Source organism: Microbacterium sp. HA-8 (assembly GCF_046111165.1).
Lineage (GTDB): Bacteria > Actinomycetota > Actinomycetes > Actinomycetales > Microbacteriaceae > Microbacterium.
On record NZ_CP162025.1, the window covers coordinates 2,113,291 to 2,169,224 of the forward strand.

The window sequence follows — 55,934 nt, forward strand, 5'->3', positions numbered from 1 at the left end:
TGGTGACCTCGATCGTGTTCGTCAGCAGCTCTTCGGTGACGGTGAAGCGTTCGAGGGCGGTCGGCTCGGCGAGAGCGGAGATGACCTCGCCCGCGCGTCCCACCAGGTCGCCGCTCGCGCCGTCGGCGAGCATGAGCTCCCACTCGATGCCCACGCTGGAGCGGGCCGAGGAATGGAACGTCACTGTCATGCGCACAGTCTGACACGACCCGTTCCGGGTGCAGGGGAGCGTCATCTGGTTCGCGGTACGTGCTCTCGTCTGGCAGAATGGTGGGTCGGGTCCGGCGCTCGACCCTCTATCCAGCGCCAGGTCCTCCCTATTGAGCTTCCGCCGGGTGTGCACCCCACTCTCCAGGCGATCGGTTCGTCTTCCATTGCTACACATTCAGGAGAATCGTGGCTGTCAAGATCCGCCTCAAGCGCATGGGCAAGATCCGTGCGCCGTACTACCGCATCGTCGTCGCCGACTCGCGCACCAAGCGCGATGGCCGTGTCATCGAAGAGATCGGCAAGTACCACCCCACCGAGGAGCCCTCGCTCATCGAGGTCGACTCCGACCGTGCCCAGTACTGGCTCGGCGTCGGCGCGCAGCCGACCGAGCAGGTGCTCGCGCTGCTCAAGCTGACCGGCGACTGGGGCCAGTTCAAGGGCGACAAGAACGCCGTCTCGACCGTCAAGGTCGCCGAGCCCAAGGCTGCTTTCCAGCCCGACGCCTCGAAGAAGACGGTGCTCGTGCCCAAGGCCGAGAAGAAGGCCGCGCCCGCCGAGGACGCCGCTGCGGCCGACGCCGACGCCGCCGACTCGACGGACGCCGAGTAAGACCTTGCTCGCCGCCGCACTCGAACACCTCGTCAAGGGCATCGTCGACCATCCCGACGATGTGCGCATCGAGGCCGTCACCTCTTCTCGCGGAGAGGTGCTCGAGGTGCGTGTGCACCCCGATGACCGCGGTCGTGTGATCGGGCGCGGCGGACGCAACGCCAAGGCACTGCGCACGCTGGTGGCTGCCCTCGCGGGCGGCCGCCGCGTGCGCGTCGACGTCGCGGACGACTGATGGCCGAGGGCAGCGGCCCGATGAAGGCCGAACCCCCCAAGGGGGCGAAGACTCAGTTGCGCGTCGGCCGTCTGGTCAAGGCGCACGGGCTCAAGGGCGCCCTCAAGCTCGAGCTGTACACCGACGATCCCGAGGGCCGTTTCACACCCGGCGCGACCTTCACCCTCCAGGTTCCCGAGTCCTCTCCCTGGCACGGCAAGCCGCTGACGGTGCGCGAGTTCCGCTGGATGAACACTCATCCGGTCGCGTTCTTCGAGGGCGTCGACGACCGCACGGGCGCCGAGAGTTTGGTCAAGGCCATCCTCTGGATCGATGCGGATGCCGCCGCCGAGCCCGCGGAGGACGACGCCTGGTACGACCACCAGCTGGTCGGGCTCGACGTCGAACGCGACGGCTCCGTCGTGGGGCGTGTCGTCCGGGTCGATCACTTTCCCGCACAGGACCTGCTCATCGTCCGTGTGCACGATGCCGCGGGTGAGCGCGAGGTCATGGTGCCCTTCGTCGCCGCTCTCGTGCCCGAGGTCGACATCGCGGCGGGCCGCGTTCGCGTGACGCCGCCCGAGGGACTGTTCGAAGACCTCGCCGGCGATGAGGACGAGCCCGTAGAGGTCGAGACTGCCGAGACTGCGGACGAAACCCGGGTCGCCGCAACCGAGGCGCGCGAAAGCTCAGACGGGCCCGACACCGTCTGATCCCGGCCGCCGCTACAGCGGCACGGGTTCGACGCGAACGATCGCGGTCTTGAACTCGGGCATCGCCGAGATCGGGTCGACCGCGTCGCTGGTGAGCAGATTCGCGCTCTCGGCATCGGCGAAGTGGAACGGCAGGAACACCGTGTCCGGGCGGATGTCGGCACTCATGCCCACGATGGCATCCACTGTCCCGCGGGGATTCGACACCCGCACGACGTCGCCTTCCGTGAGGCCGCGGTCGGCTGCCGTGACGGGATGCATCTGAGCCACGATGCGCGGGTGGGCGTCGTTCAGCTCGGCGACCCGTCGTGTCTGAGCCCCGCTCTGGTAGTGCTCGAGCAGCCGGCCCGTGATGAGGGTGAGCTCGTCCGCGGCCGCCGTCGGCACGTCGGATCGGCGCCGCACGGCGACGAGGCGGGCACGTCCGTCGGGGTGCGCAAAACCGTCCGCGAAAAGTCGGGGTGTGCCGGTCGTGCCGACCGCGAAGGGCCAGTAGGCGGCATCCCCCCGCTCGTTCATCTCGTCGAGCATGTCGTGGCTCAGGGCGGAGTAATCCGCGAGACCGCCGGCCGACGCGCGGGCCAGCTCATCGAAAACCTCGGCGGGATCGAGACTCCACACGCCCGGTGCATCGAGGCGTCGCGCGAGCTCGGCCATGATCCACAGCTCGCTGCGTGCACCCTCGGGCGCGGCCAGCGCCCGCCGACGCCGCAGCACGCGGCCCTCGAGGTTGGTCATCGTGCCCTCCTCCTCGGCCCACTGCAGCACGGGCAGCACGAGGTCGGCGAGATGCGCGGTCTCGCTCAGCACGAAGTCGCACACCACGAGCAGGTCGAGACGGGCGAGGGCGTCACGCGCGGTCTGCGCGTTCGGCGCCGAGACGACCACATTGGACCCGTGCACGAGCAGCGCCTTGACGCCCTCGTCGGTGCCGGCGGACTGCAGCAGCTGCACGGCGGGCACCCCCGGCCCCGGGATGAGGTCCGGATCCACGCCCCACACGCCCGCCACGTGCGCGCGCGCTTCGGGGTCTGTGATCTTGCGGTACCCGGGCAGCTGATCCGCCTTCTGCCCGTGCTCGCGGCCGCCCTGTCCGTTGCCCTGGCCCGTCAGGGTGCCGTACCCGCTGCCCCGGGTGCCGGGAAGCCCCAGGAGCAGCGCCAGGTTGATCGCGGCCGTCGCCGTGTCGGTGCCGTCCGCGTGCTGTTCGACCCCGCGTCCCGTCAGGATGTAGGTCGAGCGACCCTCGGCCAGCCGCCGGGCGAGGGTGCGCAGCGTCGGCGCCGGAACGCCCGTCGACTGCTGCACGCGTTCGGGCCACCATGACGCCACCGATGCCCGCAGCGCGGACAGACCCGTCGTGCGCGCGGCGACGTAGTCGGCGTCGTAGAGGCGCTCGGCGAGGACGATGTGCGAGAGCCCCAGCAGCAGCGGCAGGTCACTGCCGGGCACCGGCTGGATGTGCAGGCCCCCACCGTCATCGGTCAGACGAGCAGTGCTGCTGCGCCGCGGATCGACGACGAGCAGGCCGCCTGCCGCGCGCGCTCCCTGCAGGTGCGACACGAAGGGCGGCATCGTGTCGCCCACGTTCGATCCCAGCAGCAGCACCGTGTCGGCCGTGTCGAGGTCCGAAAGCGGAAACGGCAGGCCCCGGTCGATGCCGAAAGCGCGGGTGGATGCTGCCGCCGCAGACGACATGCAGAAGCGTCCGTTGTAGTCGATCCGCGAGGTCCGCAGCGCGATGCGGGCGAACTTGCCGAGTTGGTAGGCCTTCTCGTTCGTGAGGCCGCCGCCGCCGAAGACGCCGATGGCGTCGGGACCGTGCTCGGCCTGCAGCTCCCGGAGCCGGGCGGCCAGGCTGTCAAGAGCCGCCTCCCAGGAGGTTTCGTGGAGCTGACCGTCGTCACCGCGGGCAAGCGGCACCGTCAGACGGTCGGGCACGGCGAGCAGTTCGGCCGAGGTCCAGCCCTTCTTGCACAGGCCGCCGCGATTGGTGGGGAACTCTCGCCCCGACACCTGCACCGGCAGCCTCTCTCCGGGGGAGGGATCGAGGGTCATCGCGCACTGCAGCGCGCAGTACGGGCAGTGGGTGGAGATTCCGGTGGCTGGTCGAGGAAGCGCGCCCGCGAGATCCGGCGTACTCATGCGGGTGTCGCCTCGAGCGTGCCGGACGCGGTCAGCATCTCGGCGATCCGGGACCGGCAGCCTCCGCACCCCGTGCCCGCGCGGGTGCAGCGTCCGATTTCGGGGACGCTGGCGCAGCCATCGGCGATCGCGTCCTCGATGGCACCCGCGGTCACGGCGTTGCAGACGCACACGGTCGCCTCTCGTCCGCTCGCCCGCGGGGCGAGGTCCTCGACCGCGTCGAGGCGCAGCAGAAGCGAACGGTCGGAGGGCAGCTCTGCCTGCCGCGCGAACAGCACACCCAGCTCGGCGGCCGTGCGCGGCATCCCGACGCTGACGAAGCCGGTCAGCACACCCTCCCGCGTCACCATCTTGGTGTACGTGCCGTGCTCGGGGTCGGCCCAGAGCGCGACCCCCGGCGCGACCTCGCCACGGGGAACGGGCGTGAACGGATCGGGGGACACATCACCCGCCGACACGAGGTCGACGCCCTCGGCCTTCAGCAGCACGACGCCCGGAGCGTCGTCGGCGAAGGGGCCGATGTCGATGCCGTCGATCTCGGCGTTCAGCGCCCGAGCGAGCCACTCCGCCTGGCGCCAGCCCGGACCGATGAGCCCCGCGGGTCCGCCGGGGACGACCTGATCGTGCAGGTGGGCCTCGGCGTCGCCGATGTGCGCGCAGTCGCCGATGGCGTGGATGCGCGGGTCGGTCCAGGAGCGCAGGCGGTCATCGACGAGCACACCGCCGCCCACACGCAGGCCCGCATCGCGGGCCAGCTCGGCACGGGCGCTCACGCCGCAGGAGAGCACCAGCAGATCCGCCTCGATGCGCTTGCCGTCCGAGCTGACGAGGGCCTCGAACCGCCGCACGCCGCGCTCGTCCGGCCGCGCCACGATCGCCTCGGCGCGCGTGTGCGGCACGACGTGCACCCCCGCGCGCTCGAGTGCCGCGCCCAGCACCGAGGCCGCGCCGCGATCGAGCTGGCGCGGCATCGGGATCGGGCCGAAGTGGGCAACGGTGGGCTGTGCACCCGCCCGGGCCAGCAGCAGCGCCAGTTCGATGCCGAGTACGCCCGCACCGAGCACGACGACGCGTCCGCCGCCGGCGACGACCGCTCGCACACGCTCGGCATCGTCGGCGGTGCGCAGCACGCAGACGCCCTCCGTGAGCGCGTCGTCGAGGCCGTCGGAGACGGCGGCGAACCGCTCGAGGCCGTCGAGGACGGGCACGTTCGCCCGCGCTCCCGTCGCCAGCACGAGGCGGTCGTAATCGACTCGTCCGCCCGACGAGAGATGGACGATGCGCGCCTCCGGATCGATCCCGGTCGCCCGGACGCCGCGCAGGACCGTCGCCCCGGCAACCGTCAACTCGGTGGATTCGAGGATCGTCAGGTCGTCGCGGGTGACCTCGTGCGCCGCGTACTCCGCCACCAGCACCCGGTTGTAGGGATCGTCCCGCTCCGCGCCGACGACGGTCAGGGAGATCCTGCCGGCGGTTATCGCCGGGAGGATCTCCTCGGCGAAGCGCGCACCGACGGGGCCGAAGCCGACGAGCACGACGCGAAGCGGGACGGGGGCGCTCATCCGGGTCAGATCCTCTGTCCGGCGAGCGCCCGACGCGGGATCACGTAGGCGAAGACGGTGATCAGCAGTAGGGCGACGTAGGCGGCGACGAAGCCGTAGAAGGCCGCGGCGTAGCCGCCCGTCGTCAGCTGCGAGGCGTTCAGGATCTGCGGGATCACGAACCCACCGTAGGCCCCGATGGCCGAGATCAGACCCAGAGCCGCGGCGGCCTTGCGCTGCATGCCCATGCTGCCGTGAGCGGCGCCGCGGGCGATGCCCCGGGCGGCGAACACGTTCGGGATCATGCGGTACGTCGAACCGTTGCCGATACCGGTGGCCGCGAAGAGCACGAGGAAGCACCCGAGGAACACGGCGAAGTTGCGCAGCGGCAGCGTCCAGACGAGGGCGAGGGCGCCGAGGGCCATCACCGCGAAAGCGGCCACCGTGATGCGCGCACCGCCGAATCGGTCGGCGAGCCTGCCGCCGTAGGGACGGGCGAGGGAGCCCACGAGCGCCCCCAGGAAGGCCAGCGTGATCGCGGCCTGTCCCACCTGGAAGGTCGCGAACTCGGGAAACTGGTCGGCGATCAGCTTGGGGAAGACGCTGGCGAATCCGATGAACGAACCGAAGGTGCCGATGTACAGCAGCGACATCAGCCAGAGGTGCGGCTCGCGCAGGGCCGCGGCGGAGCCCGCGACGTCGGCCTTGGCGTTGGAGAGGTTGTCCATGTAGCGCCACGCACCCCAGATCGCGATCAGGATGAGCGGGATCCACATCCAGCCCGCGAGGGAGATGTTCAGCGTGGCCCCGGCGCCGATGGTGACGGCGATCGGCACGGCGAACTGTGCCACCGAGGTGCCGAGGTTGCCGCCCGCCGCGTTCAACCCGAGGGCCCAGCCCTTCTCCTTCTGCGGGAAGAAGTAGGTGATGTTGGCCATGGAACTGGCGAAGTTGCCACCGCCGAAACCGGCCAGGGCCGCCACGAGCAGAAGGACGCCGAACGGGGTGTCGGGGTTGCCGACGACGATCCCCAGAAGGGTCGCCGGGATCAGCAGCAGCGCGGCCGACACGATGGTCCAGTTGCGGCCGCCGAACCGCGCCACCATGAAGGTGTAGGGGAAGCGCATCGTGGCACCCACGAGGCTCGGCAGCGAGATGAGCCAGAACGACTGCGAACTGGTCAGGTCGAAGCCCGCGGCGGGCAGCATGACCACGACGATGCTCCACAGCTGCCAGACGATGAAGCCCAGGAACTCGGCGAAGATCGACCAGCCGAGGTTGCGTCGGGCGATGCCGCGACCCTCGCCCTGCCAGAAGTCGGTGTTCTCGGGGTCGTAGCCGTCGACCCAGCGCCCGGCGCGGCGGGTGAGGACGACGGGGGTGGTGCCTGAGGTGGTGCGGGCACCGGCATCGCTGCCGGCGGGTGCGGTCTGCACGGTCGTGGACATCAGGTCTCCTCGGGGAACGTGTGCTTCGACGTTACGGACGCCGTGTTTCGCGTCGCCTGCCGCGGGGGTTACCGCTGCGTCACTTCTCCGTCACGCAGGGACATCGGGCGCGGTTAGGCCGCCGTCACATGCTCGAAACATGAACGGATGCCTAGACTCGATCCCGTGCGCATCGACATCGTGACGATCTTCCCGGCGTTCTTCGATGTGCTGGATGTCTCCCTCATCGGCAAGGCGCGCGATCGCGGGATCCTCGATCTCCGTGTGCACGACCTCCGTCAGTGGACCAGCGACCGTCACCGCACCGTCGATGACACGCCTTACGGCGGCGGCGCGGGCATGGTGATGAAGCCCGAGCCCTGGGGCGACGCGCTGGATGCGGTGCTGGGGCCCGATGCACTGCTGCTGGTGCCGTCCCCGGCGGGCGAGGTGTTCACGCAGCGAATGGCCCGGGAGCTTGCGGGCGAGAAGCAGCTGGTCTTCGCGTGCGGTCGCTACGAGGGCATCGACCACCGTGTCATCGAGCACTACGCCGAGCGCGGGCGCGTGCGTCTGGTCAGCCTCGGCGACTACGTTCTCAACGGCGGCGAGGTCGCGGCGATGGCGGTGATCGAGGCGGTCTCGCGCCTGATCCCGGGCGTGGTGGGAAACCCGGAGAGCCTGGTCGAGGAATCGCACGAGGACGGTCTCCTGGAGTACCCGAGCTACACCAAGCCGGCGACCTGGCGAGGACACGAGGTGCCTCCGGTCCTGCTCAGCGGCAACCACGCCGCGATCGCCGGGTGGCGACGGGAGCAGAGCCTCGAGCGCACCCGCGTGCAGCGACCCGATCTGCTGCCCTGACGGCGCTCGCGGGGTCAGCCCGCGAGGGGGGCGGCCGCGTGCAGCTGTGCGGCCGCGGCCCGGAAGCGCTCCACGATGAGTGCCGCGATGCGCACGTCGGGGGCAAGCGGGGCCGTCACGAGGTCGGCCCCTGCCCGCCCGATGACATCGGCGAAGTATCCCGGTGCGAGAACGTAGCTTGCGGCGATGACGCGCTCGGCGCCCGCTTTCCGCGCGCTTTCGATCGCCGCGTCGATGCGCGGTTCGGCGCCCGCGGCGAAGCCGACGGTGATGGGCGCGAAGACGCACCGCGCGAGGCGGTCGGCCATCGCCTGCACGTCGACCGCGGCGGCGGGATCGCTCGAACCCGCTGCCGCGAGCACGATCGCGTCCCCGCCCTGCAGGTCGGCACCGGCAAGGCGTGATTCGAGCACCAGGGCCAGGAGGTCGTGCGGGCCCAGAGCGGGGGCGGCGATCGCACGGCCGGGATGTGCGGCGACGGCCCGGGCGATGTCGACGCGGGTGTGGTAGCCCGTGGACAGGAGCACGGGCACCACGACCGCCGGCCCCTCGGTGACGGCGGAAGCGACCACCTGGTCGATGGCCGGTTCCTGGACATCGACGAAGGCCTCCTCGACCCGGACGCCCGGAACGAGTGCGCGCACCTGGTCGAGCAGCGTGCTGATCGCGTGGCGACCCTCCGGTGACCGCGTGCCGTGCGAACAGGCGATGAGCGTGGGCGTCACGGCTGTGCCTCCGCCTCGATGACGTTGAGGCGGTAGCCCCGCTTGACGACGGTCTTGATGAGGTCGGGGGACGCGAGCGCTTCTCGGACGCGTGCGACGGCCATCTCCACGGCGTGGGTGTTCTCGCCCGAGCGCGGCAGCGCGCCCTGCAGGTTCGCGCGTGACACGACGCCCCCCGCCGCCGCGAACAGCGCGGCGAGCACATCGACTCCCGTGCGGGAGAGCGGGATGTGCCGACCATCGAGCATCGCTCCGGAGCTGCGCAGCTCGAGTCGCCCGGCGATGGTGTCGAGCCCGGCGACGTGTCCACCGCCGAAGTGCGTGACGACGGCCCGGACCAGGGATCCGAGCCGGCCGCGCTCGGCGACGAGGGGCGCCACGCCGGCATCGACCAGCGGTCCTGCCGTGATCGGCCCGACCGCGGCCATCAGTACCCGGCCCGCGGCCCACACGTCGCGGATGTCATCGAGGACACCCTCGCGCCGCGCCGCACTGATCCATTCCTCGGCGCCGGGGGCGGAGGTGAAGAGCACGGCGTCGATCTCACCCGCGCCGGTGGCGATCACCGAGCGACGCACCGCCTCCGGGTCGGGCGGCGGACCCCAGCGGTACACGGTCAAGCTGACGACATCCGCGCCGTGCCCCTCGAAGAGCTCGTCGAGTCCGTCGGCGCCGGACCCGTGATGCTGCACGGCGACACGGCGACTCTCGACGCCCTCGGCGAGCAGGAACTCGCCGAGCTCGGCAGAGGTCTCGGACTCGGCGACCCAATCCGCGGTGAGACCGGCCTGCTGGATCGCGCCCCGCGCCTTGGGTCCTCGGGCCACGATCTGCGCGCCCTCGAGCGCGCGGTGCAGATCATCGATCAGACCCGCCTCGTCAGCGGCCTCCATCCAGCCTCGGAATCCGACGCCCGTCGTGGCCACCACGATCTCGGGCGGCGCGTCGATCAGCTCCCGGGTGCGGGCGATCAGCGCCTCGTCGTCGATGTGCGGCACGATCGTCAGCGCCGGCGCGTGGCGCACCTGGGCGCCGTGACGCTCGAGCGCGGCGGCGAGCTCGCCCGAACGCCGGTCGACGGCGATGACGATCGTGCAGCCCTCGAGGGCCGCCGACAGGGCGGGGCGGGGCGGGGAGATCACCGGGTCGCGCCCTCCGCCCATGCCCTGTCGGGCATCAGCAGATCCGCGCGAGCCACCTCGCCGACGACGATCACGGCGGGATTGTGCACCCCGGCCGCTTTCGCATCGGCGATCGCGCTCGCGAGTGTCGTGCGCGTGGTCCGCTGGTGGGGGGTGTGGCCGTTCTCGACGATGGCGACCGGGCGATCGGCAGGCACGCCCGCAGTCTGGGCGGCGTGGACGAGGCGGGGGAGGGCTGCCACTCCCATCAGCACCACGGTCGTGACCGTCTCGTCCGCGAGGGCGGCGAGGGTGCTGGCGCTGACCTCGGCCTGTCCGTTGACGATGTGCACGGATGCGGCGGTGCCGCGGTGGGTGATGGGGATGCCGGCCGCCTGCGGCACGGACACGACGCTCGTCAGCCCGGGCACGACCTCGACGGGGATGCCGGCGGCCAGGCACGCGGCGACCTCTTCGCCGCCGCGGCCGTAGACGAACGGGTCGCCGCCCTTGAGACGCACGACGCGCTTGCCCGCGCGGGCGTGCGCCACCAGCAGCGCATTGATCTCATGCTGTGGCACCGGGTGGTGATTCGGGCGCTTGCCGACGTCGATCACCTCGACATCTGCATCGAGTTCGGCCAGGACGTCGGTGGGTCCCAGTCGGTCGGCGACGACGACGTCCGCCTCGGCGAGCAGGCGACGGCCGCGTACGGTCATCAGGTCGGTCGGGCCCGGCCCGCCGCCCACAAGATCGACACGACCGGCGGCACCCGCGCGCCGCCGCCGAAGCGGCAGTCGCCCCTCCCTCAGCAGGGCCCCGATCGTGTCGCGCAGGCGGGCGGCGCGGCGCGGGTCGACACCCGTGTCGGACACGACGCCGACGACGACATCGCCCGAGCGCGCCTCCGCCGCCAGGCGCGCCGTGCCGTGCGCGCCGTCCGAGGCGTTCACACACAGAATGCGGCGCTGCTCGCAGGCCTCGGCGATGCGCGCGTCGACGCGGGGGTCACCCGTCGCGGTGTGGACGAGCCACGCACCCTCGACGTCGTCGGCGCGGACAGTGCGCGGCATCCACTCCAGAGCGCGCGCGTCGACCAGTTCGCGCACCTCGGCGCTGAGCTGCGGCGCCACGATCCGGACCCGGGCGCCGTCCTCGAGCAGGCGTCGCAGCCGGCGCGCGGTGACCGCGCCCCCGCCGATCATGAGCACGTCGCGGCCGGCGAGCGAGATGCCGAGCATCGTGGTCATGTCAGCTCCTCGGATCGGACGTAGACGTCGCCGCCCTGCACCGCGACGGGCCAGACGGTGAGGGTGCGGGGCTCCTTGCCCTGCGTGTCGAGGCAGGAACCCGTGCGCAGATCGAACACCTGCTTGTACATCGGCGAGGCGACGGTGGGGGCGTCCTGCCTCGTCCCGACGATACCTCGGGAGATGACATGGGCCCCGCTGTAGGGGTCATAGTTCGACACAGCGTGCACACGGCCATCGTGCGTGAGGAAGAGGGCGATCTGCGCGCCGCCCAGGAGCGCGGCACGCCCGCGCTCGGGTTCGAGGTCTGCGAGCGGGCAGACGCGCACCCATGGCGAGGGCGGCTTCGCGACAGCGGAAACCGTCTTCGTATCGGCGATGGTCATCGGCGCACCTCCAGAGTGGTTCCGGCGATCAGGACCCGTGCGTCTTCGCGTTCGGCGGCGGACGCCGGGCGGGGCTGACCTCGCTCGGCCGTGTAGGCGAGCGACGGATCGGGGGTCGTCGGCGCGTTCACGAAGGAGGCGAAGCGGCGCAACTTCTGGGGATCCTCGAGGGTCGCTTTCCACTCGTCCTCGTAGTTCGCGACGTGGGTGGCCATGGCGGCGTCGAGGTCGGCGCAGATCCCCAGACTGTCATCGAAGATCACGGCGCGCAGTTCGTCGATGCCGCCCTCCAGATCCTCGAACCACGGTGCCGTGCGCTGCAGGCGGTCGGCGGTGAAGATGTAGTACATCAGGAAACGGTCGATGGCCCTCAGTAGCGCATCGTCGTCGAGGCCCTCGGCCAGCAGCACGGCGTGGCGGGGCGTGAAGCCACCGTTGCCCCCGACGTACATGTTCCAGCCCGCCTCGGTCGCGATGACCCCGACGTCCTTGCCCCGCGCCTCGGCGCACTCGCGTGCGCATCCCGAGACGCCGAGCTTGATCTTGTGCGGCGAGCGCAGACCGCGATAGCGCAGCTCGAGCTGCACGGCCATGCCGACCGAGTCCTGCACGCCGTAACGACACCAGGTCGAGCCCACACACGACTTCACCGTGCGCAGGGACTTGCCGTAGGCGTGCCCGGATTCGAAGCCGGCGTCGACGAGACGCTTCCAGATGTCGGGCAGCTGCTCGAGCCGCGCACCGAACATGTCGATGCGCTGTCCGCCCGTGATCTTCGTGTAGAGCCCGAAGTCCTTGGCCACCTGCCCGATCACGAGCAGACCCTCGGGCGTGATCTCGCCTCCCGCGATGCGCGGCACGACGGAGTAGCTGCCGTCCTTCTGGAGGTTCGCCATCACGTGGTCGTTGGTGTCCTGCAGGGTCGCATTCTCGCCCTCGAGCACATGCCCGCCGACGAGGGTGGAGAGGATGCTGGCGAGCGCGGGCTTGCAGATGTCGCAACCGCGTCCTGTGCCGAAGCGCTCGATGACGGCGCTGAAGGTGCGAAGACCCGACACCCGTACCGCGTCGAAGAGCTGGCGGCGCGAGAGATCGAAGTGCTCGCACAGCGCGCTGCTGAGGCTCGCACCGGATTTCGCCAGCTCCGTGCCGACGAGCTTCTTGATCATCGTGACGCAGGAGCCGCACGCAGCCCCCGCCTTCGTGCAGGACTTCACCGCGGCGACGTCGGTGCAGCCCGCCTCGTGCACGGCGTGCCGGATGGTGCCGGCCGTCACCGAGTTGCACGAGCAGACCAGTGCGGTGTCGGGCAGGTCGCCGCCGGGCGCGGCGACGCCCCCTTCCGGCATGAGGTATGCCGCGGGATCGCCCCCGAGCGCCCCGCCCACGAGGGGACGCAGCGACCCGTACGCGGAGGCGTCGCCGACGAGGATTCCGCCGAGCAGAGTCTTGGCGTCGTCCGAGAGGACGAGCTTCTTGTACACGCCCGCGACCGGGTCGGCGTACACGACGTCCAGCGCACCGGGTGTGGTGGCGAACGCGTCGCCGAAGCTGGCCACGTCGACGCCGCTGAGCTTGAGCTTGGTGGAGAGGTCGTAGCCGGGGAAGGAGGCTTCCCCGCCGCGCAGGCGCGTCGCGGCGACCTCGGCCATCGCGTAGCCCGGGGCGACGAGGCCCACGCACAGGCCGTCGAAGTTCGCCACCTCGCCGATCGCGAGGATGCGGTCATCGCTCGTGCGGCATTCGGCGTCGATGAGCACGCCGCCGCGCTCGTGCACGGCCAGCCCCGCGGAACGGGCGAGCTCGTCGCGGGGGCGCACTCCGACGGTGAAGACGACGACGTCCGTGCGCTCCCACGTGCCGTCGCGGAACTCCAGCCCCCTCACGCGGCCCTCGCGATCCGGATCCAGGCGTGTGGTGATCGCGCCGGTCTTGACCCGGATGCCGCGCCCCTCGATCAGCCGGGAGAGCGCTGCGCCCGCGGGCTGGTCGAGCTGGGCGGACATCAGCCGGTCGGAGGACTGCACGACCGTGCTCTCGACCTCCAGGCTCTGCAGGGCCCCCGCGGCCTCGAGGCCCAGCAGGCCACCGCCGATCACCGTGCCGGTGAGGGGGCGACCCAGCTGCGCCCTGCGCGCTTCGACGAATCCGCGCAGCGCCTCGACGTCGTCGAGCGTGCGATAGACGAAGCATCCCTCCAGCCCGAAGCCGTCCACCGCGAGGCGCGCCGCGTACGATCCCGTCGCCAGGACGAGTCGGTCGTAGCCGATCCGCTCGCCGGCCGCCGTCGTGACGGCCTGGGCATCTCGGTCGATCGCCGTCACCGCCGTGCCACGGACGAACCGCACACGCTCATCGTCGAGGACCGCGCGGTCGAGGGTGAGGTCGTCGGCGTCGGCGCCGGCGAAGTAGCCGGTCAGCCCGACGCGGTCGTATGGATGCCGGGACTCCTCGCCGATGACGGTGACACGCCAGCGGGCGTCGCCGCCGGAGAGCAGGCTCTCGACGAAACGGTGGGCCACCATGCCCGCCCCCACCACGACGATGTGCGGCGTGGAGTCCGGGTGGAGCATGCGGCCACCGTATCCGGGTGATGTTGCCGCGGCATTCGTGCCGTGTTTCGATCCGTCGACATCGGGCGTCGACCGGCCGGCCGGGGTGCGGTCTGCGTTCGAGGTCATGCCAGAGAGGCTAGGAACACGGTGTTTCCGGCGACCCGTTCGTTCCGTTACCCGGAGCGAACGTTTCCCTCACGTGCGCCGGGAGCGCATTGTGAGAATGTCCGCGGGAGGGGCCTCAGAGAGCGCGGATGCCGTCGGAGACGAGCACGACGCCGAAGACGATCAGCAGCAGCGCCATGATGACCGCGTTGTGGCGGGTGAGGAAGCGCCGCACCTCGGTCAGCGTGCGTGCGGAGGACGCGGGCGCGAGCAGGGTCCAGACGACGAGACCGCCCACCCCGAGCGTCGCCACGATCGCATAACCCGCCAGCAGAGCCCATACCGCGCCCGCTTCCGAGGAGCCCGTGCCGATGGTGAGACCGGCGGCCAGGCCCAGGAGCGCGTTCTTCGGGTTGGCGCCGGAGAGCAGCAGCCCGAGCACCGCGGCGCGCGGGGGTGTCGCGGTCTCCAGCCCCGACATCCACCCGGGAAGGGCGCCGTCGCCGGTGCGCGCGGAGCGGATCTTCCGCACGGCGAGGGCGAGCAGCACGAGGCCGAACACGATCTTGGCCCACGCCACGATCGGACGCGTCGTCGTGGAGTCCGCCGCCGAGAGCACACCGGCCGCCGCGACACCGACGGCGACCACGGCCAGGGTTCCGCCGAACCAGGCCACGGCGAACCACGCGCCGGACGCCCGTCGGCCGGACATCAGCAGCAGGACGGCCGCGATGAGGGGGATGGGGCTCAGGCCTGCCGCGAGCGCGAGGGGCAGGATCTCGCCGATCACGGCGTTCATATCGCGATCCTGGCATGCGGCCGCGCCGCCGCGCGCCGCATTTCGTTACACCCTGTTCATGTCGAAGGTCTCCCCAGGCGACAGAATCGACTCATCCCGAGCGTCGGGGGTCGAAAGGACACGCATGCGCCGCGCGAAGATCGTCGCCACTCTCGGACCCGCGTCCTCCTCGTACGAGACCGTGGAGGCGCTCGTGCGCGCAGGCATGGATGTCGCGCGCCTGAACCTCAGCCACGGCACTCACGCCGTCCACGAGAGCGTCTACGCGCACGTGCGGCGCGCAAGCGATTCCACGGGACGTGCGGTCGGCGTGCTCGTCGATCTGCAGGGCCCCAAGATCCGGCTCGGGCGTTTCGCCGACGGTCCCCATCTTCTCGCCGCGGGCGACCGCTTCACGATCACGACGGAGGACGTGGTGGGCACGAGGGAGATCGCGGGCACGACGTTCTCGGAGCTGGCCCGCGACGTCGCGGCCGGCGACACGATCCTCATCGACGACGGCAAGGTGCGTCTGCGCGCGCTCGAGAGCGACGGCGTGCGGGTCGTCACCGAGGTCGTCGTCGGGGGAGCGGTGTCGAACAACAAGGGCATCAACCTGCCGGGGGTGGCCGTCAAGGTCCCCGCCCTCAGCGCGAAGGACGAGGAGGACCTGCGATGGGCTCTCGCCCTCGGCGCGGATCTGATCGCCCTGTCGTTCGTGCGCTCGCCGAAGGACGTCATCCCCGTGCACCGGATCATGGCGGAGGAGGGCCGCCGCGTTCCCGTGATCGCGAAGATCGAGAAGCCCGAGGCCGTCGCGGCGCTGCACGAGATCGTCGACGCGTTCGACGGGGTCATGGTCGCGCGCGGCGACCTGGGCGTCGAACTGCCGCTCGAGCAGGTGCCGATCGTGCAGAAGCGCGCCGTGCAGGATGCACGGCGATGGGCGAAGCCGGTGATCGTGGCGACGCAGATGCTCGAGTCGATGATCGAGAACCCCGTGCCCACACGCGCCGAGACCTCGGATGTGGCCAACGCCGTGCTCGACGGCGCCGACGCGGTCATGCTCTCGGGAGAGACCGGCGTGGGTGCGCACCCCGTGACGGTCGTCGAGACGATGGCGCGGATCATCGCCTCCACCGAGGAGCACGGGCTCGAACGTGTGCCTCCGCTCGGCACCAAGCCCCGCACACAAGGCGGGGCGATGACGCTCGCGGCCGCCGAGATCGCCGACTTCGTCGGCGCGCGCTATGTCTGCGTGTTCAGCCAGTCGGGGGATTCTGCCCGACGCATGGCTCGGCTGCGGCATCCGGTCCCGATCCTCGCCTTCACCGATCTGGCGGGCACCCGCTCGCGGCTCGCCCTGAGCTGGGGCGTCGAGACGTTCCTCGTGCCGCGCGCGGCCAATACGGACGAGCTGATGCGCATCATCGACGATGTGCTGATCGGCGGCGGAAGGGCGGCCGAGGGCGACACCGTCATCATGACCGCCGGGGCGCCCCCGGGCATCGCGGGATCGACGAACAACGTGCGGGTGCACCGCATCGGCGACGGCCGGGCGCTGCCGGCCGTCGCGGGATGAGCGGGCTCAGGCGACGCCGAGCCAGGCACGATCGGTCAGGACGAGAGGGCCCTCCTCGGTGATGGCGATCGTGTGCTCGGAGTGAGCTCCGCGCGAACCGTCGGCGCTGCGCAGCGTCCACCCGTCGGCGTCGGTGATGAGACGGTCGGTGCTCGCGAGGAACCACGGCTCGAGCGCCAGCACCAGCCCCGCCCGAAGCGGATAGCCGCGGCCGGCCTTGCCGTCGTTGGGCACGTGCGGGTCGCCGTGCATCTCGCGTCCCACCCCGTGGCCGCCGAAGTCGGTGTTGATCGAATACCCTGCCCCGCGCGCGATCTCCGCGACGGCGGCCGAGATGTCGCCGATGCGGTTGCCGGCGACGGCGGCGCCGATCGCGGCATCCAGCGCCTTCTCGGTGGTCTCGATCAGGCGCAGGTCCTCGTCGCGCGGGGTTCCGACGACGAAGGACACGGCCGAGTCCGCGACCCAGCCATCGATCGAGACGGCGAAATCGAGCGAGACGAGATCTCCGTCGCGCAGCGTGTAGTCGAAGGGCAGCCCGTGCAGCACCGCGTCGTTGACCGAGGTGCAGAGGACCTTGCCGAACGGGCTCGCCCCGAAGGAGGGGTGGTAGTCGATGTAACAGGATGTCGCACCGGCCTTGCGGATGAGCTCATGCGCGCGGCGATCTATGTCGAGCAGATTGGTGCCCACGCGCGTCTCGTCGCGCAGCGTCGCCAACGTCTCGGCGACGAATCGGCCCGCCGGTCGCATCTGCTCGATCTCGGCCGTGGTGCGCAGTTCGATCATTCTGTTCCTTTCGCCCGCTCCATTGTGTCCGATCGCGGCGGGCGCCCCTGGGAGGTCGCCGGGCAACGCGGGCGCCGGGTCCGGCGCGGACCGACCCGGCGTAGGCTCGCACCATGTGGTTGCGCCGGGCTTTCTTCGGGTGGCTGATCCCCGCCGCCTTCCTGCTTCCCCTCTGGCTGCTGGTCGGGTGGGGCGTCTTCCAGGCCGGTGCCTGGGTGTTCCTGTGGGTGCTCTTCATCGCCGTCCCCTCCGTGCTGATCGGTCAGCTGGTCCTGGCGATGCTGGTGCGCGCCCGTCCCACCGTCCGGGCGGAGCGGGCCGTGTCCTGGGCCGATGTCGCAGGCTTCACCCTGTGGCACGGCCTGACGATCGCCGTGGGCTTCTACGACGGTGCGTGGTTCGTGCCCGTGCTCGTCGGTGCGATCCTCACGGGGCTCGCCCTGTTCTGGCTGAGCCTGTGGCAGCTGTGGAACGAGGCCCGGGCCGGCGGCTCCAAGCTCATGCTCCGCTATGCCACGGTGGGCGATGCCCAGGCGTCTGCGCCCCAGACCGCGGCACCCGATGTGTTCATCGTCACGGAGCAGGCCGACCGGCCCGGGGGCGCCGCCCGCTGAGGCGCTGCGCGGTTTGTCCGGCTCCGGCATCCATGGCAGAATGGTCCCTTGTGCCGTCACCGGCTCTGCCTCAGGGGAGCCCGCGGATCGTCAGATCCCGCAGAGCACAACGAATTCTCACCCACCTTCATCCGCGGTCGACCTGTGGCGGCCGCAGAGAGAGACGATCATGCAGATCCTCGACGCCGTCGACGCGGCCTCGCTCCGTTCCGACATCCCCGACTTCGCCCCCGGCGACACCGTCAAGGTGCACGTCAACATCACCGAGGGCAACCGCTCCCGCATCCAGGTGTTCCAGGGCTTCGTGCTCGGCCGCTCGGGCGACGGCGTGCGCGAGACCTTCACGGTGCGCAAGATCAGCTTCCAGGTGGGCGTCGAGCGCACCTTCCCCGTGCACAGCCCGATCATCGACCACATCGAGGTCGTCACCCGCGGCGACGTGCGCCGCGCGAAGCTGTACTACATGCGTGCGCTGCGCGGCAAGAAGGCCAAGATCAAGGAGAAGCGCGACCGCTGATCGCGCTCTTGGCGAAGACCCCGTGGCACCGGATGCCCGGGGTCTTCGCTTTCTGCCCGGGTGGCACCGGGTCCGCCCCGGTCGCGATGTGCGACGCTTGGAGAGCGGCGCATGCGCATCCGGAGCCGTGAAGGATCGAGACCGTGAGCACCGCCGTGACTGAGACCCAAGACCCGCCGCCGACCCGCAGCAGGCGCCGAAGCGCGCTCGCGCTCGCGCGCGATGTGGTGATCATCGTGCTCATCGCGGTCCTGGTGTCGTTCCTTGTCAAGACGTTCCTCGTCCGCTCGTTCTACATCCCCTCGGGTTCGATGGAGAACACGCTGCTCATCAACGACCGCATCCTCGTCGATGAGATCACCCCACGCTTCGGCGGCTACGAGCGCGGCGACGTCGTCGTGTTCCGCGACCCGGGCGGCTGGCTCGCCCCCACGCCGCAGCCGGACCGGCCGCCGGTGCTCGAGGCGTGGGAGTGGGCGCTCTCGCTCGTGGGGCTTGCCGCACCCGATAGCGACGACCATCTCATCAAGCGCATCGTGGGCCTGCCGGGCGATCACGTCGTCTGCTGCAACGCCCTCGGGCAGATCACCGTCAACGGGGCGCCGATCGACGAATCCTCCTATCTGGTGATGCCCGTCGGCGAGACCGCGGCGTCCGCCGACGCCTTCGACGTCGTCGTACCGGAGGACAGCCTGTGGGTGCTGGGCGACAACCGCTATCGGTCGAAGGACTCCCGTTACAACCAGGACCAACCGGGTCGAGGCTTCGTGCCGATCGACAACGTCGTCGGCCGGGCGTTCCTGATCACCTACCCGTTCGATCGGCTCGGCGGCATCGACTTCCACCACGACGTCTTCGCCGGCGTCCCCGAGGCGGCGGAGGCCGACGCCCCATGAGCGTCACCGAGCCGCGTCTGACCCTGGAGCGCCGTCTGCTCCGGGAGGTGCCGCTCGTGATCGCCTGCGACGAGGTCGGCCGCGGCGCCCTCGCCGGCCCCGTCGCCGTCGGTGCGACGGTGATCGACGCTCCGAGAGCGCGCAGACGTGTCCCGGCGGGCTTGCGCGATTCCAAGCTCGTGCCCGAGGCCCGACGTCCGGATGTCGCTCTTCGGGCGGGCTCGTGGGTTCTCGCCAGCGGGGTCGGGTGGGCGAGCGCCGCGGAGATCGACGACGTCGGCATCATGCGCGCGCTGGGCTTGGCGGCCGTGCGGGCACTCGCCGACCTCGAGGCACACGGAATCGAGATCGGCGAAGCGATCGTGCTCCTCGACGGCAACCACGACTACATCACCGCCGCCGGGGCGACGGGGCTGAGGGTGCGTCCGGTCGTCAAGGCCGACCGTGACTGCGCCAGCGCGGCGGCCGCCTCGGTGATCGCCAAGGTCGCCCGGGACACGCTCATGATCGGCCTGCACGATGATGCGCCGGAGTACGGATGGGCCCGCAACAAGGGGTATGCGAGCCTCGATCACCGCACCGCCATCCGCGAACACGGCCTGAGCCCGCATCATCGGGCCTCCTGGGCCATCGAGCCGGCGACGCTGTTCTGAGCCCGCCGAGTGCTGGTCGCCCGCCGAGTGGGCGGTCGCCGTCGCGTCCCTCACTACACTGGAGGAACCATGGATGACGATGTCTTCGAGGACTACGACCGCGAGCTGGAGCTGGCTCTCTTCCGCGAATATCGCGACGTCGTCTCGCAGTTCCAGTACGTGATCGAGACCGAGCGCCGCTTCTACCTCGCCAACGAGGTCAATGTCGTGCGCCGCGACACCGAGCACGACTTCTACTTCGAGATCACGATGTCCGACGTCTGGGTCTGGGACATCTATCGCGCTGACCGCTTCGTGAAGGCGGTACGCGTGCTGACGTTCAAGGACGTCAACATCGAGGAGCTCTCGCGCCGCGACTTCGAGTTGCCGCAGGAGCTCTCGCTCGACGGCGAATAGCCCCTCCTCCCCAGGAGGCACCGTGCCGGGCTCGTCCCCGGATCCGCGCCCTCCGCCCCGCCTCCGTCGCCGCGGACGTGAGGCTGATCCCGTCGCGCCTGCACCGGGCGCGGGGGAGAGGACGACGTGGCGGAGAAGGACGAGCGCGGGCGCGCCGGCGAGGATCGGGCGGTCGGGCATCTCGAGCGGGCCGGCTTCTGCATCCTCGAACGCAACTGGCGGTGCCCTCAGGGAGAGATCGACATCATCGCGGAGCGCGCCGACGCGCTGGCCTTCGTCGAGGTCAAGACCCGCTCAGGTCTCGGCTACGGCCATCCGTTCGAGGCGATCACCCGCCGGAAGCTCCTGCGGATGCATCGTCTGGCAGTGGCGTGGGTCATCGCTCACCCCGACGCGGCGTGGGGGCGCAGCATCCGCCTCGACGCGATCGCCATCACGGGCCGCGACCTCGCGACCGCGTCGATAGAACACCTTCAGGGCCTGCGGTGAACGTCGCGCGGACCTGGGGTGTCGCCCTCACGGGGCTCGAGGGCTCGATCGTCGAGATCGAAGCCGATCTGTCGAATCAGCTGCCGGAGCTACGCCTGATCGGGCTGCCGGACAAGGCGCTCGGCGAGGCACAGCTGCGGGTGCGGAACGCGACCGCCAACAGCGGGATGCCGCTGCCGAACCGTCGGCTGACGGTAAATCTCTCGCCGGCGAGCCTGCCCAAGCAGGGCTCGGGGTTCGACGTCGCGATCGCGATCGCCTCGCTGGCGACCGCGGGCGGCTTCGACCTCGCGTCGCTCGCGCGCACGGTGCACCTCGGCGAGCTGGGACTGGACGGGCGCCTGCGCCCCGTTCCCGGCGTGCTGCCCGCGGTCCTCGCCGCGGCACGCGCCGGTATGACACGGGTCGTGGTGCCGCACGCGAACGGCGACGAGGCGCGGCTCGTCGCCGGGATCACGGTGCTGTCGGCCGCCACTCTGGGCGATGTCGCGCGCTGGCACGGGTGCGATGCGCCTCGCATCGATCTGCCCCCTGTGCCCTCGGGCGTGATCGCCGCGCGTCCCGACTCGCCCCCGGAGCTTGCCGACGTGATCGGCCAGCGCGAGGCCGTCGATGCACTCATCGCCGCGGCGGCGGGCGGCCATCACGTGCTGATGTCCGGCCCGCCCGGCGCGGGCAAGACGATGCTGGCCCAGCGGCTGCCCGGCATCCTCCCGCCCCTCGACGAGGCGGCGGCTCTCGAGGTGGCGGCGGTGCGCTCGCTCGCGGGCGAGGTGGTCGTGGCGCTGGATCGCACGCCTCCCCTCGAGGCTCCGCATCACAGCGCCTCGATGGTCGCTCTCGTGGGTGGCGGTTCGAAGATCGTGCGCCCCGGGGCGATCGCGCGCGCGACGGGCGGCGTCCTCTTTCTGGACGAGGCGGGCGAGTTCGCCGGCAACGTGCTCGACGCGCTGCGGCAGCCGCTGGAGACGGGCAGCATCACCATCCACCGCGCCGGCGTCCAGGCGACGTTTCCCGCGCGGTTCCAGCTCGTGGCCGCGACGAACCCCTGTCCGTGCGGCAACCACGGGGTGCGCGGGGGCGAGTGCACCTGCCCTCCGCAGGCGATCCGCCGCTACCTCGGGCGGCTGTCGGGCCCGCTGCGCGACCGCATCGACATCGAGCTGCACGTCGAGAGGGTCGGCGCGATCGCGGCGGCGGCCACGACGGCATCCGTCACGACCGCTCAGGCGCGTCGGCGTGTGCGCGACGCGCGAGAGCGTGCCGAACATCGACTTCGTGAGACGCCCTGGAGCGTGAACGCCCACGTCTCGGGTACCTGGCTGCGACAGGGCCCTTGTGCGGTGCCGTCTGCCGTGCGCCGCCCTCTCGATACGGCGCTGCAGCGCGGGGCGTTGACGTTGCGAGGCTACGACCGCATCCTGCGGGTCGCGTGGACGCTCGCCGATCTCGGCGGACGGGCCGCGCCCGACGGCCAGGACATCGGCCGCGCGCTGTACATGAAGAAGGGGACGGCAGCATGAGCGTGACAGACCTGGATTCCTGGCTCGATTCGGGTGCCGACGTCTTGCGGCGGCGCCTGGGGCCGCTGCGAGGGACCGACGACGATGACGAGCGGGTCGCGGACGCGGCCGCCCGCGCGATCTGGAGCGTGCTGACAGAGCCCGGCGACGGTGTTGCCGGCACTCTCATCGCCGCCCACGGCGCGACCGAAGCGCTGCGGACACTTCGACGCATGACGCCGACGTCCGCCATGGACCCGCACCTCAGCAAGGGGATGGCGCGGTGGGTGCCGCGGATGACGGAGGAGGCGATCGAGGCGGCGGTGCGCGTCGCACGACGAACGGGAATGAGGATCGTCGTTCCGGGCGATGAGGACTGGCCGGCCGGACTGGACGACCTCGGATCGCACGCGCCGCACGCGCTCTGGGTTCGGGGCCCCGGCCTCCGCGAGCTCAACGGCGCGGCCGGAGTCTCCGTCATCGGGGCGCGAGCGGCGACCGCCTACGGTGAGCGGGTTGCGGTCGACATCTGCGCAGAACTCGCTGCACGCGGACTCATCGTGGTCTCGGGAGCCGCGTACGGCATCGACGGTGCCGCGCACAGGGCCGCCCTCCACGCCCGCGGCACGACGATCGGTGTGCTCGCGGGCGGTGCCGACCGCGCGTACCCCACGGGTCACTCGCAGTTGTTGACGAGTGTCATCGAGCGCGGTGCGGTCATCGCCGAGGTGGCACCCGGAACCGCGCCGTCGAAGTGGCGGTTTCTCCAGCGCAACCGGCTGATCGCGGCGATCTCGCAGGCGACGATCGTCGTCGAGGCGGGCTTCCGCAGCGGATCCCTGAACACGGCCGGACATGCCGCGACACTCGGTCGTCCCCTGGGAGCGGTGCCCGGCCCCGTGAGTTCCGCGGCCTCCGCGGGATGTCATCGGCTGCTGCGCGAATACGATGCCATCTGCATCCGACACGCAGACGATGTGCTCGAGCTCCTCGGGCGGCCCACGCGCGATCCCGAGCACGATGCGCGCACCGGCGGGGACGCGACCACGGCGCTGCACCCCGCTCGTGCGGGGCGCGCGACCGACGACGGCACGCGGGTACTCGATGCACTGAGCACCCGCGCCACACGCTCGACGCACGATCTGGCGCGCCGAGCCGGCCTCGATGCGGGTGATGTCGAGCCTCTTCTTGGCATACTCGCGCTCGAGGGGCTGGCGGTGCCGGCCGACGGAGGATGGCGCCGCGCCGGCGGCCGGTCCGCCGAGTCCATGCGCGGGTGATCGTGCGGCGTGCCGCGAGGCGCCGGCCCGGTACGGCGCGCATGCTGGAGACATGCAGTGGGACGCCGCCATCGATGCGTACGCCGCACACCTGACCGACGTACGCCGGCTCGCCCCGGCGACGGTGCGCGCGTACCGGGGCGATCTTCGAGATCTCGCACGGATGGCGGAGCGGGTCGGGGCGCTCGGACCCGCCGATGCCGACCTCGAGGTGCTGCGGGAGTGGTTGTGGCGTGCCACGCAACGCGGCGACGCGCGCTCGACCCTCGCGCGACGCACCGCATCGGCACGCGCCTTCTTCGGGTGGGCTCAGGAGTGCGGCCTGATCGGGACGGATCCGACACCGCGTCTGGTCGCGCCGCGCCGTGCGCGTACGCTGCCCGCTGTCGCGACCGCCGATGGCCTGCGCGCGGCACTCGATGATCTGAAGGCAGAGGCTGCCGGCGCCGATCCGATCACGCTGCGCGATCACGCGATGCTCGAGATGCTGTACGGATCGGCCATCCGCGTCTCGGAACTGACGGGGCTCGACATCGACGACCTCGATCGGCCTCGTCGCACGACGCTGGTGCGGGGCAAAGGATCCAAGGAACGGATGGTCCCCTTCGGTGTTCCTGCCGAGGAGGCGGTGAACGCCTATCTGTCCGAATCCCGTCCGGCTCTCCTCGCTCGCGGCGGCGGAGGTTCGGTCGGGGGTGCCCTCTTCCTGGGCGCCCGCGGGGCACGGATCACCCCACGCGCCGTGTACACCGTCGTCGCCGCGAGGATCGCGCCCGTGCTGGGAGTCGCGACCGTCGGCCCCCATGCCCTCCGTCACTCCGCCGCGACGCATCTTCTGGACGGGGGAGCGGATCTGCGCAGCGTGCAGGAGATGCTGGGGCACGCGAGCCTGGGCACGACCCAGATCTACACACACGTCTCGACCGAACGCCTCACGGCCGCCTACCGACTCGCCCACCCACGGGCCTGAGCGTGCGCCTCGGATCACCCGAGCGGCAGCAGTACGGCCCGCGGAATGCCGCCGAGCAGGAGGAGCGGATCGACGTACGCGCCGTGTACGCGGGCCCCCAGATGCAGCGCCCCCGGTTCGGAGTGGCCCCCGGCATCCACGTCTCCGATGACATCCCCTCGCCGCACGGGTGCGCCCGCCGTCACGGCCCACGCGACGGGTTCGAGCGTCGAGACGAGTCCGTCGCCGTGATCGATCGTCACGACGCCGCGGTCGACGACGCGACCCGCGAAGGCGACGAGCCCGTCGGCGGGCGCACGCACGGCGGTACCGTGCAGCGGTCGGATGTCGATTCCCCGATGGCCGGGGGCGTACTCGTGCGCGGGAGCCGCGTAGGCGGAAACAACACGAAACGGCGCGGCGAGGGGCCACGACCACCGCGGCGCCGCGGACGATGCCTCGGATCGCTCAGCGCCCGCGGCAGGGGGCGCGGCGGAGTGCGCGATCAGGAGCACGGAAGTCAACACGAAAGCGGCGAGGCTCGCACGAGCCGACGAAGACAGCATATGGACATCGTCCGACCCCGCGCGTCGCGTCCGAGCGCGTCGGGGACGCGCGGGGGATTCGACTCCGCGCGTCCGGTCGGGGGAGGGATCGGCGGTCGGGGTCCGGCTGATACACTGATGGAGCACCCCGGTTTCGGGGTGACTTCGCGTGCCCAGAGCGGCTTGCACGATCTCCGGATCTCGCAGCCGCGGCATCCACTCCCACCGGTCCCGTCTCGATAGAGGCGGGCGGGCGTGCGCCGGGCACCAGGATCGCCCTCCGCAGGAGCGGCGCAGAACCGCAAACGGCGCATCGCGCCAGACAAGGAGAACGGCCATGGCCGTCGTCACCATTCGCCAGCTGCTCGACTCGGGCGTGCACTTCGGACACCAGACGCGTCGTTGGAACCCGAAGGTCAAGCGCTTCATCCTCACCGAGCGCAGCGGCATCCACATCATCGACCTCCAGCAGTCGCTGTCGTACATCGACAAGGCGTACGAGTTCGTCAAGGAGACCGTCGCCCACGGCGGCACCATCCTCTTCGTGGGTACGAAGAAGCAGGCACAGGGAGTCATCGCCGAGCAGGCGACCCGCGTCGGCCAGCCCTACGTCAACCAGCGCTGGCTCGGCGGTCTCCTCACCAACTTCCAGACGGTGAGCAAGCGCCTCGCCCGCATGAAGGAGCTCGAGGAGCTCGACTACGACAACCCGGCGGACAGCGGCTTCACCAAGAAGGAACTGCTGATCAAGAAGCGCGAGCTCGACAAGCTGCACAAGTCGCTCGGCGGTATCCGCAACCTCACCAAGACGCCCTCGGCGATCTGGGTCGTCGACGCCAAGCGCGAGCACCTCGCCGTCGACGAGGCCAAGAAGCTGGGCATTCCGGTGATCGGCATCCTCGACACCAACGCCGACCCCGACGAGTTCCAGTTCCCGATCCCCGGCAACGACGACGCGATCCGTTCGGTGAGCCTGCTCACCCGCATCGTGGCCGACGCCGCGGCGGAGGGTCTCATTCAGCGTCACCAGCCCGCCGGCGAGTCCGAGCCCGCCGAGCCGCTGGCTGAGTGGGAGCGCGAGCTGCTGCAGCAGGCCGAAGTCACCACCGACGCCGCGGAGGTCGCCAGCGAGGCCACCGAGACGCCCGCCGACGACGCCGGTGCCGAGGCGCACGACGAGGCCATCGCGGCCGAGGCCACCGAAGAGCCCGCGGCCGAGGCGCCTGTCGCCGACGAAGCCCCGGCCGACGAGGCTCCTGCGGCCGACGAGCCTGCCGCCGAGGCCAAGTAGCACCTCGCCGGCAGGAGCCGGCGTCCGAGTCCACACCAGAACCACCAGAAGGAGAGCCACGACCCATGGCAAACTTCACGATCGCCGACATCAAGGCGCTGCGCGAGCAGCTCGGGACCGGCATGGTCGACACCAAGAAGGCGCTCGAAGAGGCTGACGGTGACGTCGAGAAGGCCGTCGAGATCCTGCGTCTGAAGGGCGCGAAGGGCAACGCCAAGCGCGCCGACCGCTCCACCAGCGAGGGGCTCGTCGTCGCCCGCGAGGTCGACGGAAGGGTGACGCTCGTCGAGCTCGCCTGTGAGACCGACTTCGTCGCCAAGAACGACCGCTTCATCGCGCTTGCAGACAAGGTCGCCGACGCAGCGGCCGCAGCGGGAGCGGACTCGGCCGAGGCGGCGCTCGAGGCGGCGGCCGGTGCCGGTACCGTCGCACAGCTCATCTCGGACGAGGCGGCCATCATCGGCGAGAAGGTCGAGCTGCGTCGCGTGCGTACGCTCTCGGGCGACTCGTTCGAGATCTACCTGCACAAGACGAGCAAGGATCTGCCTCCGCAGATCGGCGTGGTCGTGGCGTACACCGGTTCGGACGCGGAGACGGCGCGCAGCATCGCCCAGCACATCTCCTTCGCCAACCCGAGCTACCTCGACCGCACCCAGGTGCCCGAGGCCGATGTCGAGAAGGAGCGCGAGATCGTCACCGAGATCTCGCGCAACGAGGGCAAGCCCGAGGCGGCTCTGCCCAAGATCGTCGAGGGCCGCGTGAACGCGTTCTTCAAGCAGGTCGCCCTGCTCGATCAGGACTATGCCAAGGACAACAAGCTGTCCGTGGCGAAGGTCGCCCAGGACGCGGGTATCGAGGTCACCGACTTCGCCCGCTTCAAGGTCGGCGCTTAGTCGTTGAAAAGGCCCGCATCGCATCACGCGGTGCGGGCCTTTTTTCTGCCCGCGGGGGCCTTCAGTACATTGGGACAGGACGAGAGGAACACACGTGATGGATGAGGCGACCGGGCGACGGCGGGTTCTGCTGAAACTCTCCGGAGAGGCGTTCGGAGCGGGTGCCCTGGGGGTCAACCCCGATGTTGTGAGTCAGATGGCGCGGGAGATCGCCGCCGCAGTGGACCGCGTCGAGATCGCGGTCGTCGTCGGCGGAGGCAACTTCTTCCGCGGGGCGGAACTGAGCCAGCGCGGCATGGACCGCGGGCGCGCCGATTACATGGGCATGCTCGGCACCGTCATGAACGCGCTCGCCCTGCAGGACTTCCTCGAGCAGGCCGGTGCCGCGACGCGGGTGCAGTCCGCCATCTCGATGACGCAGGTCGCCGAGCCCTACATCCCGCGTCGCGCGGAACGGCACATGGAGAAGGGACGTGTCGTGATCTTCGGCGCGGGTGCCGGTCTGCCCTACTTCTCGACCGACACGGTCGCCGCCCAGCGCGCGCTCGAGATCAAGGCCAGTGAGGTCCTCGTCGCCAAGAACGGTGTCGACGGCGTCTACACGGCCGACCCGCGCCGCGATGCCACCGCGACCCGACTCGACCGCTTGACGTACGCGGACGCCCTGCAGCGTGGCCTCAAAGTGGTCGATTCGACCGCCTTCAGCCTGTGCATGGACAACAGCATGGACATGCGCGTGTTCGGCATGGAGCCCGCGGGGAATGTGACCCGGGCGCTGCTGGGCGAGGCGATCGGCACGCTGGTCACGGCGTGAGCGGCCGCCCGCCGATAGACTTGACAGACGCTCTACGACCGAAGGAGACACCGTGATCGCGGACGTCCTGGCGGATGCCGCCACCCGTATGGATCGAGCGGTCGAGGCCGCGAAAGACGACTTCGCCACCGTACGGACCGGCCGCGCAAACCCGCAGCTGTTCCAGAAGATCCTGGTGGACTACTACGGATCGCCGACGCCGCTCGCGCAGCTGGCCTCGTTGGCCAACCCCGAGGCACGCACTCTCGTAGTCACCCCCTACGACAAGACGGCGCTCAAGGCCATCGAGCAGGCGATCCGCGACACCCCGAACCTCGGGGCCAATCCCACGAACGACGGCAACCTCGTGCGCGTGACCCTGCCCGAGCTGACCGAGGAGCGGCGCAAGGAGTTCGTCAAGCTCGTGCGCGGCAAGGGTGAAGACGCGAAGGTGCACGTCCGCGGCATCCGCCGCAAGGCCAAAGACGACCTCGACGCGCTCAAGAGCGAGATCGGCGAAGACGAGATCGCCCGCGGGGAGAAGGAGCTCGACGCCCTGACCCGTGCCCACGTCGACCAGATCGACGACGCACTCAAGCGCAAGGAGACGGAACTGCTCGAGGTCTGAGCCGCACCCACCATGAGCGACCCCGCCGGCGACCAGCCACGCTCGCCCGAACCGGTCACCCCCGAAGAGGGTGTCGGTTCGGCAGAGCGCACTCGGTCGTCCCGTCGCGCGGAGGCCGCGCCGGAGTCCGCAGCCTTCCAGGCGCATGTGCGCGCCGCTCGCGCCGAATTCGAGAATCAGGTCGCTCACGCGCGGGGTCAGTTCGATGAGGCGAACGAGCGCCTCAAAGAGCGCACGGGTCGAGATCTCATCGTCGCCATCGTCATAGGTCTTGCGATCGGCGCAGTCGTCGTCGCTTCGCTCATCTTCGTCAAAGCGGTCTTCGCGGTCTTCGCCCTCGCGGTCGCGGTCCTCGGCACGTTCGAACTGAGCCGTGCACTGCAGGTGTCGGGGCGTCGGATCGACCTCGTGCCGCAGCTCGCCTTCGTGCCGGTGCTCGTGGCGGCGGGGTTCTTCCTCGATCTCTGGGCGCTCTGGGTGCTGGTCTTCGTCGACGTCGCCGTCGTCGTCGTCTGGCGCCTTCTCGGGCAGATGAGCGCCCGCGACGGACGGCTCTACGGCGACGTGCTCGCCGATGTCCTCATCGGCGCCTTCGTCCAGCTCTACGTCCCGTTCCTCGCGGGCCTTGCGATGGTTCTGCTGCGCCAGGAGGGCGGCGAGTGGTGGGTGCTGGCCTTCCTCATCGTCGCGGTCGCCTCCGATACCGGTGCCTACGCGACAGGGCTCGCGATCGGTCGCACGCCCATGGCGCCGCGCATCAGCCCCAAGAAGACCTGGGAGGGATTCGGCGGCGCATTCGCCGCCGCCCTCATCGCGGGCGTCCTCCTCGCCTGGCTCATGCTCGGGCTGCCGTGGTGGACCGGGCTGATCCTCGGCGCCGTGATCCTCGGCACCGCCACCGCCGGCGACCTGGGCGAATCGATGCTCAAGCGCGACCTCGGCATCAAAGACATGAGTTCGTGGCTGCCTGGGCACGGGGGCGTGCTCGACCGCCTGGACTCGATCCTGCCCTCCGCCCCCGCAGCCCTCGCCCTGTTCCTCCTCCTCTCGCCGCTCGGAGCGGCATGAGCGCGGCCGATACCCAGGACGCCACGCCGGCGTTTCCGATTGCGCCGCGCCGCGAGCGCGGGTACGAGCGCGCGGCGGTCGACGAGTTCCTCGAGCGCGCCCGGGCTCGTTTCGAAGACGAGGCGAGCGAGGGGTCTCCGCTTGATGCCGCATCCGTGCGCAGAGCGGCGTTCCCCCTCGTCCGCGGTGGCTACAGCATCCCGGCGGTGGATGCTGCGCTGACACGCATCGAAGACGCGTTCGCGACGCGCGAGCGCGAGCGGGCCATGGGCGCCAAAGGTGCGCGCGCGTGGGTGGCCCGGGCGCGCAGCGACGCGCAGGTGATCCTCGACCGTCTCTCGCGACCCCGGGGCACTCGCTTCACGCGTGTCGGATGGCTCGGATTCGGCTACCGCGTCGACGAGGTCGACATCGTGGCGGACCGCCTCGTCGGCTACTTCCAGGAGGGCCGGCCGGTCAGCGTCGAGCAGGTGCGCGGGGTGGCGTTCCGCATGCAGCGCCGGGGCTATCAAGAGAATCAGGTCGACGCGGTTCTGGATGCCGTCATCGACGTCATGCTTGCTGTTCGCTGACGGGCGCCGTCGATGCCGGGGCGACGCGCCCGCGCATGCGTGGCGACCGCGCCGGAGCGCCGCTAAACTCGACTCATTGTGACCCTGGGCTCCGAGATCACCCCCGTCCCGACGCGTGCTGCGGCCCGTATCGAGACGTCGACGCCCGCATCGACCCCGCGACGGACGACGTCCGCCGCTCCGGTGCGCTGGTCCCGTCGTCGCCCGGTGTTGGGGGTGTTCGCGGCGATCGCCGCCGCGTGCTTCCTGGGCGCGTACATCGTCGAACCCACGGGCGCGGCCCTCGCCGAGGCCGACGCCGCGGCGCAGGAGTCGACCACGACGCTGTTCGCGGTCGCGCAGGATGACGCGCAGTCGATCGTCGTGACGGCGGCCGGAGAGAGCGACGAGCCCGCTCTCGGGCGCGCAAGCTACGAGGTGTACGTCAAGCCCAAGCCCACCCCGCCTCCGGCTCCGGTGGCGACCTCGAGCTCTTCGGGATCGGGCTCGTCGTCCGCCACGGGCTGGGCGCCGCCTGCGGTCACTCCCGACCCGGGGTCCGCGCAGGCGATCGCGTACGACATGGTCGCCGCGCGTGGGTGGGGCGAATCCGAGTTCAGCTGCCTCGTGGCTCTCTGGCACAAGGAGTCCGGCTGGCGGGTCAATGCGCTCAACCGATCCAGCGGCGCCTACGGCATCCCGCAGTCTCTTCCGGGCAACAAGATGGCCTCGGCGGGCGCGGACTGGGAGACCAACCCCGCGACCCAGATCGCGTGGGGCCTCGGCTACATCGGCGGGCGCTACGGCACCCCCTGCGGCGCGTGGGGACACTCGCAGGCGCGCGGCTGGTACTGACGGCGATGCCGCGCTCGAACAGGCGGCGCCCCGAGCCGGAGGGCGACGATCGCCTCGAACGGTTGATCGCGGGGTGGAAACGCTCCGAGACCCGCCGTGGCGGCGAGTGGACGGTTCAGCCCATCTCGGCGGCGCAGGCCGCCAAGGAGTACAGCTGTCCGGGGTGCGGTCGCACGATCCCACCGGGCACGGCGCACCTGGTCGTCTGGCGGGCCGACGGGGTGATGGGCCCCGCGGCGGACCTCGCTGCGCGGCGACACTGGCACACGCACTGTTGGAGGATCGCATGAGCATCGAGATCCGGGGCCCGCTCGAACTGCCGGCCCGTCGCGGGGACATCGAACTGCGCACCATCGACGGTCTTCGTCTCGTCGGCGAGCTGGCCTCTCCCGAGCACGGCGCACCCGTCGCGACCCTCGTCACCCTGCATCCGCTGCCGACCGCCGGTGGGTTCATGGATTCGCACGTCCTGCGCAAGGCCGCCGCCCGCCTTCCCGCGCTCGCCGACCTCGCGGTGCTGCGCTTCAACACGCGCGGAACGTCGTCTCCGCGGGGCACGAGCGAAGGCTCTTTCGACGGCGGTCACGATGAAGCCTTCGATGTCGCTGCGGCGCTGGATTTCGTGCGAGAGCGCGGGCTGCCCGCGCCGTGGCTGGTCGGGTGGTCGTTCGGCACCGAGCTGGCGCTGAAGTACGGTCGCGACCACGACATCGCGGGCGCGATCCTGCTCTCGCCGCCCCTGCATCGCACCACCGACGAAGAGGTCGCCGCCTGGGCGGGCGATCCCCGTCCGCTCATCGCGCTCATCCCGGAGTTCGACGACTATCTGCGCCCGGATGCCGCGCGCGAACGCTTCGCGTCGGTCCCGGACGCGCTCATCGTGCCGGTCGAGGGTGGCAAGCACTTGTGGGTCGGTGAGACGCAGACGCGGCGTGTGCTGACCGAGATCGTCGCCGCCGTGAACCCCGCGGCCCTCCCGCTGCCCACGATGTGGTCGGGTCCGCTGCCCCGCAGCTGACCCGGCCGGCGCGCCGGGCCGGGCATCCCGTCAGCGCTCGTTCTGGCGCGGGATGATCACCTGCCGATAGATGATCAGGATGCTGGCCGCCACCGGGATCGCGACGAGCGCGCCGAGCAGACCCAGCAGCGACCCGCCGGCGAGTGCCGCGATGACGACGACGGCACCCGGCACGGCGACAGCACGGCTCATGATGCGCGGAGCGAGGATGTAGGCCTCGAGCTGCATGTAGATGAGGTAGTAGATCGCCGCGATGAGGGCGGTGGTGGGGGAACCGAGCCCGGGGATGAGGCAGGTCAGGACGATGATCGTCGACCCGGTGAGGGTTCCCACGAGCGGGATGATCGAGAAGAACAGCGCGATCACCGCGAGCACGGCGGTGAACGGCGCGCCGATGATCGAGAGGAAGATGAAGCTGAGCACGCCGTTGAGAAGGCCCAGGCTCAGCTGCCCCATGACGAAGTACCCGACGGAGTCGGTGATCTGCTCGGCGATGTCGATGAAGCGGGCGCGCTTGCTGGCGGGAACGAGCTGATAGACGGCGGCCTTGAGGTTCGGGGTCGACGCCGTGAAGTAGATCGTCAGGATCAGGACGATGAAGGCTCCGGCCAGCCCCGCGACCACCGTCGCCCCGACCACGATGACGCTCTCGCCGATCGCGGCGAAGTCCAGCGTGTCGAACCAGTCGGTCACGTACGCGAAGACCGCGTCGACGTCGAGGTTGGGGAAGACGCCCATCAGCCATTCCCGGAAGTCCTCGATGAAGGTGCCGCCCTCCACGATCTCGGCGATCGCCTCGATCAGCTGCCCGATCTGCGCGGCGATGATGGGCACGATCATGAGGATGATGCCGGCGAAGGCAGCGAGGATCACCAGCACGGTGATGAGGACCGCGAGCCATCTCTTCATGCGCCGTCGCTCGAGGAACGAGATGGCGGGCTCGAGGCCCAGCGAGAGGAACAGTGCGGTACCGATGTAGAGCAGGATCGTCGAGAGCGTCTCGACGCTCGAGATGAGGACGATGCCCAGGCCCACGCCGAGCGTCGCGACGAAGGCGACGCGGAAGGGGTTCTGGATCTTCATGGGCTCTCCTGCCGCCGCTCGAGCCGACGCGAGCGGTGTCGTCAGAATACGGCTCCGCGATCGCGAAGCCGCGCGCCACTCGCTCGGGGCTGACATTCAGGTCGTCTTCGGTAGGCTGGAACGTCCGATTCCGCGCCCTACGGGTGGCGCGTCGATGAAGGAGTTCGATCTTTGCGTTTCGTGTGGGCCGTCGCGGCGTTCGTTCTGGCCGCGCTGCTGATCGTCACCGGCATCGCCCAGAGGACGGTGTTCCTCGGGCCGAGGACGACGGAGGTGGCGGTCTCCGTCGATCAGCCGCTGCCGTTCACGCTGCTCGACGGTGCAGTCCTGGCCAGCATGCCGGGGGCGCAGACCCTGACCGCCGAGGGCGAGGGTGAGCTCTTCGCGGCCTACGGTCGCACCGCCGATCTGGGCGCCTGGCTCTCCGACGTCGAGTACAACGTCGTGACACTGGATGCCGACGGCGACATCGTCAGCCGTGTCGTCGAGCCCGAGGTTGCAGAAGAATCCGCCGACGCCGCGGAGCAGCCCGCGGAGGGCGAGCAGCCCGCGGAGGGCGCGGACACGGCGCCCGTCAACCGCAACCCCGCGGGGTCCGATCTGTGGCTCGATGAGTTCACCGACACCGACACGCTGACCGCGCGTCTGCAGCTTCCGGCCGACATGAGTGTTCTGCTCGCGGCCGACGGCACCGCCGCCGCGCCCGGGACGGTCGAGGTGTCGTGGCCGGTGAACAACTCCACCCCGTGGGCGGGTCCGCTCATCGTCGCGGGCGGAATCATGATGGCTCTGGGCGTCTTCCTCTACATCCTCGGCGTGCGGCACGTCCGCCGCTCCCGCGGCCCCCGGCGCAAGGGCCTGCCGCCGCTGCCCGAGACGCAGCCGCTCGAGACCATCCCCGACGGCGAGAAGAAGGGCGTCATCACCGCGGCACCCGCCGGACGCCGCGGGATCTCGCGCGGTCGGGCGTTCGTGGCCCTCCCGATCGTGACGGTGGCCACGCTCGCCTTCTCGGGATGCTCGGCCGAGGCATGGCCGCAGCTGGGCCCCACGCCCACGCCGAGTCCCACATCCACAGTCCTCGCCGCCGAGAACCAGCAGCAGCCGGCCGTCACCGAGACCCAGGCTCAGCGCATCCTCACGCGTATCGCGCAGACCGTCGCGGATGCGGACGCGGCGGGAGACGAAGAGCTCGCCGCCACGCGGCTGGCCGGAGCGGTCCTCGATGAGCGCAAGGCCAACTACACGATCCGAGAGAGCGTGGCAGATCACGCGCCGCTCTCGCCGATCCCCACCGATCCGCTGCAGATCGTGCTGCCACAGGCGTTCGACGGCTGGCCGCGCACGTTCATGACGGTCGTGGCGGATGACGCCGACGACGCCGCAGCCCCGACGATCGCCGTGATGACCCAGGAGGACGCGTGGTCGCCGTACAAGGTGACCTACCTCGCCAACCTCGCCGCGGCGGCCGAGTTCCCCGGTGGGGTCGCACCCTCGACCATCGGCGCGACGCTCGTGCCGCCGGACTCCTCCTTCCTCGTCGTTCCTCCCCAGGACATCGCGGCCGCCTACGCCGACGTGCTCAACAACGGCGAGAACAGTGAGAGCTTCGATCTCTTCCAAGAGGAGGGCGACCAGTTCCGCGTGCGCATCGCGGAGGATCGTCGCAGCAGGCTCGAGACGTTCAACCAGACGGGCGCCGAGACGGGCAGCCTCACCTTCTCGTCATCGGCCGGCGCGTACGAGCCGGTGGCACTGGCCACCCTCGAATCCGGGGCGATCGTGGCCGTGAGCGTCACCGACACCGACACCGTGCGCGCGACCAACAGCGACGCGGTGATCCGTCTCGACGGCAACCCGACCGTGGAGGCCCTCGCGGGTACGAGCACCTCGCCGGCGGGATTCCAGACCAACTTCTCCGACCAGCTCTTCTTCTATGTGCCCAACCAGGCCGACGGCGGGCAGATCCAACTGCTCGGCTACGCCTCCAACATCCTCAGTGCGGGAGTCATCCAGTGAGTCAGAATGCCGCCCCCGGAGCCGTCATGCGCGGCGCCGTAGACCTGTCCACCCTGCGCAACCGTCCGCAGCAGCCGGCATCTCCCACGGCGGGTGCCGCCGAGGCCGCACCCGCTCCCGCGGCAACAGACGCCCCCCGCGTGCCGTCCCTCGTGCTGGATGTCACCGATGCGACCTTCCCCGCGATCCTCGAGCTCTCGCAGCGCGTGCCGGTCGTCGTCGACCTGTGGGCGGAGTGGTGCGGCCCGTGCAAGCAGCTCAGCCCGGCGCTCGAGCGAGTCGTCACCGAGCTCGCCGGTCGGGTCGTGCTCGCGAAGGTCGACGTCGACGCCAACCCGCAGCTCGCCCAGGCATTCCGTGCGCAGTCGATCCCCATGGTGGTCGCGCTGGTGGGCGGACAGCCGGTGCCGCTGTTCACCGGTGCCGTGCCCGAACAGCAGGTGCGGGAGGTCTTCGCCCAGTTGCTCCAAGTCGCGGCGCAGAACGGGGTGACCGGCACGGTTCAGGTCGAGGGTGCGCCGGAGGACACCGGCGAAGAGTCCGAGCCGCCGATGCCGCCGCTGCACGCCGAGGCGTTCGCGGCGATCGAAGAGGGGGACTACGCGCGAGCGATCGTTGCGTACGAGAAGGCCCTCGCGGAGAACCCCCGCGATGACGAGGCCCGCGCAGGCCTCGGGCAGGTGCGTCTGCTCGACCGGGTGCAGGGGGTCGACCTGCAGCAGGCGCGGCAGGCCGCGGCCGCGGCCCCGCTCGAGGTCGAACCGCAGTTCGTCGTCGCCGATCTGGATGTCGCCGGCGGTCACGTCGAGGACGCCTTCGGCCGGCTGCTGGAGCTGTTCGCCGCGCTCGCCCCCGAAGAGCGGGGCGTCGTGCGCGAGCGTCTGCTCGAACTGTTCGGCGTTGTCGGCGACGCCGACCCACGGGTGCTCCAGGCGCGGACGCGACTGGCTTCGCTTCTGTTCTGAACGCCGATCGATGCGGGGGCGGGTCGGCGCCCCCGCATCGTGTCAGCCCTGCGTCGGGGAAGGCACGTGCGCCTCGGGTGCGTGGCGCAGCCACAGCACGCCGAGCGGCGGCAGAACGAGGGATGCCCGGGCCCGGGCGTCCGAGCCGCGATCGCTCGCGTGCACCATGCCCAGGTTGCCCACTCCCGACCCGCCGAACTCCGCCGCGTCGGAGTTGAGGATCTCCTCCCAGACGCCGCGCTCGGGCATGTCGAGTTCGAAGCCGTGCACGGGAACGCCGGAGAAGTTGCAGATGACGGCGACCGTGTTGCCGTGCCCGTCCCGCCGGGCGAACGCGACGACATTGGGGTTGTGGTGCGGGCCCCAGATCCTCGAGAACGCGGAGCCGTCGCCATCGCGCGCCCACAGCGGGGCGTTGTCGCGGTAGACGGCGTTGAGGTTCGACACGAACGCCTGCAACTGCGCGTGCGAGGGCTGGTCCAGCATCCACCAATCCAGGCCCCGGCCCTCGGACCACTCGGAGAGCTGACCGAACTCCTGGCCCATGAACAGCAGCTGCTTGCCCGGGTGGCCCCACTGGAAGGCGAGGAAGGCACGGGCGTTGGCGAGCTTCTGCCAGTGGTCACCCGGCATGCGTGCGAGGAGGGACCCCTTGCCGTGCACGACCTCGTCGTGGCTGATGGGCAGCATGTACTTCTCGCTGAAGGAGTACACGAACGTGAACGTGATCTCGCCCTCGTGGTGCGCCCGGTACATGGGGTCCCGCCCGAAGTACACGAGCGAGTCGTTCATCCAGCCCATGTTCCACTTGAAGCCGAAGCCCAGGCCCGCGTGGTCGGTGGGCGCTGTCACGCCGGGGAAGCTCGTGGACTCCTCCGCGATCATCGCGATCCCCGGGTAACGCTTGTACGCGGTGGCGTTGACCTCCTGCAAGAAGGAGATCGCCTCGAGGTTCTCACGCCCGCCGTGCACGTTGGGAACCCAGTCGCCCTCCTCCCTCGAGTAGTCCAGGTAGAGCATCGAGGCGACCGCATCGACGCGCAGTCCGTCGACGTGGAACTCCTCGAACCAGTACAGGGCGTTCGCGACGAGGAAGTTGCGCACCTCGCGCCGGCCATAGTCGAAGATGTAGGTGCCCCAGTCGCGGTGTTCTCCGCGGCGGGGATCGGGGTGCTCGTACAGCGCCTGCCCGTCGAAGCGGGCCAGCGCGAAATCGTCCTTGGGAAAGTGTCCCGGCACCCAGTCCATGATCACGCCGATGCCGGCCTGGTGCAGGCGATCGATCAGGTGACGCAGGTCGTCGGGGGTGCCGTAGCGGCTCGTGGGGGCGTAATAGCCCGTGACCTGGTAGCCCCACGATCCGCCGAAGGGATGCTCGGCGAGGGGGAGGAATTCGACGTGGGTGAATCCGAGGGACTGCACGTGGCCGATCAGCTGGTCGGCGGCATCCCGGTACGACAGGCCCGGCCGCCACGACCCCAGGTGCACCTCGTACACAGACATGGGGCGGTGCTGCGGGTTGACGCGCGCGCGGGCGGTCATCCACGCGTCGTCGCCCCACGCATGGCGGGCCTTGGTGACCACGGAGGCCGTCGCCGGCGGCACCTCGGCCCAGCGCGCCATCGGGTCGGCCTTGGTCACCCACGGACCCTGTTTGGTGAGCAGTTCGAACTTGTATGCGGAGCCCTCTCCGACGCCGGGGACGAAGAGCTCCCACACGCCGCTCGAGCCCATCGACCGCATGGGGTGGCCCTGGCCGTCCCAGCTGTTGAAATCGCCGACCACGCGCACCGCGCGCGCATCCGGAGCCCACACGGTGAACGCGGTGCCCTGAACGCCCTGGAGAACCCGGAGGTGCGCACCCATCACGCGCCATAGCTCCTCGTGTCGGCCCTCGGCGATCAGGTGCAGGTCGAGTTCGCCGATCGCGGGCGCGAAGCGGTACGGGTCCTCGGCGCTCCACACCGGCGCGCCCTCGTACGTCGCATCGATGCGATACGGCCGCATGGGCCCGCGGTGCGCGCCCTCCCACACCCCGCTGCGCACGTGACGCAGAGTCACGGCGCTGTCGTCGTCCAGAACGACCGTCACGGTCTCCGCGAGAGGCCGGCGAACGCGGATCGTCGTCGAGACGGTGCCCCGGTCATCCGTCACGGAGTGGGCGCCGAGCACCCCGTGGGGGGCGTAGTGCGACCCGGTGGCCACCAGGTCGATGTCTTCGTCGGTCACGGTCATCGTGTGCTCCTCACGTGCAGGATGTGCACCGGCTCGACGAAAGCGTCGAGGCGCACATAGTTGTGGTCGCTCCACGTCCATACCTCGCCCGTGACGAGGTCTTCGACCTCGAAGGGCTCGCCCGGGGTGACTCCCCAGATGCGGGTGTCGAGATGGATCGTGGTCTCGCGCGCCGAATGCGGATCGACGTTGGCCACGACCAGGATGGTGTCGGACTCGCCCGTGGGGGAGAGCGCGGCATCGAGGTGCTTGGAGTAGACCAGCACCGCGTCGTCGTCGCTCCAGTGCGCGCTGAAGTTGCGCAGCTGGCCGAGGGCCGGGTGCGCGCGCCGCACGCGATTGAGCAGACGCAGGTAGGGCGCGAGCGAGTCGCCGTGCGACTCGGCGGCGTCCCAGTCGCGCAGCTTGTACTCGTACTTCTCGTTGTCGATGTTCTCTTCCGAACCCGGGCGGGCGACGTTCTCGAACAGCTCGTAACCCGCGTACACGCCGTAGGTCGGAGCGGCGGTCGCCGCGATCGCGGCGCGCACCTTGTATCCCGCGCGACCGCCGTACTGCAGGTACTCGGTGAGGATGTCGGGAGTGTTCACGAACAGGTTGGGCCGCAGGAAGTCGGCCGTCTCTGTCGCGAGCGAGGTCAGGAACTCCTCGAGCTGCTCCTTGGAGTTGCGCCACGTGAAGTAGGTGTAGCTCTGCTGGAAACCCGCCTTCGCCAGCCCCTGCATGATCGCCGGGCGGGCGAACGCCTCGGCGAGGAAGACGACATCGGGATGCTGCGCATTGACCGTGCGGATCAGCCACTCCCAGAACTGGAGCGGCTTGGTGTGCGGGTTGTCGACGCGGAAGATGCGCACGCCCTGCTCGATCCAGTGCGTGAGCACGCGGAGCGCCTCGGCGCGGATGCCGACGGGGTCGTTGTCGAAGTTGACGGGGTAGATGTCCTGGTACTTCTTCGGCGGGTTCTCCGCATACGCGATCGATCCGTCGGGGAGCGTCGTGAACCACTCGGGATGCTCGGCGACCCACGGGTGATCGGGTGCCGCCTGGAGTGCGAAGTCGAGGGCGATCTCGATTCCCTTCGACTCGGCGTCAGCGACGAAGGCACGGAAGTCCTCGAGGGTGCCGAGGTCGGGGTGGATCGCGTCGTGCCCGCCGGCGGCGCTGCCGATCGCCCAGGGCGAGCCCGGGTCGCCGGGGTGCGCCTGAAGGGTGTTGTTGCGCCCCTTGCGGTTGAGTTCGCCGATGGGGTGGATCGGCGGCAGGTAGAGCACATCGAAGCCCATGTCGGCGACGCCCTGCAGACGGGCTCGGGCGGTCTCGAAGGTGCCGCTGGCGATCGTGCCGTCCTCGCGAACCGCCGCGCCCTCGGAACGCGGGAAGAACTCGTACCACGCGCCCTCTCCCGCGCGGCGGCGCTCCACCAGCAGCTCCCGTGCGGGGCCGATGGTGGTCAGGGCCATCACGGGGCGTGCGGCGAAGAAGCCGGCGAGCTCGGAGTCAAGGACGATGCCGTGCGCCGCATCGTCGTCGACCCCGGCGTCACGCAGGCGCCCTGCTGCGGCGGTCAGCTGTGCGCGTTCGGCGGTCGGCCTGGACTTCTCGGCAGCGGCGCGCTCGAACAGTCGTGCGCCGATCTCACGCATGAGCTCCGTGTCGACGCCCGCGGGGATCTTCAGCGCGGCGGCGTGCCGCCACGTCGCGTACTCGTCTCCGAACACCTCGAACCGGAAGCGCCAGATGCCCTGCTCGAGCGGCGCGACGAGCACCCGCCATCGATCGAACCCATCGTCCAGGGCCGTCAGGCGGTGCAGAGATTCGTCGCCCGAGGGCGAGTGCAGCCGTACGTGCACGCCGATCCGATCATGCCCCTCGCGGAATGCGGTGACCCCGAAGGGGACGACCTCGCCGGCGTAGGCCTTCGGGCGATAGGCGTCGCCCGGCACCGACGGGTGCGGCGCCTGGAGGGGTATCCGCCCCGCAGTGGTATCGCGTTTGCTCTGCCAGGCGCGAGCGGGACGCAGCGGGATGGCGGCGGCGCTGCGCCAGGCCGGGGAATCGGAGATGGAGCGAGACGTGGTAGCCACATGCTGAACCTACCGCGCGCATCGCCGAGGCGAAACGCCGTTGCGCGTGTCGGCGAGGCGCGCTATGCCCGGCTCATCACTCGGCGAGGAACAGTCTCATGGACGTGCCGTCGAGGCTCACGCGATCTCCGGGCGCGAACGTCTCGCGTGTGTCGTCCGGCTGCTCGTCGGACGAGCACCACAGCGAGACGAATCGGGTCACATCGTCGATCTGCGGCAGGGTCACATCGATCGGGGACTCCCTGCCGTGGACCATCAGGAGGATCCGGTTGAAGTCCTCGTGCTCGGGTGTGGAGGCGGCGACGTACTGCAGCGTGCGGTGCGCGGGGTCGGTCCAGCGCTCGGGCGACATCATCTCGCCGCGCTCGTCGTACCAGTCCATGACCGATGCGGACGGGGTGCGCTGATCCTGCACCGCGAACCGCACGGGACGCAGGGCCGGGTTCTCCTCACGCAGGGTGATGAGGCGGCTGACGTGCGCATGCAGGTCCTTCTGCCATGGCGCGTGCTCCCAGGCGAGCCAGGTCAGCGCCGAGTCGTGGCAGTACGCGTTGTTGTTGCCGCGCTGCGTGCGACCGAACTCGTCGCCCGCGGTGAGCATGGGCACGCCGGCGGAGAGGAGAAGCGTCCCCATCAGGTTGCGCATCGCCTTGCGCCGCGTGGCGAGGATGCGCTCGTCGTCCGTCGGGCCCTCCGCGCCGTGGTTGAAGGAGCGGTTGGTGTCGGCGCCGTCGCGGTTCTGCTCGCCGTTGGCGAGGTTGTGCTTGACGTCGTAGGAGACGAGGTCACGCAGCGTGAAGCCGTCGTGGGCCGTGACGAAGTTGACGCTGGCGAGGGGCCCGCGCTCGGACGAGAAAGTGTTGGACGACCCCGCCAGGCGGGTGGCGAAGCCCCCCACGCCCACGGGCGAGGTCGAGGCGCGGCGCGCATAGTCGACATCGCTCAGCCAGAAATTGCGCACACGATCGCGGTAGCGGTCGTTCCACTCGCTCCAGCCCTCGCCGAAGTTGCCGGTCTGCCACCCGCCCATCCCGACATCCCACGGCTCCGCGATCTTCTTGACATCGGCGAGCTCGGGATCGTCGAGGATCGCCTGGAGCAGCGGATGCTGCGGCGTGAAGCTGTGCTGGGCGTCGCGGCCGAGGGTGGCCGCGAGATCGAATCGGAACCCGTCGACCTGCACGTCGCGGGCCCAGTAGCGCAGCGAGTCCAGCACGAGGCGGGCCGCAGCATCCGTCGCGGTGTTCACCGCGTTGCCGCAGCCCGTCTCATCGACGTACGTGCCGTCGTCGAGTTGGCGGTAGTACGAGCGGTTGTCGATGCCGCGCAGGCTCGAACGCGGACCCCCGATGCCCTCCTCGGCGGTGTGGTTGTAGACCACGTCGAGGATGACCTCGAGCCCCGCCTCGTGGAGCAGCTTGACCATTCCCTTGAACTCACGCAGCACGGCCTCGGGGCCCTCGCGACGGCTGGCGGCGGTTGCGTACGGGGAATGCGGGGTGAAGAAGTTGAGGGTGTTGTATCCCCAGTAGTTGGACAGGCCCATCTGGTGCAGACGAGGCTCGCTCGCGAAGGCGTGCACGGGGAGCAGCTCGACCGCCGTGACCCCCAGTCCGGTGAGGTGTTCGATCATCGCGGGGTGGGCCAGGCCCGCATACGTGCCGTGCAGTGCGGGCGGTACGCCGGGGTGACGCTTGGTGAGCCCCTTGAGGTGGCCCTCGTAGATGACCGTGCGGTCGAGAGGCGTCGCGGGCTTCTGCACGCCGCCCCAGTCGAAACCGCCGTCGACGACGACGGCGCGCCAATCGTCGCGCCCGTCCGAGATCAGGCCGCGCGCGTAGGGCTCGATGAGGAGGGTGCGCGGGTTGAAGGTGTTGCCGGGGCCGCCCGGCCCTCCCACGCGGATCGCGTAGCGCGCGCCCGGGCGCAACAGCGGGGTGCGCACCTGCCACACACCGCCGCCCACGGGCTCGAGGGGCAGCGTGTCGGTGATCCAGTCGAGGTCGGTGTCGTCGAAGAGCACCAGTTCGACGCCGTCGGCGTGAGCCGACCAGACGCGCAGCGTGCCGCCGTCGTGCCCGAGGGTGACGCCGAGATCGTCGAGGGCGGCCGAGAGCAGGCCCGGAGCCGGGGCAGGGGGCATCACGGCCGATGTCGGGCTGACCATGCCGACAACCCTAGCCACGCCATGAGTCGCCCGCGTTACGGCCGTCACCGCACCGACCCCTCGACCCCGCGTGCTCCGTACAGTAGGGGGAGTGAGCGTCTATCTCGACCACGCGGCCACGACCCCCCTGCGGGCCGAGGCTCGCGAAGCCTGGCTGCAGACGTCGGCCTCGCTCGGCAACGCCTCCTCGATCCACACGGCCGGGCAGTCCGCGCGTCGGCTTCTCGAAGACGCCCGCGAGCGCCTCGCCGCGACGCTCGGCTGCGAGCCGATCGAGATCGTGTTCACGTCGGGCGGCACCGAGTCCGTCAACCTCGCCGTGACGGGCCTGTACCGCGCGCGCCGCGACGGGCGCGGTGCGCTCGTCCTGCCCGGGGGAGAGCATCACGCCACCCTCGACACGGTCGCCTGGCTCACCGCCCACGAGGAGGCCGAGGTCGTGGACGTGCCGATCAGCGCGGACGCGCGCATCGACCTCGACGCGTGGGATCGGGCGCTGCGCGGCCCCGGGGTCGCCGCCGCGACCCTCCTGGCCGCCAACAACGAAATCGGCACGATCCAGCCGCTCGAGCAGGCGGCGCGCATCGCCGCGGATGCGGGCGTGCCGCTGCACGTGGATGCGGTCGGCGCCTTCGGGCACATGCCGCTCTCGTTCGGGATGCTGCGCGGCGACGCCCGTGGATCCGCGGGTCTTGTCGCACTCAGCGTGTCGGCCCACAAGGTGGCCGGCCCGGTCGGGGTGGGCGCCCTCGTCGTCTCCCGGCACGCGGCGCTGGCCCCGCTCCTGCACGGGGGAGCGGCCCAGCGCGGCCTCCGTGCGGGGACGCAGGACGTCGCGGGCGCGGTCGCGTTCGCGACCGCCGCCGAGCTCGCGCTCGAGGAGTTGGCGCAGGAGGCCCGCCGGCTGGCGACGCTGCGCGACCGCCTGCAGGCGGGGCTCGCCGCCGCGATCCCCGACCTGGTGATCTCCGCCGCGGGGGCGGATCGGCTCGCGGGCCATCTGCACGTCCTCCTGCCCGGTGCCCAGGGCGACTCGCTGCTGCTGCTGCTCGACGCGGCCGGGGTGGCGGTCTCGACCGGGTCGGCCTGCCAGGCCGGCGTCCCCGAGCCCTCGCACGTGCTCCTGGCGATGGGTGTCGAGCAGTCGGCCGCGAGCGGCGCTCTGCGTCTGACGCTCGGGCGCACGAGCATCGACACGGACGTGGACGTCGTCCTCGCCGCGCTGCCGGCCGCCTATGAGCGGGCCCGCCGTGCCGGGCTGTCCTCCCGGGCCGTGCGCTGACCGGCGGTTGCCGACGCCGATCCGATGTCCAGGGTCCGCTCGTAGACTGGGGCCATGCGTGTGCTTGCGGCGATGAGCGGGGGAGTGGACTCCGCCGTCGCGGCCGCGCGCGCCGTGGACGCCGGTCACGACGTCACCGGCGTCCACCTGGCGCTCTCCCGTGCGGGGGGCACCCTGCGGGCGGGCAGCCGTGGGTGCTGCACGATCGAGGACGCGATGGACGCGCGTCGCGCGGCGGACCGGCTCGGCATCCCGTTCTACGTCTGGGATTTCTCGGAGCGATTCCGAGACGACGTCATCGAGGACTTCGTCGCCGAGTACTCGGCCGGACGCACCCCCAATCCCTGCATGCGCTGCAACGAGCGCATCAAATTCGCCGCGGTGCTGGAGAAGGCGCTCGATCTGGGGTTCGACGCCGTCTGCACGGGCCACTACGCGATCCTGCGCACCGGGCTCGAGGGCGCGCTCGAGCTGCACCGGGCCTCGGACGCCGCGAAGGACCAGTCCTACGTCCTCGGAGTGCTGACCGCCGAGCAGCTTGCGCACACCCTGTTCCCCCTCGGTGACACGCCCTCCAAGGCCCTCGTCCGCGCCGAGGCGCAGGAGCGCGGGCTCACGGTCGCGCACAAGCCCGACAGTCATGACATCTGCTTCATCCCCGACGGCGACACGCGCGGATGGCTCGCCGATCGAGTCGGCGCCGCGGAGGGCGAGATCGTCGATCGCACGGGCGCCGTCGTCGGCACCCACGAGGGCGCGCACGCGTTCACCGTCGGCCAGCGCCGGGGGCTCGCCCTCGGGGTGCCCGCCGCCGACGGCAAGCCGCGCTTCGTGCTCGAGGTGCGACCCGTCAGCAACACCGTCGTCGTCGGGCCCAAGGAGGCGCTCGCGATCGCCGAGATCTCGGGCGAACGCTTCACCTGGGTGGGCGCCGCGCCGACAGCATCCGAGTTCGCCTGCCACGTGCAGATCCGCGCGCACGCCGACCCGGTGCCGGCGACGGCGCGGCGCACCGCGAGCGGGGTCGAGGTCGTGCCGGACGAGCCGCTCTCCGGCGTCGCACCCGGACAGACGGCGGTGCTCTACGCGGGAACGCGCGTGCTCGGGCAGTTCACGATCGATCGCACCGTCTCGGCGGTTCCCGCCGGGGTGTGAGGGCGGTCGCCATGTCGCGGACCTCTGTCGGTGCCCGAACCTAGACTGATCCGGTGGCATCCGACGTCCCCCCATCCGCTCTTCCCGATCTGACGCTCGAGCAGGCGCGAGACGAGTCGCGTGCACTCGCCGACCGCATCGTCGAGGCGCGTGAGGCGTACTACGGGCGCGACACGGTCGTCGTCGACGATGCGACGTACGACGGGTGGATGCTGCGGCTCGAGGCCATCGAGCGGCTGTACCCCGAGCTGCAGGGCCAGGACTCGCCCACGCGTCAGGTGGGCGCGGCCCAGGGCGCGCTGTTCGCGCCCGTCGAGCACGCCGAGCGCATGCTGAGTCTCGACAACGTCTTCTCCCTCGATGAGCTGCGGGAGTGGTGCCTCAAAGCCGAGGTCGGCGCCGGGCGGCCGGTGCGGTGGCTGACGGAGCTGAAGATCGACGGCCTCGCCATCAGCCTGCGCTACGAGAACGGCGTGCTCACCTCCGCGGCGACGCGCGGCGACGGCCGGGTCGGCGAGGACGTGACGTTCAACGCGGTGCGGGTTTCCGGCATCCCGCAGCGCCTCGAGGGCGAGGGTCATCCGCCGATCGTCGAGGTGCGCGGGGAGGTCTTCATCCCGGTCGAGGCCTTCGCCGCGCTCAACGCGCTGCAGGCCGAGATGCGCGAGCGGGCGATCGAGGAGACACGGGCGCGCTCGCGCGTCTTCGACGCGGAACGCGCGCGCCTGAGCGCCGAGCGCAGGTTCCCCGCTTTCGCCAATCCGCGCAACGCCGCCAGCGGAGGGCTGCGCCAGCAGCTCGACAAGAAGGACGGGCTCGAGCGTGAGGCGGGGCAGGCCCGTCTGGATTCGCTGCGCCTGTTCGTGCACGGAATCGGGGCGTGGGAGCATCCGCCCGTCGCCGCGCAGAGCGAGATCTACGCGTTGCTGGCCGAGTGGGGGCTTCCGACGAGTCCGTACTTCCGCACCGCGGACTCCGTCGACGCCGTGCTCTCCTTCGTCGAGCACTACGGCGAGCACCGGCACGACGTCGAGCACGAGATCGACGGCATCGTCGTCAAGGTCGACGAGCTCGCCCTGCACGACGAACTGGGCGCCACCAGTCGCGCGCCGCGCTGGGCCATCGCGTACAAGTACCCGCCCGAGCAGGTCAACACCAAGCTGCTCGACATCGTGGTCTCGGTGGGGCGCACCGGGCGTGCGACCCCGTTCGCGGTCATGGCGCCGGCTCGGGTCGCGGGGTCCGTCGTGCGGCAGGCGACCCTGCACAACCAGGACGTCGTGCGCGCCAAGGGCGTGCTCATCGGCGACACCGTGGTGCTGCGCAAGGCCGGCGATGTCATCCCCGAGGTGCTGGGGCCCGTGGTGGAGCTGCGCGATGGCACCGAACGCGAGTTCGTGATGCCTGCCGACTGCCCCGAATGCGGATGGGCACTGTCCCCCGCCAAGGAGGGGGACATCGATCTGCGCTGCCCCAACACGCGGGCGTGCCCCGCGCAGGTGCGCGGTCGCGTCGAGCACATCGGATCGCGCGGTGCTCTCGACATCGAGGCGCTCGGCGAGGTGACCGCGGCGGCCCTCACCCAGCCGTCCCATCCCGCCGTCGCTCCCCTCGAGACCGAGGCGGGGCTGTTCGAGATCACGATCGACCAGCTGGTACCGATCGAGGTGGTCGTCCGCGACGCCGAGACCGGTGAGCCCCGCGTCGACGACAAGACGGGCGAGCCCGTGCGTCGGGCGCCCTTCCGTCGCAACCCCTCGGCCGACGAGAAGAAGCGCGGCATCACGACCGCCCAACCCTCCGTCCAGGCGGTGCGCCTGATCGACGAGCTCGAGAAGGCCAAGACGAAGGACCTCTGGAGATTCCTCGTCGCCCTGAACATCCGGCATGTCGGCCCCGTCGCGGCTCGGGCGCTCGCGCAGTGGTTCGGATCGATCGATGCCATCCGCGCGGCGTCGCGCGACGAGCTCGCGGCCGTCGACGGTGTCGGCGGCATCATCGCCGACGCGCTCATCGACTGGTTCACCGTGGACTGGCATCGTGACATCGTCGGACGCTGGGCGGCCGCGGGCGCTCAGCTGGCGACGCCCGGGCATCCGGGCCCGGGGGCCGCGGAGGGTGCGGGAGGGGTGCTCGCGGGACTGACCGTCGTCGCCACGGGCTCGCTCGAGGGCTACTCCCGCGAGGGAGCGCAGGAGGCCATCATCCGCGCGGGTGGCAAGGCCGCCTCGAGCGTGTCGAAGAAGACCGATTTTGTCGCGGCGGGCCCGGGCGCGGGTTCCAAGCTCGCCAAGGCCGAGCAACTCGGGCTCCGTATTATCGACGCCGCGCAATTCCACGTGCTCGTCACCGAGGGGCCGGCGGCGCTCGGTGACGGCTCGGCCGCGAACGCCTGAGTGTCGGAGGTATGTTCTACTCTCGCCGAAACGAGAGGAACGAACATGTCATCAACATCCGGCCCCGCAATCCAAGCCTGGCTTGATCAGGAGGATGAGCACACAGCCCGCATCATCCGCGCGCACGGCGTCTACATCCAGTACGTCGGCGGCGACAGTCGCCGCCGCGAGACCCCGTTCGCCTACACGGTGGGACTCTTCGGGCTCGGTCATCCTGAGGCGCTCATCGTCGGGGTCTGCACCCACACCGCGGGCGACGTGCTCAACGACGTCGCCGCCATGGTCAAAGACGGGCGCACGATCGTCCCCGGCGAGGTGCTGACGTTCGCCGGCTGGTCGCGCCGCGTTGTCGCCGAGACGGTACCCAACGCGGGCGAGATCGCCTTTGCCGCGAACCGCTTCTATCGCCGGCCGCCCGCGCACTCGGTCGGTCTGCTCCAGCTCACCTACGACGACACGAACGGGCGATTCCCGTGGGAGGAGGGGTACAGCTCGCCCGCTTGGGTACAGCCACGGCCGGGCGTGCTCCGCGCCTGACTCACCCGTAGCGATGGGCCGACCGATGCCACGCCCACGGGTGCGGGTCGGCTCGTTCAGCGTGTCGAGGCCAGAAGGGAGTCCCGCACCTGTCTGCGCAGCACCTTGCCGATGAGCGACTTCGGCAGCTCATCGACGATGACGAAGCGGCGTGGCACTTTGTACGGCGTCAAGATGCCGCGGGCGTACTCGCGCACGGATTCCTCATCGAGCGTTGTCCCGGGCGCGACGACGATCGCGGCCACGACCTCTTCGCCCGAGTGCTCGCTCGGCAGACCGACGACGGCCACGTCCTCGACCTGCGGGTGCTGCCGCAACACGGACTCGACCTCGGTGGGCGCGACGTTGAACCCGCCCGTGATGATGAGCTCCTTGATGCGGTCGACGATGCGCACGAATCCGGCTTCGTCGATCGTCACGATGTCGCCGGTGCGGAACCAATCGTCGACGAAGACCTCCTGCGTGTGCTCCGGCTTGCCGTAGTAGCCCTCGAACACCTGCGGCCCGCGCACGAGCAGCTCTCCTCGCTCGCCGGGAGCGACATCGGTGGTCGGTGAGTCGGGGTCGACGACGCGGCACTCCGTGCCCGGCAGCGGCAGCCCGACGGTGCCGGGCACGCGGTTCGGCGCGACGGGGTTGGCCATCAGGACAGGCGAGCATTCGCTGAGGCCGTACCCCTCCACGAGGTAGCCGCCGGTGGCCTCCTCGAAGGGAACCACGAGTTCGTGCGGCAGCGCCATCGCACCCGAGATCGCGATCTCGGTGCCGGCGAGAGAGACACCCTGATCGCGCGCGGCCTTCAGCAGGCGGTCGGCGATCGGGGGGACGAGCGGAAGGAACGTGGCGGGGTGCTTCTTCGTCGCCGCGAGCACCATGTCGGGGTTGAAACGCGGAAACAGCACCAGGCGCGCGCCCATCGACATCGCGAACGTCAGGCACAGCGTCAGGCCGTACGCGTGGAACATCGGCAGCACGGCGTACACGACGCACCCCTCGCCCCGGCGGATCGAGGGCACCCACGCCCGCGACTGCGCGGCGTTGGCGAGCAGGTTGCGGTGGGTCAATGCCGCGCCCTTCGGGGTGCCGGTCGTGCCGCTGGTGTACTGGATGATGGCCAGATCGTCGGTCGCGGGCGAAGAGACGGATGCCGGCAGGCGGTCGGATCGGACGAGCCGCTCCCACGCCACCGCACCCGTGACCCGCGTCGTCAGCGCGGTCCGCGCCTCGCGGGCCTTCGCTACAGGCAGGCGGAGGGCGAGCCGGGTGCCCAGCGGCATGGCCTGGGTCACGTCGACGGAGACGAGCGTCTGCACGCGCAGGTCCTCGGGGAACTCCTGCACCGTGCGTGCGACCTTGCTCCAGACGATCGCGTGCTTCGCGCCGTGGTCTTCGAACTGCTTGCGCAGCTCGCGCGGAGTGTAGAGCGGGTTGTGTTCGACCACGACGGCGCCCAGGCGCAGGATCGCATAGAAGGCGACGATGTGCTGCGGGCAGTTGGGCAGCACGATGGCGACCGGATCACCCGCTCGGACGCCGTGCGCGCGCAGCCCCTCGGCGGCGCGCTCGATCTGCTCGTGCAGGCGCCGGTAGCTGGTAGTGCGGCCGAAGAACTGGAGGGCGGGGGCGTCAGGGGCCTCGCGCGCGGAGGCGGCGACGATGTCGACGAGCGACCCCGACACGGGGTCGAGATCGGCGGGCACGCCTTCGGCGTAGCTGCGGATCCAGGGGCGAGGAGGATCGTACGTGCTCACGTGCCCCAGCCTAGGGGCGGGGTCGCCGCCCCGTGCGAACTAGACTTGTCCGGTGTCTGAAATCACCCCCGATCTCGTGCGCCATCTGGGCGTGCTCGCCAGGATCCAGCTGAGCGAAGAGGAGGTGGGGCGTCTCACCGGCCAGCTCGATGCGATCGTCGACAACATCGCCAAGGTCTCGCAGGTCGCCACGCCCGACGTCATCGCCACGAGCCACCCCGTCCCCCTGCAGAACGTCTTCCGCCCCGACGTCGTCAGCGGCATGCTCACCCCCGAAGAAGTGCTGCAGAACGCGCCCGACGCGGCCGACGGGCGCTTCCGCGTCACGGCGATCCTGGGGGAGGAGCAGTGAGCGATCTGATCCGCACCGGCGCCGCCGACCTCGCGCGGGCCCTGGCCGCAGGCGAGGTCTCGAGCGTCGAAGTCACCCGCGTGCACCTCGACCGGATCGCGGCGGTCGACGGCGACATCCATGCCTTCCTGCACGTGAGCGATCGTGCCCTGGACGTCGCCGCCGACATCGACGCGCGGCGAGCGGCCGGAGAGGCTCTCGGGCCGCTCGCGGGGGTTCCGCTGGCGATCAAGGACGTGCTGGTCACGACCGACATGCCCTCGACCAGCGGTTCGCGCATCCTCGAGGGGTACATGTCGCCCTACGACGCCACGGTCGTCGCCCGGGCGCGCGCGGCCGGCCTCGTACCGCTCGGCAAGACCAACATGGACGAGTTCGCGATGGGCTCCTCGACGGAGCACTCCGCGTACGGGCCGACCCGCAATCCCTGGGACCTCGACCGTATCCCCGGCGGCTCGGGCGGCGGGTCCGCAGCGGCGGTCGCGGCCTTCGAAGCCCCCCTCGCGCTGGGCAGCGACACGGGCGGCTCGATCCGCCAGCCCGCGCACGTCACGGGCACGGTCGGCATCAAACCGACCTACGGTGGAGTGAGCCGCTACGGCGCGATCGCCCTCGCCTCCAGCCTCGACCAGGTCGGACCCGTCGCGCGCACCGTGCTCGATGCGGGCCTCCTGCACGACGTGATCGGCGGGCACGACCCGCACGACTCGACCTCGCTCACCGGCGCATGGCCCTCGTTCGCCGACGCGGCTCGCGAGGGCGCACGCGGCGATGTGCTGAAGGGGCTTCGGATCGGTGTCATCACCGAGCTTCCCGACAGCGGGTTCCAGCCCGGAGTGGCCGCCTCGTTCCACGAGGCGCTGGCGGCGATGCAGGCCCAGGGCGCGGAGGTCGTCGAGATCAGCGCTCCGCACTTCGAGTACGGGGTGGCGGCGTACTATCTGATCCTGCCTGCCGAGGCCTCGAGCAACCTCGCCAAGTTCGACTCGGTGCGCTTCGGCATGCGGGTCACCCCGCACGCGCAGGCCACGGTCGAGGAGGTCATGGCCGCGACACGCGACGCCGGCTTCGGCGACGAGGTCAAGCGTCGCATCATCCTGGGCACCTATGCGCTCTCGGCCGGGTACTACGACGCCTATTACGGCAGCGCGCAGAAGGTTCGCACTCTCATCCAGCGCGATTTCGACCTCGCGTTCGGGCAGGTCGATGTCATCGCCACGCCGTCGGCTCCCACGACAGCGTTTCGTCTGGGCGAGCGGGTCGACGATCCGCTGCAGATGTACCTCAACGACGTCACGACGATCCCCGCGAACCTCGCCGGTGTGCCGGGCATTTCGGTGCCCTCCGGACTCGCTGCCGAAGACGGACTGCCGGTCGGCATCCAGTTCCTCGCGCCCGTGCGTGAGGATGCCCGCCTGTACCGCGTAGGTGCCGCGCTCGAGGCGCTGCTGCACGAGAGCTGGGGCGGGTCGCTGCTGGACCGGGCGCCGCAGCTCGCCCAGGGAGGTGTCGCCTGATGGCGAAAGACAGGCTGATGGACTTCGACGAAGCCCTCGAGCGATTCGAACCCGTGCTCGGGTTCGAGGTGCATGTCGAGTTGAGCACGCAGACGAAGATGTTCTCCGGGGCGGCCAACCCTGCCCACTCCGCCCACCACGGAGCAGCTCCCAACACCCTCGTCGCGCCCGTCGACATGGGGCTGCCCGGCGCACTCCCCGTGGTGAACGCGCAGGCGATCGAGTACTCGATCAGCCTCGGGCTCGCGCTCGGCTGCGAGATCGCCCCGTCCAGCAGATTCGCGCGAAAGAACTACTTCTATCCCGATCTCGGCAAGAACTACCAGATCAGCCAGTACGACGAGCCCATCGCGTTCGAGGGGCGGGTCACGGTCGAGCTCGAGGACGGCACAGAGGTGGTCGTCCCCATCGAGCGCGCGCACATGGAGGAGGATGCCGGAAAGCTGACCCACATGGGCGGGGCGACCGGTCGCATCCAGGGCGCGGAGTACTCCCTCGTCGATTACAACCGCGCGGGAGTTCCCCTCGTCGAGATCGTGACGAAGCCGATCTACGGAGCCGAACACTCGGCACCCGCCTTGGCCAAGGCGTACGTGCAGACGATCCGCGACATCGTGATCGGGCTCGGCATCTCGGAGGCGCGCATGGAGCGCGGAAACCTCCGCTGCGACGCCAACGTGTCGCTCCGCCCCCGGGCCGCGGCGGGTGAGCCCCCCGCGCCCCTCGGCACGCGCACCGAGACGAAGAACGTCAACTCGATGCGTTCTGTCGAGCGTGCGGTGCGCTACGAGATCCAGCGCCAGGCGGCGATCCTGGCGGCGGGCGGCACGATCACGCAAGAAACGCGGCACTGGCACGAAGACACCGGAACGACGTCGCCGGGTCGTCCCAAGTCCGACGCCGACGACTACCGGTACTTCCCCGAGCCCGATCTGCTGCCGGTCGTTCCCGACCCGGCGCTGATCGAGGCGCTGCGCGCGGCGCTTCCCGAAGAGCCCGCCGCGCGCAGGCGCCGGCTGAAGTCGGAGTGGGGCTTCACCGACCTGGACTTCCAGGGGGTCGTCAACGCGGGGCTGCTCGTCGAGGTCGAGGCAACGGTCGCGGCCGGGGCCACTCCCGCCGCCGCACGCAAGTGGTGGACCGGAGAGCTCGCGCGCATCGCGAATGCCGAGGGCCGAGAGCCGGCCGAACTCGTGACGCCGAACGACGTCGCCGAGCTGCAGAAGCTCGTCGATGCGGGCACGCTCACCGACAAGCTCGCGCGCCAGGTGCTCGAAGGCATGATCGCCGGCGAAGGCACCCCGCAGCAGATCGTGGACGCCCGCGGGCTCGCCGTCGTCTCCGACGACGGCGCGCTGATCGCCGCGATCGACGACGCGCTCGCGGCGCAGCCCGATGCCATGGCCAAGATCCGCGACGGCAAGGTTCAGGCCGCCGGCGCGGTCATCGGCGCGGTCATGAAGGCGATGAGGGGACAGGCGGATGCCGCGCGCGTGCGCGAGCTGATCCTGGAGCGCGCCGCGCAGTGATGACCGTCTCGAGGGGGTCCGGATGTCGGATCCCCGCGAGAGAATCGATGCATGGGACGCGGTGACGGCACGGGTCGGATCGTCTCGCCCGAGGGTGCGGACGATGCCGGCACCGGCATCCTGCATGTCGACATGGATGCCTTCTACGCGTCGGTCGAGGTGCTCGATGACTCCTCGCTCGCGGGCAGACCGATCATCATCGGAGCTCCCGAGGGGCGGTCGGTGGTCTCGAGCGCGTCATACGAGGCACGAAGGTTCGGTGTGCGTTCGGCCATGCCGGTCTCGCAGGCTCTGCGGCTGTGCCCGACGGCGATCGTCGTTCCCCCGCACTTCGATCGGTATCTCGACCTGTCCACCCAGGTGATGGGCGTCTTCCAGGAGTTCACGCCCCTGGTCGAGCCGCTGTCGATCGATGAGGCGTTCCTCGACGTCCGGGGGGCTCGGCGCCTCTGGGGCAGCCCCGGCACGATCGCCCGCACGCTGCGCGCGCGAGTGCGCGAGAAGACCGGGCTGACCTGCAGTGTCGGTGTCGCCGCGACGAAGCACGTCGCCAAGATGGCGTCGACGATCTCCAAGCCCGACGGGCTGCTCATCGTCCCGGCGGCACAGACGCTCGACTTCCTCGCGCCTCGATCCGTGCGCGCCATGTGGGGCGTCGGCCCCAAGACGGCCGAGACGCTCGAGGGTCGCGGCATCCGCACGATCCTCGACGTGCGCGAGGCCCCCGGCGACCTGCTCGCGCGAGCGGTCGGGCCCGCGATGGCGGAGCGATTGGCGCAGCTGTCGCGCGGCCTCGACGCGCGGGAGGTCTCGACGACGCGGATCGAGAAGAGCATCGGCCACGAAGAGACATTCGCGACGGACGTGACAGACACCACCCTGCTGCACTCCGAGCTCCTCCGACTCTCCGATCGTGTGGCGCGCCGCTTGCGCGAGGGCGGGTTCGAGGCGGCGACCGTCGCCGTCAAGGTGCGCTTCGACGACTTCACGACCCTCACGCGCTCGCGCACGTTGCCCGAGCCGACGGACGTCGGTCAGCGCCTCGGCGACGCGGCACGGGAGCTGTTCGATGCGCTCGCCCGACGCGATCCCGTGCGCCTGATCGGGGTCCGCGCCGAAAACCTGCGCACTGCCGCGCACGGGCTCTCCCTGTGGGACGACGATGAGGAGCGGCGCCGTCTGGAGGGCACCCTCGATGACGCACTCGCCCGCTTCGGCCGCAATGCGGTCGTGCGGGGCAGCCTCGTCGGTCGCGGTGAGCACGGACGCTCGCTTCCCTCGCACCCCCGTCCGCCCCGCCCACCCGCCTGAGCGGGATCCGGCCGGACGCCCGTGGGTCTTGGACCCCGGCATCCCGTCGTCGTCTTCTCGCGTGCACAGCTGCGGACGGCGGGCGCGACACACCGAGGGTTGCGCCACCGTCGCGGCGTGTCGCGGCGCCGTGTCCGCAGCTGTGCGCGTTACGCACCCACGTCAACCCGTTTGTCGAAGCCTCGGGAACGGCTAGCGTGGGGGCATGCCCAACATCGCTCTGGAACTCGGCAAGCAGGCTGTCCACTTCGGCGTCGACAGCGCATACGGCGAACAGCAGGACGTCGACGGGGTTCGACTGATCCCCGTTGCTGCGACCTGGCACGGTTTCGGCGGGGGGTCGGATGAGACCGGCAACAGCGGAGGCGGCGGAGGCGGTGCCTCCGTGCCGGTCGGCGCGTACATCCGCCGCGGCGACGACGTGAGCTTCGAACCGAACATCATCGCCCTGCTCGCGGTCGGCATCCCATTCGTGTGGGTCGCGGGGCGCGCACTGAGCCGTGTCATCCGCGCCCTCAAGAAGTAGCCGCGCCGCTCCCGACGATCCGCTCGCGCTCGCGCTGCGCACCGGTGTGGCGACGGTGATCCGCGACGTCGGGCGGATCGAGGCGACGAACCCCGTGATCCTGATCGATGGTCGAAGCGGCGCCGGCAAATCATCCCTCGCGCGTGCCGTCGTGAGCGCGTGGCCCGACACGGGTCGTGTGCAGCTGATCGCGCTGGACTCGCTGTACCCGGGCTGGGACGGACTCGAAGCCGGTGCGGAGATCGCCCGTCAAGACATCCTGGTGCCGCACGCCCGGGGGCTCATCGGGGTCTGGCGGCGGCACGACTGGGATACGGGCTCGCCCGCCGAGGCCCACGCCGTGGATCCCTCTCTTCCGCTCATCGTCGAGGGTGCAGGGGTCCTCACCGCGCAGAGCCGCCGTCTGTGCGACGTCGCCGTGTGGGTGGATGCCCCCGATGCGTCGCGGCGTCGCCGGGCGCTCGCACGCGATGGTGACACATATCGACCGCACTGGTCGCGCTGGGCGGATCAGGAAGCGGGGCACATCCGGCGGGAGGATCCCGCGGCGCTTGCCACGATCGTCGTGCGTGTGCCGTGAAAGTCAGTTGCTGAGCGCCTGCACGATTCCATCGAGGCGGTAGCCCACCCAGTCGTAGACGGCGTGGCGATCGTCGTCCGGGTCGCGGCCGTCGTCATCGTCCTCGATCCCGAGGCGGGTCGCGATGACCAGCCGGATCGCCGTGAGGGTGCGCATCCACGCCCACCCGGTATCGGCGTCGAGTGAGATCGAGAGATCGGAGTCATCGGCCTGCGAACTCGGCTCGGCGCCGTCGGCGGCAGCGAAGGCGGGTGCGAGATCGGCGAGAACTCGCAGCGCGTCATTCTGCCGGCGTTCGAACAGATCGGCGGTCGTCGCCGACCGGAAGTCGGCGGATGCTTCGGGGTCGTCCGGATAGGGATCCGGGGCGAGGCGCGCGAGTGCCGGATCGGCGGCCGCGGCCTCAGCGGCGACATGCGTGGCGGTATCGAGCACGGTCTGTTCGAGGAGCTCGGAGAACTGCGCGACGAGGTCGGCGAGATGTCGCGCCTCC

Annotated in this window: 53 protein-coding genes (2 of these 53 only partly in view); 35 read left to right on the forward strand and 18 right to left on the reverse strand. The window is 70.6% G+C overall.

All coding sequences use genetic code 11. The features are described from left to right. Positions 1-190 carry the 5' end (the start) of a glutamate--cysteine ligase gene (locus tag AB2L57_RS10040; RefSeq protein ID WP_409046995.1) on the reverse strand. It extends 989 nt beyond the left edge of the window, so only the first 190 of its 1,179 coding nucleotides appear in the window; its start codon is at positions 188-190; its stop codon lies off the left edge, out of view. 206 nt (positions 191-396) lie between these two features. Between AB2L57_RS10040 and rpsP the strand changes: the two genes are divergently transcribed. From rpsP to rimM, 3 genes are read left to right on the forward strand one after another with little or no spacing between them, the layout of a single operon-like run. After that, positions 397-819, forward strand: coding sequence for a 30S ribosomal protein S16 (rpsP, locus tag AB2L57_RS10045; protein WP_292810762.1), 423 nt, complete (start codon positions 397-399; stop codon positions 817-819). A 4-nt stretch (positions 820-823) separates the two neighbouring features. After that, positions 824-1,054, forward strand: a complete 231-nt coding sequence (locus tag AB2L57_RS10050; RefSeq protein ID WP_292810760.1) for an RNA-binding protein — start codon at positions 824-826, stop codon at positions 1,052-1,054. 20 nt (positions 1,055-1,074) lie between these two features. Then, positions 1,075-1,746 (forward strand): ribosome maturation factor RimM, encoded by a 672-nt coding sequence (rimM, locus tag AB2L57_RS10055; RefSeq protein WP_409046996.1) that lies wholly within the window; start codon positions 1,075-1,077, stop codon positions 1,744-1,746. A gap of 12 nt (positions 1,747-1,758) precedes the next feature. On the opposite strand, the gene AB2L57_RS10060 is transcribed toward rimM, so the two are convergent. From AB2L57_RS10060 to AB2L57_RS10070, 3 genes are read right to left on the reverse strand one after another with little or no spacing between them, the layout of a single operon-like run. Beyond that, the gene (locus AB2L57_RS10060) at positions 1,759-3,891 is read right to left on the reverse strand and encodes a molybdopterin oxidoreductase family protein (RefSeq protein WP_409046997.1); all 2,133 of its coding nucleotides are present in this window, start codon (positions 3,889-3,891) and stop codon (positions 1,759-1,761) included. After that, positions 3,888-5,453, reverse strand: a complete 1,566-nt coding sequence (locus AB2L57_RS10065; RefSeq protein ID WP_409046998.1) for an FAD-dependent oxidoreductase — start codon at positions 5,451-5,453, stop codon at positions 3,888-3,890. The genes AB2L57_RS10060 and AB2L57_RS10065 overlap by 4 nt, the downstream gene beginning before the upstream one ends. 5 nt (positions 5,454-5,458) lie before the next feature. After that, positions 5,459-6,880, reverse strand: a complete 1,422-nt coding sequence (locus AB2L57_RS10070; RefSeq protein ID WP_409046999.1) for an MFS transporter — start codon at positions 6,878-6,880, stop codon at positions 5,459-5,461. Positions 6,881-7,045: 165 nt separating this feature from the next. Between AB2L57_RS10070 and trmD the strand changes: the two genes are divergently transcribed. After that, positions 7,046-7,723, forward strand: coding sequence for a tRNA (guanosine(37)-N1)-methyltransferase TrmD (trmD, locus tag AB2L57_RS10075; RefSeq protein WP_409048612.1), 678 nt, complete (start codon positions 7,046-7,048; stop codon positions 7,721-7,723). Between the two features lie 14 nt (positions 7,724-7,737). On the opposite strand, the gene AB2L57_RS10080 is transcribed toward trmD, so the two are convergent. The 6 genes from AB2L57_RS10080 to AB2L57_RS10105 form a co-directional block, all read right to left on the reverse strand. Continuing rightward, complete coding sequence (locus tag AB2L57_RS10080) at positions 7,738-8,448, reverse strand: sirohydrochlorin chelatase (protein ID WP_409047000.1); 711 nt, start codon at positions 8,446-8,448, stop codon at positions 7,738-7,740. After that, the gene (locus AB2L57_RS10085; RefSeq protein ID WP_409048613.1) at positions 8,445-9,587 is read right to left on the reverse strand and encodes a uroporphyrinogen-III synthase; all 1,143 of its coding nucleotides are present in this window, start codon (positions 9,585-9,587) and stop codon (positions 8,445-8,447) included. The genes AB2L57_RS10080 and AB2L57_RS10085 overlap by 4 nt, the downstream gene beginning before the upstream one ends. Next, positions 9,587-10,819 carry a uroporphyrinogen-III C-methyltransferase gene (cobA, locus tag AB2L57_RS10090; RefSeq protein WP_409047001.1) on the reverse strand — a complete coding sequence of 411 codons (1,233 nt, stop codon included), beginning with the start codon at positions 10,817-10,819 and terminating at the stop codon, positions 9,587-9,589. Before cobA ends, AB2L57_RS10085 begins: the two co-directional genes overlap by 1 nt. Next, positions 10,816-11,205 carry a nitrite reductase small subunit NirD gene (gene nirD, locus AB2L57_RS10095; protein ID WP_409047002.1) on the reverse strand — a complete coding sequence of 130 codons (390 nt, stop codon included), beginning with the start codon at positions 11,203-11,205 and terminating at the stop codon, positions 10,816-10,818. Before nirD ends, cobA begins: the two co-directional genes overlap by 4 nt. Continuing rightward, entirely contained in the window at positions 11,202-13,778 is a 2,577-nt protein-coding gene (gene nirB / locus AB2L57_RS10100; protein ID WP_409048614.1) for a nitrite reductase large subunit NirB, read from the reverse strand. The genes nirD and nirB overlap by 4 nt, the downstream gene beginning before the upstream one ends. Before the next feature lie 223 nt (positions 13,779-14,001). After that, a complete protein-coding gene (locus AB2L57_RS10105) occupies positions 14,002-14,664 on the reverse strand; it encodes a GAP family protein (protein WP_409047003.1) in 663 nt (220 codons plus the stop codon). A 124-nt stretch (positions 14,665-14,788) separates the two neighbouring features. Between AB2L57_RS10105 and pyk the strand changes: the two genes are divergently transcribed. Continuing rightward, positions 14,789-16,225: a pyruvate kinase gene (gene pyk, locus AB2L57_RS10110; protein ID WP_409047004.1), complete on the forward strand. Its 1,437-nt coding sequence runs from the start codon at positions 14,789-14,791 to the stop codon at positions 16,223-16,225. Positions 16,226-16,231: 6 nt separating this feature from the next. Here the strand turns inward: pyk and map are convergent, their stop codons facing one another. Beyond that, positions 16,232-17,014: a type I methionyl aminopeptidase gene (gene map, locus AB2L57_RS10115; protein WP_409047005.1), complete on the reverse strand. Its 783-nt coding sequence runs from the start codon at positions 17,012-17,014 to the stop codon at positions 16,232-16,234. A 113-nt stretch (positions 17,015-17,127) separates the two neighbouring features. Here map and AB2L57_RS10120 point away from each other — a divergent pair, with 113 nt between their 5' ends. The 9 genes from AB2L57_RS10120 (at position 17,128) to AB2L57_RS10160 (ending at position 24,331) form a co-directional block, all read left to right on the forward strand. Further along, entirely contained in the window at positions 17,128-17,628 is a 501-nt protein-coding gene (locus AB2L57_RS10120) for an MFS transporter permease (protein ID WP_409047006.1), read from the forward strand. Between the two features lie 169 nt (positions 17,629-17,797). After that, entirely contained in the window at positions 17,798-18,145 is a 348-nt protein-coding gene (rplS, locus tag AB2L57_RS10125) for a 50S ribosomal protein L19 (protein WP_292810728.1), read from the forward strand. A gap of 155 nt (positions 18,146-18,300) precedes the next feature. Next, positions 18,301-19,041 (forward strand): signal peptidase I, encoded by a 741-nt coding sequence (lepB, locus tag AB2L57_RS10130; RefSeq protein ID WP_409048615.1) that lies wholly within the window; start codon positions 18,301-18,303, stop codon positions 19,039-19,041. Then, positions 19,038-19,694: a ribonuclease HII gene (locus AB2L57_RS10135; protein ID WP_409047007.1), complete on the forward strand. Its 657-nt coding sequence runs from the start codon at positions 19,038-19,040 to the stop codon at positions 19,692-19,694. The genes lepB and AB2L57_RS10135 overlap by 4 nt, the downstream gene beginning before the upstream one ends. Positions 19,695-19,763: 69 nt before the next feature. Next, on the forward strand, positions 19,764-20,090 hold the full coding sequence (locus AB2L57_RS10140) for a DUF2469 family protein (RefSeq protein ID WP_292810723.1): 327 nt from the start codon (positions 19,764-19,766) through the stop codon (positions 20,088-20,090). Between the two features lie 126 nt (positions 20,091-20,216). Next, positions 20,217-20,579 (forward strand): YraN family protein, encoded by a 363-nt coding sequence (locus AB2L57_RS10145; protein ID WP_292810721.1) that lies wholly within the window; start codon positions 20,217-20,219, stop codon positions 20,577-20,579. Beyond that, positions 20,576-22,102 (forward strand): YifB family Mg chelatase-like AAA ATPase, encoded by a 1,527-nt coding sequence (locus AB2L57_RS10150; protein WP_409047008.1) that lies wholly within the window; start codon positions 20,576-20,578, stop codon positions 22,100-22,102. The genes AB2L57_RS10145 and AB2L57_RS10150 overlap by 4 nt, the downstream gene beginning before the upstream one ends. Further along, entirely contained in the window at positions 22,099-23,361 is a 1,263-nt protein-coding gene (gene dprA, locus AB2L57_RS10155; RefSeq protein ID WP_409047009.1) for a DNA-processing protein DprA, read from the forward strand. Before AB2L57_RS10150 ends, dprA begins: the two co-directional genes overlap by 4 nt. A 52-nt stretch (positions 23,362-23,413) precedes the next feature. Then, positions 23,414-24,331 carry a tyrosine recombinase XerC gene (locus AB2L57_RS10160; protein ID WP_409047010.1) on the forward strand — a complete coding sequence of 306 codons (918 nt, stop codon included), beginning with the start codon at positions 23,414-23,416 and terminating at the stop codon, positions 24,329-24,331. Positions 24,332-24,345: 14 nt separating this feature from the next. Here AB2L57_RS10160 and AB2L57_RS10165 read toward each other — a convergent pair whose 3' ends face one another. Further along, a complete protein-coding gene (locus AB2L57_RS10165) occupies positions 24,346-24,837 on the reverse strand; it encodes a murein hydrolase activator EnvC family protein (RefSeq protein ID WP_409047011.1) in 492 nt (163 codons plus the stop codon). A gap of 355 nt (positions 24,838-25,192) precedes the next feature. On the opposite strand from AB2L57_RS10165, the gene rpsB reads away from it, so the two are divergent. The 9 genes from rpsB to AB2L57_RS10210 all read left to right on the forward strand — a co-directional run bounded on the left by rpsB (position 25,193) and on the right by AB2L57_RS10210 (position 31,952). Further along, complete coding sequence (gene rpsB / locus AB2L57_RS10170; RefSeq protein ID WP_409047012.1) at positions 25,193-26,146, forward strand: 30S ribosomal protein S2; 954 nt, start codon at positions 25,193-25,195, stop codon at positions 26,144-26,146. A 65-nt stretch (positions 26,147-26,211) separates the two neighbouring features. Next, positions 26,212-27,039 (forward strand): translation elongation factor Ts, encoded by an 828-nt coding sequence (tsf, locus tag AB2L57_RS10175; RefSeq protein ID WP_292810707.1) that lies wholly within the window; start codon positions 26,212-26,214, stop codon positions 27,037-27,039. 97 nt (positions 27,040-27,136) lie between these two features. After that, a complete protein-coding gene (gene pyrH / locus AB2L57_RS10180) occupies positions 27,137-27,853 on the forward strand; it encodes a UMP kinase (RefSeq protein WP_292810705.1) in 717 nt (238 codons plus the stop codon). Between the two features lie 52 nt (positions 27,854-27,905). After that, a complete protein-coding gene (gene frr, locus AB2L57_RS10185) occupies positions 27,906-28,460 on the forward strand; it encodes a ribosome recycling factor (protein ID WP_292810703.1) in 555 nt (184 codons plus the stop codon). A gap of 12 nt (positions 28,461-28,472) precedes the next feature. Next, complete coding sequence (locus tag AB2L57_RS10190; protein ID WP_292810701.1) at positions 28,473-29,528, forward strand: phosphatidate cytidylyltransferase; 1,056 nt, start codon at positions 28,473-28,475, stop codon at positions 29,526-29,528. After that, a complete protein-coding gene (locus tag AB2L57_RS10195; protein WP_292810699.1) occupies positions 29,525-30,100 on the forward strand; it encodes a DivIVA domain-containing protein in 576 nt (191 codons plus the stop codon). Before AB2L57_RS10190 ends, AB2L57_RS10195 begins: the two co-directional genes overlap by 4 nt. Before the next feature lie 78 nt (positions 30,101-30,178). After that, on the forward strand, positions 30,179-30,934 hold the full coding sequence (locus AB2L57_RS10200) for a lytic transglycosylase domain-containing protein (RefSeq protein WP_292810697.1): 756 nt from the start codon (positions 30,179-30,181) through the stop codon (positions 30,932-30,934). A gap of 5 nt (positions 30,935-30,939) precedes the next feature. After that, complete coding sequence (locus AB2L57_RS10205; RefSeq protein ID WP_292810775.1) at positions 30,940-31,224, forward strand: hypothetical protein; 285 nt, start codon at positions 30,940-30,942, stop codon at positions 31,222-31,224. Next, the gene (locus AB2L57_RS10210) at positions 31,221-31,952 is read left to right on the forward strand and encodes an alpha/beta hydrolase (protein ID WP_292810695.1); all 732 of its coding nucleotides are present in this window, start codon (positions 31,221-31,223) and stop codon (positions 31,950-31,952) included. The genes AB2L57_RS10205 and AB2L57_RS10210 overlap by 4 nt, the downstream gene beginning before the upstream one ends. A 30-nt stretch (positions 31,953-31,982) precedes the next feature. On the opposite strand, the gene AB2L57_RS10215 is transcribed toward AB2L57_RS10210, so the two are convergent. Beyond that, complete coding sequence (locus tag AB2L57_RS10215; protein WP_409047013.1) at positions 31,983-33,035, reverse strand: AI-2E family transporter; 1,053 nt, start codon at positions 33,033-33,035, stop codon at positions 31,983-31,985. A 180-nt stretch (positions 33,036-33,215) separates the two neighbouring features. On the opposite strand from AB2L57_RS10215, the gene AB2L57_RS10220 reads away from it, so the two are divergent. After that, a complete protein-coding gene (locus AB2L57_RS10220) occupies positions 33,216-35,054 on the forward strand; it encodes a glycosyl transferase (RefSeq protein ID WP_292815337.1) in 1,839 nt (612 codons plus the stop codon). A 26-nt stretch (positions 35,055-35,080) separates the two neighbouring features. Then, the gene (locus AB2L57_RS10225; protein ID WP_292815340.1) at positions 35,081-36,019 is read left to right on the forward strand and encodes a tetratricopeptide repeat protein; all 939 of its coding nucleotides are present in this window, start codon (positions 35,081-35,083) and stop codon (positions 36,017-36,019) included. Between the two features lie 42 nt (positions 36,020-36,061). Here the strand turns inward: AB2L57_RS10225 and glgB are convergent, their stop codons facing one another. The 3 genes from glgB to glgX all read right to left on the reverse strand — a co-directional run bounded on the left by glgB (position 36,062) and on the right by glgX (position 42,505). Continuing rightward, a complete protein-coding gene (glgB, locus tag AB2L57_RS10230) occupies positions 36,062-38,254 on the reverse strand; it encodes a 1,4-alpha-glucan branching protein GlgB (protein ID WP_292815334.1) in 2,193 nt (730 codons plus the stop codon). After that, positions 38,251-40,338, reverse strand: coding sequence for an alpha-1,4-glucan--maltose-1-phosphate maltosyltransferase (locus AB2L57_RS10235; protein WP_409047014.1), 2,088 nt, complete (start codon positions 40,336-40,338; stop codon positions 38,251-38,253). The genes glgB and AB2L57_RS10235 overlap by 4 nt, the downstream gene beginning before the upstream one ends. A 76-nt stretch (positions 40,339-40,414) precedes the next feature. Next, positions 40,415-42,505 carry a glycogen debranching protein GlgX gene (glgX, locus tag AB2L57_RS10240; protein ID WP_409047015.1) on the reverse strand — a complete coding sequence of 697 codons (2,091 nt, stop codon included), beginning with the start codon at positions 42,503-42,505 and terminating at the stop codon, positions 40,415-40,417. A 91-nt stretch (positions 42,506-42,596) separates the two neighbouring features. Between glgX and AB2L57_RS10245 the strand changes: the two genes are divergently transcribed. The 4 genes from AB2L57_RS10245 to AB2L57_RS10260 all read left to right on the forward strand — a co-directional run bounded on the left by AB2L57_RS10245 (position 42,597) and on the right by AB2L57_RS10260 (position 47,875). Next, complete coding sequence (locus tag AB2L57_RS10245) at positions 42,597-43,787, forward strand: cysteine desulfurase family protein (protein ID WP_409047016.1); 1,191 nt, start codon at positions 42,597-42,599, stop codon at positions 43,785-43,787. 54 nt (positions 43,788-43,841) lie between these two features. Beyond that, positions 43,842-44,942 (forward strand): tRNA 2-thiouridine(34) synthase MnmA, encoded by a 1,101-nt coding sequence (gene mnmA, locus AB2L57_RS10250; protein WP_409047017.1) that lies wholly within the window; start codon positions 43,842-43,844, stop codon positions 44,940-44,942. Positions 44,943-45,151: 209 nt separating this feature from the next. Then, a complete protein-coding gene (ligA, locus tag AB2L57_RS10255; protein ID WP_409048616.1) occupies positions 45,152-47,338 on the forward strand; it encodes an NAD-dependent DNA ligase LigA in 2,187 nt (728 codons plus the stop codon). A gap of 45 nt (positions 47,339-47,383) precedes the next feature. Beyond that, positions 47,384-47,875 carry a DUF4262 domain-containing protein gene (locus AB2L57_RS10260; protein WP_409047018.1) on the forward strand — a complete coding sequence of 164 codons (492 nt, stop codon included), beginning with the start codon at positions 47,384-47,386 and terminating at the stop codon, positions 47,873-47,875. Positions 47,876-47,931: 56 nt separating this feature from the next. Here AB2L57_RS10260 and AB2L57_RS10265 read toward each other — a convergent pair whose 3' ends face one another. Continuing rightward, entirely contained in the window at positions 47,932-49,626 is a 1,695-nt protein-coding gene (locus AB2L57_RS10265) for a long-chain-fatty-acid--CoA ligase (protein ID WP_409047019.1), read from the reverse strand. A gap of 52 nt (positions 49,627-49,678) precedes the next feature. On the opposite strand from AB2L57_RS10265, the gene gatC reads away from it, so the two are divergent. The 6 genes from gatC (at position 49,679) to AB2L57_RS10295 (ending at position 55,441) form a co-directional block, all read left to right on the forward strand. After that, on the forward strand, positions 49,679-49,978 hold the full coding sequence (gene gatC / locus AB2L57_RS10270; RefSeq protein WP_292810959.1) for an Asp-tRNA(Asn)/Glu-tRNA(Gln) amidotransferase subunit GatC: 300 nt from the start codon (positions 49,679-49,681) through the stop codon (positions 49,976-49,978). After that, positions 49,975-51,495 carry an Asp-tRNA(Asn)/Glu-tRNA(Gln) amidotransferase subunit GatA gene (gatA, locus tag AB2L57_RS10275; protein WP_409047020.1) on the forward strand — a complete coding sequence of 507 codons (1,521 nt, stop codon included), beginning with the start codon at positions 49,975-49,977 and terminating at the stop codon, positions 51,493-51,495. Before gatC ends, gatA begins: the two co-directional genes overlap by 4 nt. Then, positions 51,495-53,024 (forward strand): Asp-tRNA(Asn)/Glu-tRNA(Gln) amidotransferase subunit GatB, encoded by a 1,530-nt coding sequence (gatB, locus tag AB2L57_RS10280; protein ID WP_292810963.1) that lies wholly within the window; start codon positions 51,495-51,497, stop codon positions 53,022-53,024. Before gatA ends, gatB begins: the two co-directional genes overlap by 1 nt. Positions 53,025-53,075: 51 nt before the next feature. Then, entirely contained in the window at positions 53,076-54,335 is a 1,260-nt protein-coding gene (gene dinB / locus AB2L57_RS10285) for a DNA polymerase IV (RefSeq protein ID WP_292810965.1), read from the forward strand. Between the two features lie 205 nt (positions 54,336-54,540). Beyond that, complete coding sequence (locus AB2L57_RS10290; RefSeq protein WP_292810967.1) at positions 54,541-54,861, forward strand: hypothetical protein; 321 nt, start codon at positions 54,541-54,543, stop codon at positions 54,859-54,861. Continuing rightward, a complete protein-coding gene (locus AB2L57_RS10295) occupies positions 54,836-55,441 on the forward strand; it encodes a hypothetical protein (protein ID WP_292810969.1) in 606 nt (201 codons plus the stop codon). Before AB2L57_RS10290 ends, AB2L57_RS10295 begins: the two co-directional genes overlap by 26 nt. 3 nt (positions 55,442-55,444) lie before the next feature. Here AB2L57_RS10295 and AB2L57_RS10300 read toward each other — a convergent pair whose 3' ends face one another. Then, positions 55,445-55,934 carry the 3' portion of a DUF2017 family protein gene (locus tag AB2L57_RS10300; protein ID WP_292810971.1) on the reverse strand. Its footprint extends 38 nt past the window's final position, so the window shows 490 of its 528 coding nt (coding positions 39-528); its start codon lies beyond the right edge, outside the window; the stop codon is at positions 55,445-55,447.

Excerpts from the sequence above, each read along its gene's own strand:
- rimM (WP_409046996.1), top strand. The coding sequence starts at position 1,075 with ATGAAGGCCGAACCCCCCAAGGGGGCGAAGACTCAGTTGCGCGTCGGC.
- AB2L57_RS10060 (WP_409046997.1), bottom strand. The coding sequence starts at position 3,891 with ATGAGTACGCCGGATCTCGCGGGCGCGCTTCCTCGACCAGCCACCGGA.
- AB2L57_RS10065 (WP_409046998.1), bottom strand. The coding sequence starts at position 5,453 with ATGAGCGCCCCCGTCCCGCTTCGCGTCGTGCTCGTCGGCTTCGGCCCC.
- AB2L57_RS10070 (WP_409046999.1), bottom strand. The coding sequence starts at position 6,880 with ATGTCCACGACCGTGCAGACCGCACCCGCCGGCAGCGATGCCGGTGCC.
- cobA (WP_409047001.1), bottom strand. The coding sequence starts at position 10,819 with ATGACCACGATGCTCGGCATCTCGCTCGCCGGCCGCGACGTGCTCATG.
- nirD (WP_409047002.1), bottom strand. The coding sequence starts at position 11,205 with ATGACCATCGCCGATACGAAGACGGTTTCCGCTGTCGCGAAGCCGCCC.
- nirB (WP_409048614.1), bottom strand. The coding sequence starts at position 13,778 with ATGCTCCACCCGGACTCCACGCCGCACATCGTCGTGGTGGGGGCGGGC.
- AB2L57_RS10105 (WP_409047003.1), bottom strand. The coding sequence starts at position 14,664 with ATGAACGCCGTGATCGGCGAGATCCTGCCCCTCGCGCTCGCGGCAGGC.
- pyk (WP_409047004.1), top strand. The coding sequence starts at position 14,789 with ATGCGCCGCGCGAAGATCGTCGCCACTCTCGGACCCGCGTCCTCCTCG.
- map (WP_409047005.1), bottom strand. The coding sequence starts at position 17,014 with ATGATCGAACTGCGCACCACGGCCGAGATCGAGCAGATGCGACCGGCG.
- AB2L57_RS10120 (WP_409047006.1), top strand. The coding sequence starts at position 17,128 with ATGTGGTTGCGCCGGGCTTTCTTCGGGTGGCTGATCCCCGCCGCCTTC.
- rplS (WP_292810728.1), top strand. The coding sequence starts at position 17,798 with ATGCAGATCCTCGACGCCGTCGACGCGGCCTCGCTCCGTTCCGACATC.
- AB2L57_RS10135 (WP_409047007.1), top strand. The coding sequence starts at position 19,038 with ATGAGCGTCACCGAGCCGCGTCTGACCCTGGAGCGCCGTCTGCTCCGG.
- AB2L57_RS10140 (WP_292810723.1), top strand. The coding sequence starts at position 19,764 with ATGGATGACGATGTCTTCGAGGACTACGACCGCGAGCTGGAGCTGGCT.
- dprA (WP_409047009.1), top strand. The coding sequence starts at position 22,099 with ATGAGCGTGACAGACCTGGATTCCTGGCTCGATTCGGGTGCCGACGTC.
- AB2L57_RS10160 (WP_409047010.1), top strand. The coding sequence starts at position 23,414 with ATGCAGTGGGACGCCGCCATCGATGCGTACGCCGCACACCTGACCGAC.
- rpsB (WP_409047012.1), top strand. The coding sequence starts at position 25,193 with ATGGCCGTCGTCACCATTCGCCAGCTGCTCGACTCGGGCGTGCACTTC.
- tsf (WP_292810707.1), top strand. The coding sequence starts at position 26,212 with ATGGCAAACTTCACGATCGCCGACATCAAGGCGCTGCGCGAGCAGCTC.
- pyrH (WP_292810705.1), top strand. The coding sequence starts at position 27,137 with ATGGATGAGGCGACCGGGCGACGGCGGGTTCTGCTGAAACTCTCCGGA.
- AB2L57_RS10190 (WP_292810701.1), top strand. The coding sequence starts at position 28,473 with ATGAGCGACCCCGCCGGCGACCAGCCACGCTCGCCCGAACCGGTCACC.
- AB2L57_RS10195 (WP_292810699.1), top strand. The coding sequence starts at position 29,525 with ATGAGCGCGGCCGATACCCAGGACGCCACGCCGGCGTTTCCGATTGCG.
- AB2L57_RS10205 (WP_292810775.1), top strand. The coding sequence starts at position 30,940 with ATGCCGCGCTCGAACAGGCGGCGCCCCGAGCCGGAGGGCGACGATCGC.
- AB2L57_RS10210 (WP_292810695.1), top strand. The coding sequence starts at position 31,221 with ATGAGCATCGAGATCCGGGGCCCGCTCGAACTGCCGGCCCGTCGCGGG.
- AB2L57_RS10215 (WP_409047013.1), bottom strand. The coding sequence starts at position 33,035 with ATGAAGATCCAGAACCCCTTCCGCGTCGCCTTCGTCGCGACGCTCGGC.
- AB2L57_RS10225 (WP_292815340.1), top strand. The coding sequence starts at position 35,081 with ATGCGCGGCGCCGTAGACCTGTCCACCCTGCGCAACCGTCCGCAGCAG.
- glgB (WP_292815334.1), bottom strand. The coding sequence starts at position 38,254 with ATGACCGTGACCGACGAAGACATCGACCTGGTGGCCACCGGGTCGCAC.
- glgX (WP_409047015.1), bottom strand. The coding sequence starts at position 42,505 with ATGGTCAGCCCGACATCGGCCGTGATGCCCCCTGCCCCGGCTCCGGGC.
- mnmA (WP_409047017.1), top strand. The coding sequence starts at position 43,842 with ATGCGTGTGCTTGCGGCGATGAGCGGGGGAGTGGACTCCGCCGTCGCG.
- ligA (WP_409048616.1), top strand. The coding sequence starts at position 45,152 with ATGCTGCGGCTCGAGGCCATCGAGCGGCTGTACCCCGAGCTGCAGGGC.
- AB2L57_RS10260 (WP_409047018.1), top strand. The coding sequence starts at position 47,384 with ATGTCATCAACATCCGGCCCCGCAATCCAAGCCTGGCTTGATCAGGAG.
- gatB (WP_292810963.1), top strand. The coding sequence starts at position 51,495 with ATGGCGAAAGACAGGCTGATGGACTTCGACGAAGCCCTCGAGCGATTC.
- dinB (WP_292810965.1), top strand. The coding sequence starts at position 53,076 with ATGGGACGCGGTGACGGCACGGGTCGGATCGTCTCGCCCGAGGGTGCG.
- AB2L57_RS10290 (WP_292810967.1), top strand. The coding sequence starts at position 54,541 with ATGCCCAACATCGCTCTGGAACTCGGCAAGCAGGCTGTCCACTTCGGC.